This is a genomic window from Actinomycetota bacterium (assembly GCA_035765775.1).
GTDB lineage: Bacteria > Actinomycetota > CADDZG01 > JAHWKV01 > JAOPZY01 > DASTWV01.
Genome location: DASTWV010000043.1, coordinates 170,698 through 228,368 on the forward strand (window position 1 = coordinate 170,698; position 57,671 = coordinate 228,368).

A 57,671-nucleotide genomic window follows, 5' to 3' on the forward strand; every position below is an offset into this window, starting at 1 on the left:
CTCTTCGTGGCACGCGCCGCGGCGGTGGTTCCCGAGTTCAGCCTTGACGAGGACAACGCAGCGGAGATCGCGCGCATTGTCCGGCGGCTGGATGGGCTGCCCCTGGCGCTCGAGCTGGCCGCGGCGCGGGTTCGGGTGCTGCCGCCGAGCGCAATGCTGACCCGGCTCGAGCGATCGCTTCCGATCCTGGTGGGCGGCCCCCAGGATGCCCCCGAGCGGCAACGCACGCTCAGAGCCACGCTCGAGTGGAGTGAGGCGCTGCTGACAGCCACCGGGAGATCCGTGCTGGCGGCGTGCTCGGTCTTCCGAGGCGGGATCGGGCTGGACGAGCTGGAGAACGTCGCTGCCGCCGCAGGACTCGACGACGTGCTCGCCGGGGCCGCCGAGTTGGTCGACCACAGCCTCCTCTTTCCTTCGGATCCGGGGCGCCGGGCCCGCTTCACCATGCTGGAACCCGTGCGTCAGTTCGCGGCCGAGCGATTGGCGCAGACCGGCTCCGAGGAGAGGGTCGGGGTAGCTCACGCCGATGCCTTCATGGCGCTGGCGATCGAGGCGGAGCCCAAGCTGTTCGGCCCCGCCGTGAAGCCCGCGCTCGATTGGTTCGAGCTCGAGCACGACAACCTTCGTGCCGCCTTCGGCTGGCTCCACGAGCGCGATCCGGCACGTGCACTGGAGCTGGGCGTGGCCTGCTACCCGTTCTGGGCGTTGCGTGGCCACTTCGCCGAGGGCCGCGCTCGGCTTGGGATGGCCCTTCTGGCGGAGGGCCAACCGGGCGCAACCCGCGTTCGCGCCCTCAACGCAGCCGCCGATCTGGCCATCGACCAAGGCGATCTGGCCGGCGTCCCGGGCCTACTGGAGGAGAGCATGGCGCTTGCCCGACCCATCGACGACCGCGCTGGGCTGGCGATGGCCATGATCTGGTCGGGTCACGAGATGACCTGTCGCGGACGCCACGAACAAGCCCTGCCGCTGCTGGCAGAGGCAGGCAAGGCCGTAGCGCAATCCGCGGATCGGATCGCCGAGGCCCGCTGGCGGTTCTTCACCGGCATCGCCCTCTACCGCGCCGGCGGACTGGAGGAGGCGCGCGGGCAGTTCCAAGACACCCTCGAGCTCTGCCGCGGGATCGGCTGGAGGGCATTCGAGGCTCAGGCGCTGACCATGCTGGGCGCGGTTCTCGGCGAGGCCGGCGATCTGGAGGCGGCGCAGGAGGCGTTGGAGGCCGCGCTTGCCGTATCCCTGGAGCTCAGCGATCACTGGCATATCGCAATGCAGCTCTCCCGGTTGGCGACCCTCGCCTCGGCGCGCGGGCGACCCCGGAGCGCGATGCGAGTCGCCGGCGCGGCGGCGGCCTACGCCGCGGCCAGAGGTGCGCGGCTACCGCCGGCCTGGACCTGGCAACAGGACGCGTTGCTGGAGCCCGCCCGGCGGGTCCTGGGTCCGGCGGCACGGCGGCTCGTCGCCGAGGGCCGGCGGCTGTCAGCGAGAGAAGCGCATGCCGTGGCCGTGTCGGACGATCCCGAGGACGGCGCCCCCTCGGGCTGGCACCAGCTCACGCCTCGGGAGCGGGAGGTCGCCGGTTTCGTCGCCCAGGGTCTCACCAACCGTGAGATCGCGGAGCGGCTGTATCTGTCGGTGCGCACGGTGGACGTGCACGTCGAACGTGTGCTGCGCAAGCTCGACCTCAGGAACCGGACGCAGCTGGCGGCGTTGGTGCGCGACGCGAGCTCAGAACCGACCCTCAGGAATGGGAGGCGCTCATTCGTTCCAGACTCCTAGCCAGGTGCGCGTTGACCTGTTCCAGGTCGGCCGTTGGGCTGAACGTGATGAGCTCGGTGCCGGCGTCAGCAATGGGCAGGTGACCGGGCGGCGAGTAGAAGACGTCGTCCGCCTCGAACGTCTCCTCGTGATCTCGGTAGCGCAAGGTCATACGCCCGCGCACCACGATCCCCCAGTGCGGACAAGGACAGCGGTCGTCCGGCAGCCCTGGAAGAGGGGAGCCGCGTCTCCGCCCCTACGAATCGTCTCGAACGCAACGGTCCAGTCGCCCAGCGCTACGGTCCGACAGGCGTACGCGGGAGTGTCGATGGTGATCGGTGCTGTGTCCTTTCGAGCTTTGGCCATGTCGTGCTCCTTTCTCTTACACCATGGATCGGGCCGAGGCGCTGACGCCGGATTCCAGGAAGCGGTCGAGCATCGCGTTCACCTGATCGGGAGCTGAGAGGGTCATCCAGTGGCCGGTGCCGACCACCTGGCCGACCCACGCCTCCGGCTGCAGCGCATGCAGCCGCTGCAGGTCGTGAGGGGTTTCGTGCCGACGGATCACCAGGATCGGACACCGCACCTGGGCCAGGGCCTCCGAGCCGTCGCCCGACATCCCGGCCCGCATCACCTGAGCGGCCAGAACGCGCGGAATCTCCGGGAGCTCGCCCAGCACCTTGGACCTCACCTCCGGCGGGTCGAAGGGGCTCAGCAGGGCTGAGAAGTAATTCTCCAGCGCCGTGCGCCACCCATCGGAATCGAGCGCCGCAGCGAGCATGGTGGCCCCCTCGCGGACGACCGCCGGGAAGAGGAGCACAGGGTCCAACAAGGCGGCTCCGGCGATGCGCCCGGGATAGGCCGCGGCGACCTCCACCGCGAGCCGGCCCCCGAAGCTGTGGCCGCAGACGACCGCCAGTTCGATCCCGGTCGCGTCAAGAACACCCCCGATCGCCGCAGCGCAGTCCGCGAATGCGAAGCCTGCCGGAGCGGGGTCGCTCCCGCCCTGGCCAGGCAGGTCGAGCAGGATCACGCGCCGGGTCGCCGCCAAGTGTTCGAACTGGGGGACCAGATGTGAGCGGTTGCCGAAGGCCTATCCGTGGATGAGCACGAGAGCTGGCTCACCCGTCCCTGCATCGTCATACGACAGGTGCATGGGACTCCTTCGTGGTGTAGTCGTCAATCTCATGACGCTCCGCCTCCGGCTCCGCTGCTCGGCTCGCGGCAAAAGTGTGCCGAAAAAGGCCTTACCGGGTCGTCCGCAAGATTACGTACAGGGCATGCGTAATTCCTCCGGCGGAAGACGAGTGGGGGCTTGCTGCGGGAAGATCGCGCTCGTCAGCGCGCATCAGCAGCGCACTGACCGGGCTAGTCACTGTGCGCTGCTGACAGCGCGTACCGAGACTTCCTGCAGCAGCCCGGCCTGAACGCGGCCTCAGATCGCACTCCTGGGACGACCGACAGCCCCAATTAGGTGAGCATGTGGTTTCGTCGGGGAGCGACGGAGCTTCGAACCCCGGACGTCTTCCGTGCGAGGGAATTCCCTCCCTGCCTCCATCGTGGGAACCGTGAACTGTGACTGATCACTTCTACACTGTACTACCCTACTTTACAGCCATCAGTTGTCATACCCAGATGTTCACCCGCCCCCGAACACTGGTTCGTCAGAGTTCGTTGCAGGCCGTTGGAGCGCGTCAGATCGAGCGACGACCGCACGACGCTCCGCAGTCCGGTGGTTGGCCCCGGCCCAGCCAGATCCGTACCGGCCAAGAGGCGAACTCCTCTTCCCATCGCTTGTTCGACAGGTTCCATGGGGCGCCACGAGATGAACCCCTGATGCTCGCGTGGCCCAAGTCGACACGCCAAGCCAAGACCAATCGCGAGGGCCTCGCCTCCCCGCTCGTTGTGGTGGTCGACCGACGCCACGACCGCCCGCCGGATGCGTTCCGGATGGTCAATGAGCAACTGGTAAGCCGTCAGGCCGCCGAGGCTGAACCCGAACACGTCCGCCCATTCGATGCCGAGGTGGTCGAGCAGACCCACGACGTCGCCGGCCAGATGCTCGAACGTCATGGGCCGCTGGACGTCGGCAGTGCGGCCGTGGCCCTGAAGCTCGACGGCGATGACCCGGCGCTGCTTCGCCAGGGTGGGGAGCGCGGTGCCAAAGCAGAGCTCGATGGTCTGCAGCTCGCCGTGGAGCAGGACGAGCGGAGTGCCCTTTCCGTGCTGCTGACCGTACACCTGGTAGAAGAGGTGGAGCCCGTTGACACCGGCGTAGCGATAGGGGACGTCAGTCTCCGGCTATTGGCTGATGGCGAGGTACGAGACGCCGTCGAGGCCCACCTTGCCTTGCACCAGCTCCCGCCGACGGCCCAGGCGATCAGCTCGACGCAGCCCCGAGGCACCCAGACGGCCCGGTCCGGCGCCTCCCAGCCGCTCCACGTCGAGAAATTGACGACATCGCGCTGCGGCAGCATCCGGCACTTCGATGTTGAGCGCCTTGCCGTTGCGTCCCGCGGCCGGAATGTTGTCCTTGTTGTAGGGGTGCGCCGACACGATGGCGGGCCCCGGCTGGTCGGTAGGGGACGGAACACGTCGACCCGGCAGGGTCACGCCGTCGCACATCTTCGCCGGCACATTGCAGTCCACCTTGTGCCGGTGGGCGGAGGGGCGATCTCCATCAACCGCCGGCGGATTCGGTTGACCCGCCACACCAGCTGTGCCCACGTCCCTCCTGGATGCGGTCACACGGGAAGCGTACGAGGCGCCCATACGGCAGTCAAAAGTCGGCAACTCCTTTCGCCGATCGGAAACGCAGCCACCCGGCTCAGAGCCGATGCATCCAAGTCGTGGAGGGCCTTGTCGCCGAAGGTGAGAGGATTCGGCCGTGAGCCGACCCCGGGAGTTGCCCCGCACGACCATCGCCGTGAACGGCCTCTCCATGGCCCTTGTCGACGCCGGGCAGGGCCCGCCGGTCGTGCTGCTGCACGGCTTTCCCGACTCCGCCGACCTCTGGCGCCACCAGGTGCCGGCCCTCGCCGGGGCGGGGTTCCGGGTCATCGCTCCCGACCTACGCGGCATGGGGGAGACCGACGCCCCTCCGGACACCGCGTCCTATACCAACCAGCACTTCTTCGCCGACTTCGTCGCACTGATCGACCAGCTCGGCCTGAGCCATGTCGACCTCGTCGGCCACGATATCGGGGCGGCGGCCGCCTGAGGGATCGCCGCGCTCATGCCGGATCGGGTACGCCGGCTGGCCGTGCTCTCCGTGGGCCATCCGGCGGATTACTGGATCGAGGGGGTTCCCCAGCGGGCGAGGTCCTGGTACATGTGGTTCGTGCGCCACGAAGGTTTCGCCGACGAGGCCTTCCGCAAAGACGACTGGCGGCTGTTCCGGGAGTGGGCGGCGGGGGCTCCCGATCTGGAGCGCTATCTGGAGGACCTGTCCCGGCCCGGCCGGCTGAAGGCGGCGCTGGACTGGTATCGGGGCCGCCAGAGTCCTGAGTTCCTGGTCGATGGCGCGGTCGGCCTGCCCGGCGTCACCTGCCCGACCTGGCCCTGTGGGGTGCCCACGACCCGTACTGCGGGGAGGCGCAAGTGCGGGCCTCCGCCGACCGGGTCGCCGACGAGTGGCACTACCGGCGCATCGAATCCGCCGGCCACTGGATCCCGCTGGACGCCCCTGGCCGGGTCAACGAGCTGCTGCTCGAGTTCTTCACGGGCGGGCGGCCCTGAGCCGCGCGGCCCAGAGCGCCAACCTCCTCCTGAACCCGGGGGCCGAGACCGGCGAATGCGCCCCAATGGCGAACAGGGCGTCACGATCCCCGGCTGGACCATCACCGAGGGCATGCCCAACATCGTCTGCTACGGTGCTCCGGGCGGGTTCCCGACGCAGAGCACCCCAGGCCCCAGCAACCGGGGCAACACCTTCTTCACCCGCGGCGCACCGGCAACGGCGCACCCAGCAGAGGCGTTCCGAAGTTGCGCTGGAGCCACCGGCTCCGCCCATCCCTAAGGTGGGGATCGCCTGGTCAAGCGCTTGACCTTGGCCACCACCACTTCCGGCAACAAGGATGCGGTTGCTCACGCCGGATCCTCCCCCACGCACATCGGACGCGCCCCTGCCGGAAAAGCCCGGGGAGGAGTCCTGCCCGCCGCCGTTCGTGCCGTCGGTTCCGCCAACCCACACAATGAGGGTCTCCCAGCGGTCACTTGGGTCTTCGAGAGCACCCGGCCACCTGGGCCGCCGGCGGGACCACCGCGCTGCGTGTCAATGGACATGGGGAAATCCGGGTGGGCGGACAACGATCAGGGCCGTGCCCCGTGGAGTGGTGGAATTTGAAGGCCACACGCTGATCCTCAGCGGCGCTTGCTACGACGCCAGCAAATCGTTGTTGGCCTTCTCCACCTCCTTTCGCTCAGCCCCATCCTTGCCGGTTTCGTACAGCTGCGCCATGGAGGCTTGGGACAGGTAGCGGCAATCGCCGACGGCCCACTCGTCGTGGATCTCCAGCAACACTGAACCCGCCAGGCGCAGCACCGCGGCCTCGTTGGGGAAGATGCCGACGACATCGCTGCGGCGCTTGATCTCCTTGTTCACCCGCTCGAGGGGGTTCGTCGACCACAACTTCTTCCAGTGAGCGGCGGGGAAGGCGGCGAAGGCGAGCAGCTCCTCTTTGTGCTCGGCTTCGTGGTGGGACCGCGGCCCGGCCCGTGTCCCTAAGTCCTCTCCGGTTCCGCATGTGGTATAGATGCTCAGCCATTGGCGTCGCCGCGCTTCGCATACGCCTTTAGGATCCGCGCGGTATCTGTGCCGTCGATGAAACAGAGAAGAGTTGGACGATCCTTGGGCGCATAGGCCTGCGCGGTGGCTCGAACCCTTGAGTGCACCGAGGAATCAATCTTGCCATTGAACTGCACGACAAACAGCTCAGCAGGTTCGGCAAATAGCCGGAGATCCTGGTCACCCCTCTTACCAAGATCTCTCGGATACATCGTGTTCCGCCTGGTGCCTGGTCCCTTGAGAAGAAATGCAGCTGTGACACGCCTGCCGCGGTACCTGAGTTGAGTCGAGAAGACATCCGAGCGTTCGCCGCCCCAGTCCTTATGTTCGAAGTTCTCGCCAAGAATCTCCCGGAAACGCTCCTTGACACGGGACTCAGGTACGCTAAGAAGGCCACCGACAAGTTCGCTTGCTACTTCCCGCGCCGGAACGTCGGTCACTCTGCTGAAACTATCGATATCGTCAACATAGATGACTTTAAGGGCTCCCGCATCGGTCTCAGCACGAAGCGCTCTCAACCCCTGTCCCGTAATGCGACAGCACCCATCTTCCGCAACGCAGCCGTACGTCTCCAGGTAAGGCTCGACTAGCCGCTCCGTGACAAGAAGCCGGATAAGCCCGCGAACGCGTGAGAGAGACACGCCCCAAATATCCGTACATCCCGGAATGTCGAGTTGGAGCACTGTAGTCGTGGTGCCCTGCTTCATTTCGAGGCGCCTGAGGGCGGTTAATAGTTCAACGCGCAGCAATTCATCGTCGAGGTCCGTTTCGGAGAAGTTTGGCTCCCACGCCTCGGTCCGCTCCAAGTCATAGGTCCGGCCCAAGTCGTAGCGCTCCGTATCGACAAGTCCGTGGACCCAGCGGAGACCCAGCTCACGAGCCAGCTTCGATGCTGCCTCCCCTGGCTGGACCGCGGGGAGTTCTCGGAGCGCGTAGCTGAAGTGCACACGCATACGCACACTGAAAGCTCCCTGATTGGGCCGATCCGCAGGAGAAGCCTCAAACGAGTGATCCCGATAGGCCCGGGCGGCATCGGCGGACGGCTCATGGTCGATGCGGAAACCGTTGTAAGACTCTCGGATCATCCCGAACATCTCCTGGGACACTGAACCAGGATCGGCCCCTGCGGCCTCGATTTGCGAGCCTTCGGTGATGTCTAGACCTTGGCGCACTTCCCGCTGCCACCTGAGGTCGGACCGTCGACGTTCCACAAGGTACCGCAGGCGCGCGGCAGCCTCCTCCTGGACGCCCGCAGCCGTCTTGAGAACAGCATCCAAGTATCCGGCAAGCATTTGCGTTCGCTCGGCTACCCGTTGTTCACGGATGGCCTGGGGGTCAGCTTCCTCGCTTCGGGGCACCTCCACGAAGCTGGTTACCGCCGAACCCTGTCGCTGGTATAGATTGGAGCTCAGTTCACTCAATCGGTTCCAATCGGCCCTATCTGCCTCCCTGTGGAGGTCGGGAGGCAGGAAGATCTCATCGATCGCCTTGAGGGATACAGCGTCTTGGCCATGATCCGGCCAGTAGTCAAGCCACTCCGCCCTACCGCAGATCTCCCATCGAAGTGAGAAGCGGACCGAGGGGACGAATGTGGTTGGCTTCTCCCCCCGCTGCCGAGGATGAGGTGCACCTTGCCCTGCCATTTCAACCGTGACCGCACCGAGCATCGGGGGCTGCCAGTAGGCCTCCAGAAGCTGTGCGACCACCGCCTCATCCGACCGATCTTTGAAGTTCTCCTCGTCTAGGCGTGCAATCTGGCCGGCGACGGGTGAGAGCAACTCTCCGACTAGCGCTGCCGAAAGCGGCTTTAAACGCCGAACGTCAGTGAAAAGTCCGGTCATCTGCAACGGCCCAAACTCCCAGAGAAACCGCGAGCCTCGGGATCGTTGCGCGCCGTCATGTCTGCTATTGCCGCAGGCCCCGGCCGGGCGTAGCGCTGCAGCGTCTGCAGGGAGCGGTGCCGACTCTGGCCATCAGCATCACCTCCGACACCCCCGCTTCGGCGAGATGGGTCAGGGCCGAGTGGCGCAGCTGGTGCAGCGTGCGGCCGCCGGAGTAGCGATCGAAGAGCTCCTCGGCCTGACGGTAAGACAAGCGCGCCCGGCCGAGGACGGGATCGAGGTCGGTCGCCGCCGGCGCCCGGGCGGGAACCGGCCGGAGCGACGCCAGAAACAGGGGGCCCTCCTTGCGGTCGCGGATGACCCGGGGCAGCAGGCGGGCGGATCCGGAGGCAAAATGCACCCATTCGATGGCGCCGCCCTTAGAGACCACCCGTGCCCTCCGGTTGGGCAGGTCCACGTCGTCGACGTCCAGAGCGAGGATCTCACTGGCCCGGGCGGCGGTGTCGTAGAGCGGCCGCCACAGCGCCTTCTCCCGCACGGGCACGTCGCGGCGGCCCCACAGGGCCTCGAGCTCGGGGAAGTCGATCGCCCGCGTTTCGTCGACGTCGACCCGCCGCCGCTCGATCGGCCCGGTCGGATCCGACACCATCCAGCCCTGGCGCCGACAGTAGCCACAGAAGCTCTTCAAGGTGGCCACGTTGCGGTTCCAGGTCGCTGGCTTGACGTTGGGGTAAGCGGTGGCCAAGAACTGCTTGAGCGTGGCGGCGTCGAGCTCCCCCGCCGGGAACGCCGAGCCGACCGCCATCTCGAGGCGGCCCAGGGTGAGGGCGTACACCCGCCGGCTTGTCCTGGCCAGCGAGCACTCGCCCAGGAAGGCGGCTGCCGCCTCGGCCAGCCCGACCGGCTCGACCGAGAACGAAAGCACCTGTGCGGCCATGGGACCTCCTACTTCGCAGTAAACGTACGGGCTTCATCCTGCGGCCACGTGCCTGGCGGGAGCCGGATTTCGGGGCGACTCCCCAGTGAAACGCAGATTCACGGCTGAGCCAATCTCGCGCAAAACACTTCCTGGCAATGGCTCGGCCCGGATCATGATCCGGGCTCCGGGTGGTGGGTCGCTGGGATGCAAGCGTCCCTCGACGAACGCCTTTGATCGGGCCTACGGATCGCGCTGGGTACGCCTTGGCGAGTCAAGGGTCCCCCGATGGGTCAAAATTGCCCGCGTGAGACTACGGCGCGAGGCAGCCATCCTGAAGGGCAAGGCGCTGTCGTCCCTACGCCGAGCTCTCGCCAGCTTCAACAGTCATGACGACGATGGTCGGGCCGCAGATGTTCTTCTTAAGCTGCAACACTCATTTGAGATGCTTCTCAAGGCTGGGTTAGTGCAGAGGCGTGTAGCGGTTTTTGATGCGCAACTCGACCAGTCGATTGGGTTCGAGAAGTGCGTGAACTTGTCTAGGGAGCACCTGGCGGTTACCGAAGGCGAGGCAGGAACTCTACGCGCAATAGATGCGCTTCGCGATGAAGCCCAGCACTGGTTCAACGAGGTGTCAGAAGGCCTCCTTTACGCCCACACTCGTGCGGCAGTGACCCTATTTGACGATCTCCTCCAACGGTGCTTCGGGGATCGCCTGGTGAACTACCTCCCCCATCGGGTTCTGCCGATCTCCGCCGAGGCGCCGCGTGATATCCAGTTGCTAATCGACGAGGAGTACCATCAGGTTGCCGCACTCCTTCGACCGGGACTCCGGCGAAGGCCAGAGGCGCGAGCTCGGATCCGGACATTGCTAGCGATGGAAGCACATGCTGCTGACAACGTCCGGGTCAGCCGACGCGATGTGGATCGGGTTGAGTCCGGGATTCGCAGTGGGCTGCCCCTCCAACAAGTGTTTCCGCGCCTAGGTGAGGTCGCTACCGACATCGCAGGCGAAGGCATCAATGTCGCTGTGCGATTCGTGCGGAGCGCTTCTGAGCCTGCTGCTCCGGTGCGGTTCATCGGCCCCGATGACCCCACTGAGGCGGCCGCAGTGCGGGAGGTCGACCTCCAGCGTAAGTACCATTGGGCGCCCAGTGAACTCGCTCGCCGTCTCGGCTTAGACACGGGACGCCTCAAGGCCCTCCGATGGAAGCTCGATGTGGAGAATGATCCTGACTGCACCCACACCTTCGTGTTCGGATCGCAGAGCATCAAGCGCTTCTCGGACAATGCGTTCACTCGAATCCGTGACGCCCTCCCTCATGCCGACGTTGATTCAGTTAGACGCGAATATCTTGCCCACTCTCGCCGCATCGACCAGGGTTAATAGGCGGGTCCGCGCGCATCGCCGCAGACTCATCCTGAACGAGCAAGGGCCGCCCGAGGAAGCCTAGCAGTAGTGTGCCCCCGACCCTGGTCCTCCGCCGTGCGTGCAAATGCCACCAAGCCGCCGGCACCAATCCACGCTTCTAGGTGCGACGATCAATGGGATCTTAGGAGGGGAGGTCGGGACGATGCTCGCCGGCAGGACCGCCGTATTTCTGAGTTGCTCGGAAGCTTACAAGTTGTCCGTCGCATGTAAATTCCGGGATACTCTCGACGCGATGGGGATCAAAGGAATCATCGTCACCGAAGAGCCGAACCTAGTCGGGGTCTTCACCCTAGAAGACAAGGTCGACGCCTACCTGGACGCCTCGGACGCCTTCGTTGCGCTTTGTACGCCCGATAACACGCTATCGACTGGCGACGTGGAAACTCGACGGAACATAATCGACGAGATCCAGCGGGCGCGGTCGAGACCCCTGAGGGACAGAGTTGCCGTATTCAAATCTCAAGCCGTCAAACTCCCCAGCAATATTCAGCCTGTCTACGAGAGACTCGACCCCGATGACCTTGCGCCCGCCCTCGAGAAGTTGCGGCTCCAAATTGAGGCATGGGACCTCCGTTCGTCCCACCCGGCCGGCCCAGCTATCCCCCGCCCAATTCACCTGAACGACCCCACGAAAGGGCTGCAGGTGGGAGAGCCGGAGCAAGCCGAGAGGAGAGTTCTTAATCTGTTCCTAGACTCTAGCAAGGATGACCAACGTGCTTATGTGGAGCGCCTTGTGGGCCTCATCACCGACGAACGGTCGAGCCAAACTGATCAATTGATTGCAGGCGCACTCCTCGAAGCCGCCTTAGGGCTGGACCCCGAGCTTATCGGCACGGAACCGATTGAGAAACTTGCGCGTAGCGACGACCCGACGTGCCGAATAGCGGCGGTGGGAGCGCTCTGGACGCTGGCCCTCACGCTGCCTGGGAGGGTTCCTCTTGACTTAGTAGCCATCCTTTGCCGCCCAGCCGTAGAAGATTGGTATGTATGGGCCCCAGCACTGGCAACCCTTCAGGAACTTGCCCTGTCCCGGCCCGAAGCTCTCGCCATTATCGCCGAATTGACTAGCAGCGGAAACGTCGATGACCGCTACGCCGCGACGCGAGCCCTTCTCGATCTGGCGAAGGTCCGTCCAGAGATCATTCCTCCGTCCATTGTTGAGAAGCTTAAGAGGGATCGTGAGGAATCGATCCGCGAGTCCGCACGCGTCCTCGAGGCCGAAGCAGCGAGAGCCAGCGCTCACGCCAGGGATCGCGCCTATCGGCGGTTCTTCATCTGACCCCCATTTGATGAACGGTGAGCTTGCCCCGGTTTCCCGGACACCTACGATGAGGAGGCTATCCCTCCTCGGAAAGGAGCCCGGGTGCCAGCACCTCACCCAGCAGAGTTCCGCCAGCGAGCCATCGAGCTCGGCCGGGAGCGGGCCAAGCCCGTCGCCGAGATCGCCAAGGACTTAGGCCTCTCGAAGTCCTGTCTGCGCAACTGGATGCACCAGGCCGACATCGACGACGGCCACCGGGAGGGACTGAGCACCGACGAGCGCAAGGAGCTCGTCGCGCTGCGCCGGGAGAACCGGGTGCTCAGGATAGAAAGGAGATCCTGGGAAAAGCCGCGGCCTTCGTCGCCAACGAGAGCAACTACAAGACAAAGTGACCTTTGCCTTCATCGAGGTGGAGAAGGCCACCTACCCTGTCGCCACCTGCTGCCGGGTGCTCGGGGTGTCCACCAGCGGTTGCTACGAATGGCGCCACGTCAGACCCACCCGTCGGCGCGTTCGGTGGACGACGCCTCGCTGACCGAGAAGATCATCGTGCACAAGAGAGCTCCCGGGGCACCTACGGAGCGCCGCGGGTGCACGCCGAGCTGGTCCTCGGCGAGGGCCTCCGGGTCGGCCGCAAGCGCATCGCCCGACTGATGGCCGCCGCAGGCATCCAAGGGATCTTCACCCGGCGGCGCAAGGGCTGCACCCGTCGCAACCCCGCTGACGCCCCAGCCGACGACCTGGTGAAGCGCGATTTCAACGCCACCGGGCAGGGCCAGCTGTGGGTGAGCGACGTGACCGAGCACCCGACCCACGAGGGCAAGGTGTACTTGGCCGTTGTGCTGGATGCCTGGAGCCGGCGGGTGGTCGGCTGGTCGATCGCCGACCATATGCGCACCGAGCTGGTCGTCGACGCCCTGCAGATGGCCATCTGGCGGAGGCGCCCGGCGGGCCAGACCATCGTGCACTCGGACCGGGGCAGCCAGTACACCGCCTGGGCGTTCGGCCGCCGGCCGCGGGCCGCCGGGCTGCTCGGCTCGATGGGGGCGGTTGGCGACGCCCTGGACAACGCCATGGCCGAGTCGTTTTTCGGGACCCTGCAGCGCGAGCTGCTCGACCGCCGACAGTGGGCCAGCCGCAAGGAGCTGGCCCAGGCGATCTTCGACTACATCGAGGCCTTCTACAACCCCCGCCGCCACTCCTCGATCGGCAACCTCAGCCCAGTCGAGTTCGAGGCCCTTCACTCCTACAAGCAAGACGCGGCATGATCACCTCAGCCAACCTGTCCGGTGAACTGGGGCAAGTTCATGATGCTTGAGTTTTCAATGGGGGCCGCCCTGCCGTCCAAGGGGCTCGGCTACTCATCCCTTTGTTCGCCAGCCGTTCGCTGGCCGCAATGTTCGCTCGAACCGTTCGGAGTCAGCCCCGTTTGCAGATGGAAGACAAGCCGTAAATTGCGGTGTCTGTAAGCGATTAGCGCATCCTTACACTGTGGAGCGACGCGGATTTGAACCCCGGACCTCTACCGTGCGAGGTAGGCTGGGTCAAACCCATTGACCCTTGGTGACCTGCGGGAACGGTCCAAAGCGAATTGGGCAGGAGCGACGCTCCTGGCCCATCTCGGCCGGTCCCCCGGGGATCCCAGATGGGTTGCGCCCTTTTCTGCGCCCCATGATCCCCCCAGACGGCTGTTTGCCGACGCGCCGCCGAGCCTACAGAGCGCCCATGGGCGGCAGTTCGGCCGTTGGCTGGGATCGCGTCCCGCCAACTCGAAGCGTCTTCGTTGACGCAAAGGTAAGGGGCATGGAATAGGATCGCCAGGCGACGCTTACCGTTGTCGCCACGCAGACGACACCGAGGAGGCACCATGCCGACCATAATCGGACGCCACGATATATCGAAGGGCAAGGACCATTGCCTTGCTTCGCCAAAGCGTGAAGAGTTTTTCGGTCCCTTCGGCGTCACCAACGTCGGGAGTTTCCTCAACCCATATAATCCGACACAAATGCCGATTCTGATGGCGTGGAAGCCCTCATGGCCGCGATGGAGACCGGGGCAGCGGGCGAGGCGATGCAGTACGACGGCGTCGTGCCCGAGACCCTGGTAATCCTCGTCGAAGAGTGATCCGAGATTCACGTAATCCGGCTGCGCGGTTCCTCGGCGCCTAACTGGGCGTACTCGTGTACCGATGGAGGATCGCATAGGTCCTTACTCCAATCATCTGGCTTATGTCTGTGGAGCGGAGGAGATTCGAACTCCCGGCCTCTTCCGTGCGGGAAAGTCTGGCGCAGTTACGAAGGGGCTCCCAGACGGCGAACTGTCTTCCTTGACCTGGGCAACCGCCTAGCCGATGGTCTCAGCGCATGCGGACGTTACCCACTGTTCACGGCCAAAAACGGCCAAATGACAACCAGAGGACGGCCACCGCCCTGCCAGCGAATTCGTCTGCTGACCAGGATGCATGTGCTCAGGGACGAACCGTGGTGAACACGGATGGGCCACGGTGCCGCCAGCGAGAGACGGGTTCTTGGCGGCCTCCGGTCCTTCCTGATCCAGCGCGTCCCGGGAGCCGGCGTCCGGAGCCGATCCGTGGGCACCAGCAAATCGGCCCGGGGCGTGTCGGCCCCGAAGCCCAACCCTAGGGCCGACCCGAGGATCCGCCCCGCCCGAGCTAGCCGAGGTATGATGGCGCCGCTTGCAAAGAATGGAGGGGTTGAGTGCAAGAGTTCGCAGGAGCACACAGCGTAGATTTGGAGTTCCAGTCCGTCCTCGAGGAAGCTCGAAGGCTTTACTCGAACTATCTCGCTCTAGCCCAGGTGGCCGACCTCGGCTATGCCCAGTCACTCCTGGGTGATGATAAGGCGGACTTTCCGGACACGCATAGTCCCTTGACCTTGGAAATTCACTCCTAACGTGCCGACCTGGAATAAACTGCTTAACGAGCTGGCAGACCAGGCTTCAGACACTGCCAAAGCGACCTGGCTGTCGCAGAAGACTCAGCAAGTACTCACTTCTATCGGACAACTAAGGGGTAATCTTAACGCAATTGTATATGCATCCGCATTTTTGCAGAAACCGCAGGCTCCTCCTCCGCTAATCAGTATCACGCACGAAGACCTTGACGGATTGATGGCCGCAGTACATGGCACGGATTCATCGAGAGGGTTGGCGCTGATCCTGCACACCCCTGGCGGTGTGACAATTGCGGCGGAAACCTTGGTTGCTTACCTGCGATCGAAGTTCACCCACATCGAGGTTATCATTCCGGCTCTTGCTATGTCTGCAGGCACGATGATGGCCCTAGCTGCCAATTCGATTTACATGGGTCGGCAGAGTCAACTAGGGCCGATAGACCCACAAATGCCGGTTGGAGGGCGAAGTATCTCCGCCCGCGCTGTGGTTGAGCAGTTCGAGCGCGCGAAACTTGAAATCAGAGGCGATGCGTCCAAGGAGTTACCAGGCGACCTGCTTCTCGCTCATGTGTGGGCACCTATTTTGGCATCGATGGGACCGGCCCTGCTGCAGGAGGCACAAAACGCTCTCGACTACTCGGAGCGAATGGTGGCAGGTTGGCTTGCACAATACATGTTTGCGGGAACTCCCGAAGCCGAGGAGAAAGGCAAAGCCGTGGCGCATTATTTCAACGATGCCACGCAACACAAGAGTCACGGACGACGCATTGATCTGCGGGAGGCGAGGAGCCAAGGGTTGAATGTGCACCCCTTGGAAGACAGCCAGCCACTTCAGGAATCCGTTCTTACTCTTTACCATCTAATGACAATTGCTTTCCAACAGAGCCCAGCGACGAAGGTCGTCCAGAGCAGCAGCGGGGGCGTCTGGCTTAAGAATTGGACTCCCGGCCAAGCATGACCGATCGTTTTCCCACCGGGCTCCGCATCGGCGTCGCCAAACTAAGTTCGGGGTCATCGGGTGTTTGCGCAGTCCAACGTGATCGTCGGGTCAACCCCCTGTCAGCATGTCCCTGGCGGCCCGGTAGCGGCGACCTCCGCGGTGGCCTGCCGGGGGAGGGTTAGCCGTCGGTAGCGCACGTGACTAAGATGCGCTGTCCTCAGGCCCAAGAAGGAGACTTGCCTACCCGTGGCCGAACCTCCCGCAGACCTCTGCTGCGTGTTGCCAGAGCAATACGTGCGCAAAGCCGTCGAAGAATACGGGTGGATTCTGGGTCCAAGGGTGCGACCTGAGCAGTACCAACCCGCAAGTTTGGATCTTCGCCTTGGGCCCTACGCCTATCGCCTGCAGTCAAGCTTCCTTCCCGAGGACGACCGAGTGATGGATCGACTTGCCGGCTCGAACATGGGCCGGATCGACCTCCGTAGCGGTGCAATCCTTGAGAAGCGTCGCCCATACCTCATACCTTTGGTCGAGCAGCTGCGTTTGCCAAAAGGAGTGCGGGCACGCTGCAACCCGCGGAGTTCAACTGGGCGACTCGATATATTCACCAGAACGATTAGTGACAAAAGCCACAGATTCGATGATATAGCCGATGGGTATTCAGGCCAACTCTTCCTTGAGGTGGTGTCTCGCTCCTTCACAATCAGGGTGCGGTCAGGCCTCAGACTGAATCAGGTTCGGCTGATAGCGAGTCCTTCGAGGCTTTCTGATGATGAACTTCTCAAGACCCAAAGTCGGAATCCAATTCTGCACGAGAATGGCGTCCCTTTGCCGGCTGACTCGGTGACAGTTTCTGATGGGTTGTTCTTGAGTGTCGCGCTGGAGGGGGATAGAGCAAAACGGGTAGGCTACGTGGCTAAGAAGAATAGCCGGGAGCTGGATTTGTCGAAAGAATCAGCATATTTGGTGGAGGATTTCTGGGATCCAGTGTATCCGGAAAAAGGAAATCGCCTCATTCTTGAACCCGAAGACTTCTACCTCCTGATTTCGAAGGAGGGAGTTCGTATTCCACCTGAGTTTGCTGCCGAAATGACGGCGTACGACCCTACCAGCGGAGAACTGAGGACCCACTATGCAGGGTTCTTCGACCCGGGGTTTGGGCACGACCCGACTGGCCGACACGGGACAAGGGCCGTCATGGAAGTAAGAGCGCACGACGTGGCGTTCATGATTGAACATGGGCAGAAAGTATGCAAGCTTAGCTTTGAGAAAATGTACGAGCCACCGAACCGCCTCTATGGGCCGGACATCGGGTCGGCCTATCAAGGTCAAATTCGAACGGTGAGCAGGCATTTTCGAGCCACCAGTGTGGAGGTTCGACCACTACCACTAACGGATTTCGAGGCTTCAGCCGACAAAGGCTCTGGCGTTGCGGTGAGCGAGGACCAGTTGAGGATGCTGGCTTCTGATGACGATTCGAAGGGCGCCGATTAGCGTTGGTTTTGATTTACACCTCCTCACGGACGCGCGGTGCCTGGAACGGGGGACTCCTGGGCGTTAGGCCGAGGACGGGCGACCGAACGGTGTTCTATGGGGTCCTCGGCCGGTCGATACGCGGTCACTGATCACGTTAGCGATAGCGCCCGCCGCGGTGGCCTTCTGGCCACCCCAGCGGGCGCCCAGACAATTGCCGACGCCCGGGCCGACAGCGGCTGAGTGTGTCGCCGGCGTGGCCTGCCTCGCTCCCGCCCCGGCGGGCGGGGGCGACGGGGGGGCGGCAGCGTTCTCGAGTGCCTTGGCGATGTGGTCGGGCTTGGACGGCCTGCAGCAGCCCGCTGTCGTCCATGAATTCAATTAGTCCGGAGCCCTGAACGGTTCGCCCTACTTCTGACGCTCGAGTTTCAAATGGGGGCCAGCCCCGGTGTCCAGGGGCCTCCGGCTACTCGCCCCTGGTGTGGCCGTTGACTCCGCGCGCGATATTCGCGCGAACCGCTGGGAGTTAGCCCTGTTTGCAGAGGGGAGACAAGGCCTATTTTGAAGTATAAGTAATCCATTAGCACATCACTACACTGTGGAGCGACGGGGATTCGAACCCCGGACCTCTTCCGTGCGAGGGAAGCGCTCTACCAGCTGAGCTACCGCCCCTAGGGGTTCCTCATTGTAGGCGACCGGCTCGGCCACCCTCCCCGTCCTACCCACAGGACACTCACTCCGCCCGCCGCTCCGCCATCGTTGCAAGGGGCACGCCGGGGGCGGGGCGGGCAGGCGAAAGGGCCCGTGAATCCCGCCCCCTGCAGCCGCTCCGCCAGCTGCCGCTGGGTAGGCCTCAAGCACTGCCACCAGCCTCAGGCAGTGACGTCGGCCCTCGCCCGCCACGCAGTGACTGCCCAGGCCACCGCCATCGTCACCAGGAGGCCCACGAAGCCGAACGCCTGGCTGGGCGTGACGCCGCTCTGGTCGAACCGGCTCCAGAAGTTCGTCGGGAGGAACCCGCCGGTGAACCGGAAGCCCATCCAGGACTGCACCGCCGTCGCCGGGCTCAGCCGAGCCGTGCTGGCGACCCCCCCGACGATCAGGCACACGACGATCACACCCACCACGGTGGCGACCGCCCCCAGGGTGTTGCGGGTGAGGGCGCCGGCCATGACGCCGATCAACGTGAAGGCCGCCAGGACCACGGCCCCCCGGGCCAACTGGCTGGCCGACGACGAGAACCCGGCGAACAGGGGTGAGCCAGCTGCCCCCGGCAGGTGGAAGGCGGCGGCGAGGATCGGCCCCAGGATCGACAGGAGCGCCCACACGACGAGCGTCAGCCCGAGCATGACCAGCCACAGGGCGACCCACTTGGCCGCCAGGACCCGGAGCCGGCGGCCCTCGTGGGTGAGCACGGTCCGGATGGTGCGCCCGCTCCACTCGCCACCGACCGCCGCCCCGGCGAGCAGCGCCACGACGAACACCCCGGGCATCGAGGCCATCATCCCGACCGCCACCTCGCCCACCCGGCCGGGGAGCTCCTGGCGCCGCTCCTCGAGCGCCTGCCGGTTGGCCCCGGCCACCGCCTGGTCCCGCATCGTGACGCAGGCCGGCGCCGACGACCCGTCGCAGGCGGAGTCGATCCGGGGCGAGGCGAGCGACGACGAGGCGTTCGCGGTGGCGCCCCAGAGCAGCAGGCCGAAGAACAACACGGCGGCGATGGCGGTCCCCCACAGCAGGGGCCGGGCGAGCTTGCGCAGCTCAGCGGAGAGCAGCAGCACGCTCGCCCTCCCGGTTGGACAGCTCGAGGAAGCGCTCCTCGAGGCCCGGCTGGACGACCGCCACCGACTCGGCGATCACGCCCGCAGCCACAAGGGCGGCGTTGATCTCCCGGCCGACGCCGTGCTGCACCGTGAGCAGCGCCCCGTCGCACTCGACGCGCCAGAGCTGCAGGGCCGCCCGAGCCGCGGCCACATCGCCCGGCTCGACCACAACCCGGACCCGCCGCCGATCTGCACCGAGCAAAGCCACGGGAGCCTCCTCCACCAGCCGCCCCTGCACCAGGACGGCGACCCGGTCGCACACCTGCTCGACCTCGGCCAGCAGGTGGCTGGACACGAAGACCGTGCCGCCCCCGCCGGCGATCGACCGGAGCAGGCCCCGCACCTCGTGGATGCCGGCCGGGTCCAGACCGTTCGTGGGCTCGTCGAGGAGCAGCAGTGGCGGATCGCCCAGTAGGGCGGCAGCCAGGCCGAGGCGCTGGCGCATGCCCTGCGAGTAGGTCTTGACCTTCCGGTCGGCAACCGCGGCGAGCCCTGCCCGCTCCAGGGCGCGGTCAATGGCGCCGGGCGCCCGCCCCCGTCCCCCCCGCCCCCCGGTCAGCGCGCAGATCTCCAGGTTGGCCCGCCCGGTCTTCCAGGGGTAGAAGGCGGGCTCCTCGATCATCGACCCGACCTCGGCCAACCCGGCGGGCGATGGCACCGGGCGGTCCAGCACCCAGGCCCGGCCCGACGTCGGGCGGACGAGTCCCAGCAGCATGCGGATGGTGGTGGTCTTGCCCGCCCCGTTGGGCCCGAGGAAGCCGTAGACCTGACCCGCCCCGACCTCGAGGTCGAGCCCGTCCACCGCCAGGGTGGAGCCGTATGCCTTGGTGAGCCCGGCGCAACGGATGACCATGCCGACGATGATCCGCCGGCGCCGGGGCGCGCACCATCGGGCATTACCCCTGCCCGACCCTGACCGCCCCCCCGAACCTGCCCGGCGCCCGGGCGGAGCAGGCCCTTAGGCCAGCGCCACCGCCGCCTCGGGGGTGGCAACCCGGAAGGAGAAGCTCTCCTCCAGGTACAGCGCCACCGCCCCGGCGTCGTGCGACGAGTACCCGATCGACAGGTCCTCGCCCGACTCGAAGAGGAAGTCGCCGCCCCGCTGGCTGAGCACGACGGCCCCGGTGACCCCGGGCGACCACACGATCGGCCCGCCGAGGATGGTCCGCAGGTGGTCGAGCAGCAGGACCCCGGCGTGCTCGGCGGTCTCGACGACGGTCAGGTAGGGCTCCGGCCTCAACGCCACGGCGTAGGGCCCGCCGATGCCGGCCTCCTTCAACGTCTCCACCGCTCCGGCGATGACCCGGGGGTACGCCTCGGCGTCTGTGCCCAGCTCGCCCACGGCATGGGGGGTCGCCTGGGTGATGCCCACGATCCCGGCACCCGCCAGCCCGTGGAAGACGGCACCGTTCTCGGCGACGGCCATCAGGCGGGCGGCGTCGTCCAGGGCGTCGAGGTCGATGTCCCGGGCGCCCCGTTCGTAGTCGGCGAGCTCGGCCCGGGAGACGGCGAACGCCGCCCGGAGCTCGACCAGGGGCAGCACCCGGCGCTGGACGGCGGCGACGCCCTCGGGGGACACGCCCTCGAGCGGCACCACCCGGCCGAGGTTGGTGGCCGAGTAGCCCCAGCCGTTCGGGCCGGAGAAGTCCACCAGCGCCCGGGCGGCCAGGGCGGGCGCCAGGCGGGCGGTGGCCTCGCCGTCGATCAGCGCCCAGCCCGCGTCGGTGATCGGGGCCTGGCCCCGCAGGAGATGGCTCACTGGGCACCCCGCTTCCCGCCGATACCCAGCGAGGAGCCCTCGTCGGCCTGCTTGGCCGGGTCGGAGCCGGCCTCCGCGTCCTCGCCGTGCTCGACGATGTCGCCCTCCTGGAACAGCACGCCCCGGGCGATCTCCCGCCATTTGGGCGTGGCCCGCAAGAGGAACTCAAGGTCCATGCTGAAGTGCTTGAACTCCTCCCCCTGGGCGTCGCGCATGATGGCGCGGGCCTGGGGGTTGTCCTCGACGGCGATGCGCTGCTCGTACCAGCCGATGGCCTCCGCCTCCTCGGTGAGCGAGGCGCACATGCGGGCGAAGGTGCGGGTCTGGGCGGGGAGCTCCCCGGGTGGCTCGTGGTACTGGTCGAAGCCCATCGTGTCAGCCTCCTTGTCGGCCCGGGAATACCCCGGGGCAATCGTGGCGAAACGGCCCGAGTGTCAGGGGAGGTCCACTGCCGCCGCCCGGGTCTCGAGGGCCGCCTGGAGCTGGCGCTGGATGACGGTCGTGGTGAGGTCGCCCCGGGTGCGCTCGACGATGGCGCGCATGGCGTCCGATGTCCGCCGGAGCCCGGCGGTCACCGCCTCCGGGTAGTCCATCGACATGAGGAGGTCGTGGATCTCCTCCATGACGCCGAGCAGCTCCTCGGAGCGGTCCAGCTCCCCCCGGCGCAACAGGTCGAGAACGTGGCGGCGCAGCTCGCCGATGGCCTCGCCGAAGCCGTTGAGGTAGGCGGGCGCCTCGAGGCCGAGCTCGGCCGGGCCGGGCAGGGGCAGGCCCCGCACGACGGCCTGGGTCAGGCGGGCTTCGCCGTACTCCTTGGCGGCGTCGTGGAAGAACCCGGCGTAGTGCACGTCGGGATGACCGGCCAGAGCGGTGCGGGCCTCGTCCAGGCAGCGGCGTGCCTCGCTGAGGTTGCGCTCGGTCCCCTCCTCGTCGCCCCGGTGCACGGCCCGGATGGCATTGGCCGACGAGCGCACCGCGCTCCGGCACAGGGGGAGTGCCCGTTCCCGGGCGGCGTTCTTGGCGTCGAGGCTGGCGCGGAGGTCCCGGCCGATGCTGTCGAGGTCCACGTTGGAGAGGCTAGCGGAACCCGGTACCGTCGGCCGGGGGCCGGACGGGCAGCCCTGGCCCCCCGGCAGCGGTCGTCCGGGGCGGGGAGGATGGCGCGATGTCTCCACTGTGGATACATCGCGCCACGTGCCGGCCGCAAAAACCGGCCGGCCGGCCTACAGGCCCTCGGCTTGCGCCCACTCCTCCTGCTCGTCGCGCAGCGACACCCGGCGCGAACCGAACGGCGCCCCGTAGCCCGCGATGTCCGCCGGCAGCTTGGCCGGCGGCCGGGTGGCGACCAGATACATGACGTCCACCAGCAGGATGGCGTCCAGCGCCAGGTTCGCCTTGAGCAGCGCCCCGAGCCCGGGCACGAAGCTGAGCACGAAGGTCCCCGCCGCCATCGCCAGCAGGGCGACGAACACCGTCTTGCGGCGGCGGATCACCGGGTCCTCGCCGGCCCGCGGACCTCGGCCCGAAGAGAGCGCGGGCCGCGGCCGGTAACCACCCCGGCGCCGGGGTGGGGGTGCCGAGAGCACCCAGCGGCCGGCGTTCACCGCCATCGAACGCCTGGCGGCGGCCTTCGAGGGCCGCGCCGGACCCCGGCCGATGGTGTTGTGCTCGAGGGCGGCGAGGTGGCGCCGGAAGGTGTCGGTGGTGGAATGCGGGGTGCGCCGGGAGCGCAGCAGGGAGGGCACGATGACCGCCCCCCACAGCAACGCCAGCAACACGACCAGTACCAACGTCACGCCGCTTCCCCTCCCCACCTGAGGGGCGCCCCCTGGTCACGAGCGCGCCCCTCATCAGCGAGACGGCGACCAGTGCCCGCGGAGTCCGCGCAGCCCCAAGCCACCTACATCCTGTGCCTCGGCCGACCCTAACACCCAACATCTGGTGCTCCCCGGATTTCTGGCACGCGTGTAGTACAGCTGGGGAAGAGGGGAAGTTACACTGTCCAGCGCCGGGCGCCCGGGGACATCCGGCGGCGCCAAGTGTAGCCAGGTCGGCAGGCCCAAGGCAATTCAGGGAAGCCGGGAAGGGGACATCGTGACCGCGTTCGAGCTCTCCTCCGCGCCCGCCCAAGCCGCCCAAACCCCGGTGGTGGTCGTCGGCGCCCACACCGCCCGCCAGCTCACGCCCCAGGCCCAGGAGCTGGATGCCGCCCTCGGGGGAGGCCTGGCGGCCCATCTCGAGGCCACCGGCTTCAAAGGTGAGGTGGGCGACGCCACCACGCTGCCGACGCTCGGCCGGCTGCCGGCCGCCTCTGTGGTCGTCGTGGGCCTCGGACCGGGTGGGCCGGGTGGCTCCGGCGCCGGCGGGCCGGGTGGGCCCACCACCGACGCCCTCCGCCGGGCCGCCGGCACCGCCGCCCGCCGGACGGGCCGGGCGACAGGGGTCACCCTGGCGCTGCCCCAGGTGCCCGGTGGTGCGCAGGCGCAGATCGAGGGGTACCTCCTCGGCTCCTACCGCTTCGACCGCTACAAGTCCTCGGCCGAGCCCCGCAGCGACGCCACCGTGGCCCTCGACGCCACCGAGGCCGACCTGCGGCGGGGCGAGGCCATCGCCGGCGCGGTCAACTGGGCCCGCGGCCTCGTCGCCCAGCCCGCCGGCGACCGCCCCCCGGCCGTGTTCGCCGAGCAGGCCGCCGAGCGGGCGACCGCCGCCGGCCTGCGGGCAGAGGTCCTCGACGAGGCCGAGCTGGCCCGGCGGGGCATGCACGGCATCCTGGGCGTCGGCCAGGGGAGCAGGTTCCCGCCCCGCCTCCTGCTCCTGCACTACGAACCCGAGGGCGCCACTGCCCACCTGGGGGCCATCGGCAAGGGGATCACCTTCGACTCGGGCGGGCTGTCGCTGAAGCCGGCGGAGTCGATGGAGACCATGAAGACCGACTGCTCGGGGGCCGCCGCGGTGGCCGCCGCCCTGTGCGCCCTGCCGGCCCTCGGCCCCCGGATCAAGGTGACCGCCGCGATGCCCATCGCCGAGAACATGCCCGGCGGCTCCGCCATCAAGCCGGGCGACGTGATCCGCCACTACGGCGGCCACACCTCGGAGGTGCTGAACACCGACGCCGAGGGCCGCCTGGTGCTGGCCGACGCCCTCGCCTGGATGGCGGAGCAGAAGCCGGATGCCATGATCGACTTCGCCACCCTGACCGGGGCCATGACCATCGCCCTCGGGCGCAAGGTGGCCGGCTTCTTCGCTACCGAGCCCGCCCTTGCCGCCGAGCTGCAGGCCGCCGCGGAGAACACCGGCGAGCGCATCTGGCAGATGCCGCTGCTGGAGGACCTGCGCCGCCAGGGCGACAGCGAGGTGGCGGACATCAAGAACATCGGCACCCGCTTCGGCGGGGCGATCTTCGCCGCGCTGTTCCTCAAGGAGTTCACCGCCGGGGTGCCCTGGCTGCACGTCGACATCGCCGGGCCGGCGCGCTCCGAAGAGGCCGAGCACCACATCCCCAAGGGGCCGACCGGCATGGGGACCCGCCTGCTGATCGAATGGATCGAGGCCCGGGCCCGCGGGTAAGGCCCACCAACGAAGGAGGAACCGCCATGGAGCTCGATGGGCACCCGACCCACGACCTGGTCACTGAGTTGCAGGCCCGGGGCGCCTCCCTCTACCCGGGGACGGGCCGGGGGCCGAGCGCCCGCTACCTCGACCTCCAGCCGCCGCACGACCCCGACGAGCGCGGCCTGTGGCTCTACCTGCCTCCCGAGGTGTACGACACCGGCTTCGACGAACCGCCGCCCCTGACGTAACCAACGACACGCAACCTAACGCCGACCCGATAGGAGGCCGAGATGACCAAGTGGGAGTACGCGACGGTCCCGATCATCCCGCACGTGGCTGCAGAGATCCTCAACAACTGGGGCGACCAGGGTTGGGAGCTGGTGGCGATCTTCAGCCCGCCCGACGTGGGTGGCGTCGTGGCGTACTTCAAGCGGCCGAAGCAGGACAGCTAAAAAGGCCCGGCATCCAGCGCCGGGCGCATGGCAGGCCGGGAAGGGTGATGCCTTACGAGCGGCCGAGCTCCTCGCCGGACGGTGCTTCCGGCGACCCCGCCGGGGACACCGGGAACAGCTGCCACTCGACGACGTACTCGCCCGCGCGCTGGTCGCGCCCCATCCCAGCCGGTGGCCGGCTGAGCCCGCGCAGGCGCGGTGTAGGGGAGGTCACGGGGTGTTCTACGTGGGTACGGCTCACAGATGCGTCGGTCGGGGGCATCGACCACTTCCTTTCCATGACGTTCCGCCCTGGGACGGGGGATGCCCAGGGTGGGAAAATCACGAGTAGCAGACCGGGAGAATTTTACTACGTATGGCTTCCCTAGAGAAGAGCCGCGAGCCATTTAGTATAACGTCTAGCAAAGAAAGTTTCGCGACTTCGGCGTTTCGCCGCCGTACCAGGCACGGGATCAGGCCTCGGGGCGGGTCCAGGGGCCGCTTTTGCCCCCGGTCTTGGCAATAAGGCCGACCTCTTCGATGGTGATCCCCTTATCGACCGCTTTGCACATATCGTAGATCGTCAGGGATGCGACCGAGGCGGCGACCAGCGCCTCCATCTCCACCCCGGTGCGGTCCCGGGTGCGGACGGTGGCGGTCACCCGCACCCCGCCGTCCTCCAGAGCGAGGTCCACGTCGATCTTCGACAACGCCAACGGATGGCACAGCGGGATGAGATCCGGGGTGCGCTTGGCCGCCATGATGCCGGCGATCTTTGCCACCCCCAGGGCGTCGCCCTTGGTGAGGCCCCCGGCCCGCACCACCGCCACGGTGGCGGGCGACATCCGCACGAAAGCCGCCGCGGTGGCCTCCCGGACGGTGGGCTCCTTGGCCGAGACATCGACCATCACCGCCGCCCCGTCGGGCGTGACGTGCGAGAGTGCGGGCGCTGCGGGGTCCGGGATCGCTGCCCCTCCTGGTGCGGCTACCGACGGCGGACGGCTACGTCAGCTCGGACGGCGGGAACCCGAAGACGGGCTCCGCCAGGTCGGCCCGCTCGGCGGCGAGCTCAAAGTTGGCCTTGAGGAAGCCCTGCTTGTTGCCCACGTCCCAGCGCCGGCCATCGTACCGCTTGGCGTAGAGGCTCCCCCGCCGGGCGAGGACGTCGAGGGCATCGGTGAGCTGGATCTCGCCGATGGCGCCCGGCTCGGTCTTCACCAGGATCTCCATCACCTCGGGCTCCAGCACGTAGCGTCCCACGATCGCCAGGTCCGAAGGGGCCTGGTCCACCGGGGGCTTCTCCACCAGCGAGCGCACCTTCATCGGGTCGGCGGTGACATCCTCGGCGTCGATGACCCCGTAGCGCGAGATGTGCTCGTGGGGCACCTCCATGCCGGCGATCACGCTGGCCTGGCGCTCGTCGAAGACCTCCGCCATCTCGGCCATGAACCGGGTGCCGGGGTCGAAGAGCTCGTCGGGCAGGATGACAGCGAAGGGCTCGTTGCCCACGAAGTTGCGGGCACACGCCACGGCATGGCCCAAGCCCAGGGGGCGGTGCTGGGTGATGTAGTAGATGTCGGCCAGCTCCGTCGGCTTCCGCACCGAGGCCAGCGCCTCCGTCTTGCCTGCCGCCTCCAGGGCGGCCTCCAACTCGGGGGCGGGCGAGAAGTGGTCGGAGATGGCGCCTTGGCCGTGCGACACCACGATGCAGATCCGGTCGATGCCCGCCCGGACCAACTCCTCGACGGCGTACTGGATCACGGGGCGGTCGACGACGGGCAGCAGCACCTTGGGCACCGCCTTGGACACCGGGAGGAAGCGGGTGCCGAAGCCGGCGGCGGGGATCACTGCTTTGCGGATGGGCATGGTGTCTTCATTTCCCGTTGAGCAACAGGCAAACCGGTGTGGGGCATTCCTCAGCCGACCGACGTCGCCCGGTGCTCCTCGGCCTCATAGATGACGGTGCGGTTCTTGCCCCGGGCCTTGGCCTCGTAGAGGGCCACGTCGGCGGCCCGCAGCAGGGCGGTCTGGTCGGTGCCGGCCTTCGGGAACGACGCCAGACCCACCGAGATCGTCACGGGCACCGCCGCTTCCCGGGCGAAGCGGGCCTGGGCCACCCGCTTGCGGATCTTCTCGGCCACCAGGAAGCCGCCGTCGGTGTCGGTCTCGGGGAGGATCAGCACGAACTCCTCACCGCCGTAGCGGGCCAGCACGTCGATGTCGCGGATCTCGGAGCGCACCCGGCGCGCCAGCTCCATGAGCACAGCGTCGCCCACCGGGTGGCCGAAGGTGTCGTTGATGGCCTTGAAGTCGTCGATGTCGCACAGCAGCAGGCAGAACGGCCGCCGGAAGCGGGCCGACCGGTCCATTTCCTGGTCGAAGCGGAGCTGGAAGTACCGGTGGTTCCAGATGCCGGTCATCGAGTCGGTGATCGCCAGGCGCTGGGCCTCCTCGTGCAGCACCACGTTGTCGATGGCCACCCCGGCCTGGTCGGCCAGCGACGACAGGGTGTCGAGGTCGCGTTCAGCGAACGCGACGCCGTCCTCCCGGTCGTAGAGCGCCAGCACGGCGAAGATCCGCCCCTGGGCGAACACCGGCACCCACACGGCGGATTCGAACGGCGGCTCGACCGCCGCCGCCGGGGGGAGCACCGTCCGGCCCTCGTCTTCAAGTGACGCCCGCAGGGGCTCGCCGCTCAGCGCCACCGCCCCGGCGATGCCCTCGCCCGCTCCCAGGCGCAGGTTCTCGGTGGGCACGCCCCGCCCGGCAGCCACGGTCAGCTGGCCGTCGAAGGGCCCCTCGGGGTGGACCACGAACAGCACGCCGGCGCTCGCCCGCAGCGTGTCGATGCTGGTGTCCAGCACCACCTGGAGGATCTTGTCGAGGTCGTGGGTGGAGCGCAGCGTGTCGCCGAAGCGGGTCAGGGAACGGCGCAGCTCCTCCCGGGAATCCTGCAGCTGGGCGACGTGGGCGGCGAGGCGCTCGGTCATCTCGTTGAAGGCATGGGCCAGCTGGCCGACCTCATCGGCGGAGCGCACCTCGATGCGGGTCTCGTAGTTGCCCGCCGAGATGGCGTCGGCACCGGCGGCCAGCTGACGCAGGGGACCGGCTATGGCGTGCGCCACGGCGTAGCCGACCAGCCCGGCGGCCAGGGCGGCCAGAGCGAGCACGATGAGGATGGAGGCGACGTTTTCGCCCGTCTGCGTCGGCGGGGCGATCCCGCCGGTGACCACGACGGCGCCGGTCGAGACCGGAACCCCGCCGGTCAACGGGGCCACCAGGGCGTCCACCGACTTGTGGAGCATCGTGGTCCGCAAGGGGGTGGAGCTGAACCCGGCGCCGCTCTGCAGGGTGACCGGCATCGGCCAGGCCGCAGTCTGCACCGGGACCTGGACCGACGAGCCCACGGCCTGCCCGTTGACCACGAAAGTCACGCCCAGCTTCTGGCCCACGGTGAAGGAGTCGGCGAAGGCGTTGTCGAGATACAGCCCGCCGATCAGCGTGGCGACCACGGTCTGCGACCCCGCCGTGGTGATGGGCACGATGGACTTGGCCACCAGGAGCTGCGTGGGGGTCGGGATGGTGGTGGTGGCCGGGGTCACGAGGTCCGTGACCGTGGGCGCATTGATCCCGGGGAGGTACAGGGGCTGCCCCAGGACGCTCACCGGCGGCTGGTCGGGCCAGGCGAGGATGAGGAAGTTGAGCAGCCCGGTGGCCGGGGAGGTGGCCAGGCGCAGGTCGGCCTGGAGCGCCCCCCGGTCGCCCGCCGCGAGGTCCGCCTGAAACTTGGGATCGGCCCCCACCTGGGTGATGGCCGCGCGGATGGTGGACACCCGCTGGGTATACAGCTGCATCACGGTCGGTTGGGCGGCCGCGACCTGGTTGCGGTTGGCGGCGTTGATGACGTCGATCCCGGTGCGGTACGCGAGGACCCCGACCACAGCCAGCGGCACAACCACAGCTATCGCGATGAAGCTCAAGAGCCTCGACTGAAGCGACAAACCGGTCCCCTTACCCGTCGTCGGCTACCGGCAAGAACGTTGCCCCTTTGGATTCCTCGGAGGTTTGGGCCGCGAACTTTACCGATCGACGCTAATTGGTCCACGCATCGCTGGCCGTGTGGGCCGCTGTCATACTGGTACCGGCCCATCCGGCCAATGCTGTCCACGTCTGGCTGCAGGAGAACCTGGCAGTGCCCACCTACGTATATGAGTGCACCTCGTGCAAGAACCGATCCGAGGCTGTGCAGAAGTTCTCGGACCCCCCGCTGGAGACCTGCGAGCAGTGTGGCGGCGAGCTCCGGCGGGTGATCTTTCCGGCGAGCATCCAGTTCAAAGGCTCCGGCTTCTATTCCACCGACAATCGCCGGCCGGCGGGTGCTGCGAAGGCGAAACCCGGCGACAAAGAAAAGGGCGGCTCGGGGTCGGGCGACGGGGCGAAGGGCGAGTCCTCCTCCGGGAAGTCGGGGAACTCCTCGGGCGGCTCTTCGGGCGGCTCGGGCGGCAAGTCGGGCGGCTCGTCGGCCACCAGGACCGCCGAGAAGTCGGCCTAGCCGGCCTTTCTGTTCCATGGCGGCCACAGCCGAGATCGGGCTGATCGGCGGGTCGGGCTTCTACCGCTTCCTCGACGCCACCCGCGAGGTCACCATCGACACGCCGTACGGACCGCCCTCCGATGCCCTTTCCGTGGGCGAGGTGGCCGGGCGCCCGGTGGCCTTCCTCCCCCGCCACGGGCGCGGCCACACCATCCCCCCGCACCGAATCAACTACCGGGCGAACCTGTGGGCGTTCGCATCGCTGGGGGTGAGCCGGGTGCTGGCCCCGTGCGCGGTGGGCTCCCTGCGGCCCGACCTGGCCCCGGGCACCTTCGTGGTCTGCGACCAGCTGGTGGACCGAACGTGGGGGCGGGCGGACACCTACTTCGACGGCCCCGAGGTCACCCACGTCTCGCTGGCCGACCCGTACTGCCCCGAGTTGCGGGCGCTGGCGGCCTCGTGCCTGGAGCGGCTGGGCCTCCCCCTGGTGGCATCGGGGACCGGGGTGGCGATCCAGGGACCCCGGTTCTCGACCCGGGCGGAGAGCGCCTTCTACACCGCCCAGGGCTGGGACGTCATCGGGATGACCCAGTACCCGGAGGCCGCCCTGGCCCGGGAACAGGAGCTGTGCCTGCTCAACCTCTCCCTGGTGACCGACTACGACGTCGGCCTGGAGGGCATGGCCCCGGTTACCACGGCGGAGGTGGTGGCCATCCTGCGCCAGAACAACGACCGCCTGCGGGGGCTGCTGGCGGAGCTGATCCCCCGCATCCCGGCCACCCGGGGGTGCGCCTGCGGGTCGGCCCTGGCCGATGCCCAGCTCTGAGCCGGGGGCCGATCCGGCGGCCGACTCGGGGCCCAGGCAGGAGGTAGCCGGTCAGGTGGATCGGCTGGGCGAACTGGCCCTGCTCATCGCCGGGCACCTGGCCGACGACGCCGGCTTCGGCGCCACCCGCCTGAACAAGGCCCTGTTCCTCACCGACTTCCTGCACTACAAGCGCTACGGCTCGTCCGTGAGCGGGGCGGTGTACGAGCGCCTGCCCCGGGCCCCGGCGCCCCGGGGCATCGTGGAGGTGCGAGAGCGGCTGGTCACACAGGGCGATGCCCGGCTGCAGGTCGCCGGGTACCTCGGCTACCTGCAGCACCGCTTGGTGGCGGTGCGCCCCCCGGGCGGCGGCACCTTCGGCCGGACCGAACTCGAGGTGGCCGCCCAGGTCTGCGGGGTGCTGCAGGGACACTCCCACCTCAACCCGCTCGGCTGGCAGTTGGCCGCCGAGCGGGAGGAGATCCCCTACCCCTCCGCCTTCCTGGCCTCGGTGGCCCCGGTGCGGGACGACCTGGTGCGCGGGGCGGCGCTGGCTGCTGCCCTCGGGCTGGCCGGGCCGGGCGCCGGTGGCGGGCCGGGCGCCGCGGGCGCTGGTGGCGGGGCTGGCCGGCGGCGGGCGATGGACCCGCTGCACCGGGTACTGCGCGCGGTGCACTACGAGTGCCCGCGGCCGGCGGCCGCGGTGCGGGGCGAGGAGGTGCGGGCCGGAGTGGAGTGGGCACTCGCCCGCTGGCCTGAGGGCGTCCACCGCATCCCCGGCACCCGGCTGCACGAGGTGCGGACCGAGTGGCCCGTCCCCGCCCTGCGGGTGTGGTTCACGCTCGGGGACGAGCCCCGGGCGACGGTGTGGGCCGTGGACGAGGTGGCACCCTACGCCGACGAAGAGGACGGTTCCGACTGACGGCCCTCCTGTGCATGTCAACGGGATTCTGTGTACATCGGAGGCCACATAGGACCCCTGGATGTACACAGAATCCAAAACCCCCCGAGCGCGTCTAGGCTGCACAGCATGCGTGCCGCCTGGTATGAGCGCACCGGACCCGCCGCCCAGGTGCTGGCCGTCGGCGAGATGCCCACACCCGAGCCCGGGCCGGGCGAGGTGCGCATCCGGCTCGCCACCTCGGGCATCAACCCGGGCGACGTCAAGAAGCGCCGGGGCTGGATGGGGGCCACGATGCCCTACCCGCGGGTGATCCCGCACAGCGACGGGGCGGGAGTCATCGAGGCCGCCGGCCCCCACGCCAGCGACGACCGCGTCGGGCAGCGGGTGTGGTGCTACGGCGCCCAGTCCGACCGCCCCTTCGGCACCGCGGCTGAGTACGTCTGCCTCCCTGAGTCCCAGGCCGTCCCCCTGCCGCCCGTCGTGGACGACGCCCAGGGCGCCTGCCTGGGCATCCCGGGCATCACCGCGCATTGGGCGGTGCACGCCGACGGGCCCGTCGCGGGCCAGACGATCGTCGTCGCCGGGGCCGCCGGCTCGGTGGGCCGGGCCGCCGTGGCGTTTGCCCGGCGGGGCGGGGCCACAGTCATCGCCACCGTCACGCACGACCCCGGCGGGGGCGCCCCCCGGGCCCACCACGTCGTCGACCTGGCGAATGAACCCCTGGAGGACGCCGTCCGCAGGATCCTGGGCAGGGCGTCCGTGGACCGGGTGATCGAGGTCGCCTTCGGCGCCAACGCCGCCGCCGACGGGGCGATCCTGCGCCCAGGGGGCATCATCGCCGCCTACGCCACCGACGACCCGGGGGCGCCGTTCCCGTTCTGGCCGCTGTTGTTCAACAACGTCGTCGTGCGCCTGCTGGGCAGCGACGGCTTCCCGCCCGAGGTGAAGGCGGCCGGCGCCCACGAGTGCAGCCGGGCGGCGGCGGACCGCGACCTCGTCTACCCGATCGCCGCCCGGTTCCCGCTGGAGCAGATCGCCCGGGCGCACGAGGCGGTGGAGCATCCCGCTGCCCCGGGCAGGGTCATCATCGACCTGTAAGAACGTCAGAAGCGTAGGATCACGCCGAATCGACAAACCGAGAAACCCATGGTAGACAGAGGGCACCTGGGCCGGTGGGCGGCCCGCAGGGCTCGACTCCGCGGCCAAGGAGAGATGGGTGCAAGTCGTCGATCTTGGTGACCTCTACGTCCTGAACAACGCCTCCAAGTACCTGGCCCGCGCCTTCCTGGACGCCCGGCACAACTACGGGCAGTTCCCGGCCGGGGACCCGCGGGCCTACATCGCCGAGAGTTGGCGCTTCCCGATCGTCGATGCCTGGGCGGACGGGACCAACTTCGTGCCCGACTACGCCTTGAACTCGGTCACCTTCGTCTACCCCGTCTTCCCGAACACCGCCACGCCGAAGGCGGTGTCCGTGATCGGCACCTTCGGCACCCTCTTCGAGCCCATCGACCTCAAGCCGGTGGCGGGCGAGCCCCTCTGGGCGGTGACCATCATCCTGCCCAAGGGCCGGGCCTACACCTACCAGTACCTGGTGGACGGCGTTCCCACGCTGGACCCGGTCAACCCGCAGCGAGTGGAGCTGGACAACGGCAGGATCTGGTCGCGGCTGTTCACCGACCTGTGCAGCATCCCGATCACCTTCGAGGACTGGGAGCTGACCCTGCTGGACCGCCTCACCCAGCGCATCCTGCCGTTCCACACCGACGCCGGCCAGAACTTCCTGCGCCGCTTCGTCGATTCGCTGGCCGGCGCCGACAAGGAAACGCAGTACGCCAAGGCCTTCCGCCTGGACGAGCCGGTCGGGGTCGTGAACTTCCTCGACAAGTTGCTGGCCAAGCAGGAGAACCACCGCCTGGAGGACTACCGGCTCTGCCTGGTGCAGATTGACCGGGTGGTGCGGGCCAACTACCCCTACGCCGAGCCGCAGGACATGCCCGACCAGGTCTTCGACGACCTCTACGGCCAGATGGCCAGCGGCAACGTGGCGGGCTGGGACACCGGCGCCTACGGCAACCCGGCGTTCTTCCTCAAGCTGCTGCGCCGCCACGCCTACGAAGGGGCCTTCACCCACCCCAAGTACGGCGGCAACGCCGGGGCGGCGGGCTGGGAGTACCTGGAGGGGCGCTTCACCGATGCCTCCGGCAACACCCTCTTCAACTGGGAACGGATCATGGAGCCGCCCCTCGGCGCCAGCACGGACTACCGCGGATGAGCGACCAGACCAGCTTCGACGTCGTCATCATCGGCAGCGGCGCCGGCGGCGCCCCCATCGCCAACATCCTGGCGAAGGCGGGCAAGAGCGTGCTGGTGCTGGACAAGGGGCCGCTGCTGCGCCCGCAGTACCAGGACCCCACCGGCCTGTCCGGCTTCAAGCGGGACGAGATGTTCTCCACCGGCCCCGAGAAGATCATCCACGTACCGGGCGTGGTCAACGACGGCGACTCCTACTACGGCAGCCACGTCGAGCCCGATGTCAACGACGAGCCCCATGTCTACCGGGATGCAAATGGCCAGGACCGGGCGACGATCGAGGGCTACACCGCCCAGGTGGTGGGCGGGGGCACGCAGCTGTACGGCGGCGTCTCGCTGCGCTTCACCGCCACCGACATGGCACTCGCCAGTTTCAACGCCGGCCGCACCGACCTGAAACAGGACCCTAACGGTGACGTTGAACGTGAGAGTCGGGACTGGCCGATCACCTACAACGACCTGGAGCCGTACTACTGCAAGGCGGAACAACTCGTGGGCATCAACGGGACCCGGGCCAACCAGCTGAAGCCCGCCAGCGTCGACTACTACCAGACCCCGCTCGACCCCAACCCGATCAGCCAGTTCGCCGCCGCCGGCATGGACGGCCTGGGCATGGCCCGCTACCGCACCCCGCTGGCGGTCATCACCCAGGACCACGCCCCCAGCGGGCGCAAGGCAGGCGACTCCCGCACCGCCTTCGTCAACAGGTACGGGGATCCCCTTGGCTACAAGTCGAACACCTGGGTGTCGCTGCTGACGCCGGTGTCCACCCTGCCGAACTTCGAGCTCCGGCCCAACTGCGTGGTCACCCTGCTGGAGAGCGACGGCGGCTCCAAGGTCACCAAGGTGCACTACCTCAGCCCGGGCGGTACCCCGACCACCGTGACCGGCACCATCGTGGTGGTGGCGTGCTCGGCCATCGAGACCGTCCGCCTGCTCCTGCTGTCCGGCGAGTCGGACGCCAACTTCGGCGGGCGGGTCAACCAGAGCGGCCTGCTGGGCACCTACTTCCTCACCCACTGCTTCGGCGGGGGCCAGGCGGTGGTCCCGGGCCGCTTCGACAAGTCGGTGTCGCTGGACTCGGACTGGGCGACCGACCACTGCGCCAGCGACGACTTCCTCAAGGCCAACGGCATGTGGGCGGGCGGGGCGATCTACAACAACACCTCGGACGAGGCCCTGCCCTTGGCGCTCGGCCGCACCCACGGCGCCCAGGACCTCGACACCATCTGGCAGGGCTTCATCAACGACACGTCGCTGATCGGCGAGAACATGATGGCGTTCCTGGACACCAACGTCGGCAGCCGCCTGTCGCTGGCGTTCATGGCCAACCAGGTGCCCCAGCGGACCAACCGCATCGAGCTGCACCCCACGGTCACCGACAAGTGGGGGCGCAAGGTGGCCCACATCATCAAGGACTGGCACAGCCACGACGTCTACGTGATGAACACCCTGGCGGACCAGTGCGACCAGATCCTGCACAAGGGCATCGGCCCGAGCGGCTCCGACTTCTCCCACGGCGCCATCTGGCAGGCCTCCAACGCCCCGGCCCGCATGGCCAACCACATCATGGGCGGCGCCCGCTTCGGCAAGGACCCCAAGGACTCGGTGCTGGATCCCAGCTGCAAGGCGTGGAACTTCGACAACCTCTACGTCACCGACGGCTCCTTCATGCCGACGTCGGGCGGGGGCAACCCCACGCTCACCATCGAGGCCAACTCCTTCCGGGTGGCCGACATCCTCCTGAAGCAGCTGTAGGGGAGCCGCATGGACTCACGCTTCGACGACATCTTCGAGGACCCCCAGAACAGCGTGTTCAAGGTGGTCTTCTTCCCGGACCGGGTGTACCACGCCTACTCGCTCTCGGCGACCCGGAGCGACCGCTACCGCTACAACGTGCAGGAGGTGCGCAACGCGCTCGACATCTGCGTGATGAAGGGCGAGGTTTTCCTGGACGGCGCCTTCTACTCCAACCTCATCCGGGTCGAGTACCGGGGCGGGCGCCTGATCGAGGGCATCCGCGAGAAGAACCGCTACATGAAAGACGAGGTGATGTGCTGGGTGAAGCTGCTCCCCGACGACGCCTCCAAGGGGGCCGAGGACACCCTGCACCTGCACTACGACCCCCGCATCGGGGCCTACTACGCCGAGGTCTGGCAGACCCTGGAGCCGCCGGCGGGCAACTGGCACGACTTCAAGGTGATGAACCTCATGGGCCACGAGAACGCCATCACCTGCATCCCCGCCTTCCTGCCGGCACTGACCGATCTCAAGTCCCTCACCCGGGTGGACCTCGCCTTCCGGGAGAACGACGTCGAGATCCCCCGCGGCTACCACATCGGCGTGAACGACGCCGTGTGGGACAACGACTACCTGCGCTCCCACGAGGCGCCCACCACCCAGAACCCGAGCGACGCCTCCAACACCATCGCCGACTCCAACTACGAGCTGACCTTCCAGCGGGAGTTCGTCGTGGACGCCAACACGGTGGCCCCGGTGCGCTACCGCAACCCGATGATGGACGCCGGCAACCCCGACGCCGCCGACACCAACATCATCGAGATGCGCTGGCTGTTCCAGCGCGAGCTGGGCGGTTCCCTGGTGTTCTTCCACGAGGTGACCGTGCCGCCGGGCGTCGTCGAGGGCACCCACCAGCACATCGGCACCGAGGAGCTGTACTACATCGTCTCGGGCACCGGCTTCGCCTACGTCGGCGAGGGGATGGCGGCCGGCACCGAGAACCTGCCCACGGTGACCCGCTGGATCTACGGCATGGGGCCGCAGCCGTGCAAGGAGGTGCCCGTGTCGCCGGGCAAGGTGATCTTCACCAAGAGCGGCGGCATCCACGGCATCCGCAACCCGGGCACCGAACCGCTGAAGTTCGTCGCCTTCCTGTACCACACCGCCTGAAATCGGGGACCGCGTGGAGATCCTGCACACCGACGTCGTCATCAACGTCCCGCCCGGGACGACGCCCGCGTACAACGCCCACAACCCGCTGCTCAAGCTGCTGCGGTTGATGGAGCAGGTACAGCTGGCCGCCTCCCGGGAGGTCTACCTGAGTGAGCAGACCCAGTTCCTGTTCCCCATCTCCGACCTCACCCTGTACGGCCCGTCGGGCGGCGACCACGACATCCTGGACCCCACCCAGCAGGACAACAAGACCGACTTCCAGAAGCAGAATGTGGACGACTTCCACACCACCGACACCTTCCTGGTGCGCGGTCTGGCGGCCACCGCGGACTGGAGCGGGCCGTTCCTGCGCCTCTCCTACCGGGGCGGGCCGGACTCGCTGCTCTCGCAGAAGTCGGGCCATGCCCTGGGCGCCAGCATCCGCTGCAGCGTGCAGGTGGGCAGCGCCGCCTTCCAGACCCTGACCCTGCCCTACAACGAGGCCAGCGACCGCTACGAGGTGGAGATCTGGGGGTACCCAGGCAACGACCTGGCCGACCAGCTGGACGCCCGCGGGAAGGCCGCCCTGACCAGCGGCGAGCTGGTGGTGCGCACCGACATCGTTCAGGGGGCGGCGTCGGACTTCAACCGGGACGGGCTGGACGGCCAGTACGTCACCCAGGTGGCGCCCAACCACACGATGCACCCCATCCTGCCGCTCACCGTGGTGGTGGCCTTCTCCGACAGCGGCGGGACGGTGTGGGACAACAACAACGGGGCCAACTACACCTACCAGTTCAACATGATCGTGCGGGGCTGGGACAACTACCTGGGCGTGGGCATCAGCCCCAACCCGCACGGTGGGGTGGGGTTCCTGGAGTACCGCAACCTGCTGTCCAACTACGGGCGCTACGCCGGCAGCCACACGATGGACCGCACCCTGATGCCGTGGAACTTCGACGCCTTCGGCCACAAGGGCCACAACGGCGACGTGGAGCCCTTCCTGGCGGTGGAGTACATGGACCTCCACATCGTCCTGCCCGACTGCGGCATCGGCCTGCACCGCCACCGGGACAACCAGGAGGTCTTCCTGATGATGGACGGCGACGGGTTCATGGTGGTGGGCGACTGGTGCAAGATGGACGCCCGGGAGCGGTGCATGGAGATCCGCACGCTGCGCGCCGGCCACTTCGCCATGCTGAAGGGCGGCAACCTGCATGCCCTCATCAACCCGAGTGACGAGAACCTGTCCCTGTTCATGTTCGGCGGCTACGACTAGGGTCTAGCTTCCTATGGACGTGTATCCCGGCAGGCCCTCGCCGATGGGCGCCACGCTCGACGGGTCGGGTGCCAACTTTGCGGTGTACTCGGCCTCGGCGGCCAAGGGCGAGGTGGTGCTGTGCCTGTTCGCCGACGACGGCACCGAGACCCAGCTGCCGGTGGACCACCGCACCGGCGACGTCTGGCACGCCTACGTCCCCGGGATCGCCGCCGGGCAGCGCTACGGCTACCGGCTGACCGGTCCGTGGTACCCGCAGGGCGGGGTATGGGCAAACGAGCACAAGTTGCTGGTCGATCCCTGGGCGAAGGCGATGGACGGCGCCTACGACGGGGACCAGGCGGTGGTGGCGCACGCCCCCAACGACCGCTTCACCGCCGATACCCGGGAGTCTGCCCCCCACGTGCCGAGGTCGGTGGTCATCGACCCGGCTTTCGACTGGGGTGCCGACAAGCCCCCCGGCTACGCCCTCGGGGACTCGGTCATCTACGAGACCCACGTGCGGGGCTTTTCGAAGCAGCACCCTCAGGTGCCGACTGCCCTGCAAGGCACGTACGCCGGGCTGGCGTCGGCCCCGATGGTCGCCCACCTCACCTCGCTGGGGGTGACCGCGGTCGAGCTGATGCCGGTGCACCAGTTCGCCCCCGAGCCGACGCTGTTGTCGATGGGCCTCACCGAGTACTGGGGCTACATGAGCATCGGCTACTTTGCCCCGCACGGGGCCTACTCGTCCGCCGGGACCCGGGGCCAGCAGGTGACCGAGTTCAAGTCGATGGTGAAGGCCCTGCACGCCGCCGGCCTCGAGGTGATCCTCGACGTGGTCTACAACCACACCGGCGAGGGCAACGCCGACGGGCCGATGCTGGCCTTCCGGGGGCTCGACAACCCGACCTACTACCGGCTGGCACCCGGGGACCGTTCGACCTATGTGGATTACAGCGGCACGGGCAACACCGTGGACGCCGGCCAGCCCGAAGCCCTGCGCCTGATGCTGTCGAGCCTGCGCTACTGGGTCACCGAGATGCACGTGGACGGCTTCCGCTTCGACCTGGCCGCCGTCCTTGCCCGGCAGGAGACCAGCATCGACCGGGCGTCGGCATTCCTCGACCTGGTGTACCAGGACCCGGTGCTGTCGGAGGTCAAGCTGATCGCCGAGCCGTGGGACGCCACCGGCGGCTACTTCCTGGGCCAGTTCCCGGCGATGTGGTCGCAGTGGAACGACCAGTACCGGGGCACCATCCGGGACTGGTGGCGGGCCGCAGCTCCGATCGGCACCCTGGCCTCCCGCCTGGCAGGGTCGGCTGACGTCTTCCCGGCCCCGGACCTCTCGCCCGAGTCGTCGATCAACTACGTCACCTGCCACGACGGCTTCACCCTCGCCGACCTGGTCTCCTACGGCGGCAAGCACAACCAGGCCAACGGGGCCAACAACACCGACGGCACCGACGACAACCGGTCGTGGAACTGCGGGGCCGAGGGACCGACCAGCGACGCTGCGGTGGTGGCGCTTCGGGCCCAGCAGCGGCGCAACTTCCTCGCCACGCTCATGGTGTCCCAGGGGGTGCCGATGCTGTGCGGGGGCGACGAGATCGGCCGCACCCAGCAGGGCAACAACAACGCCTACTGCCAGGACAACGCCCTCACCTGGTACGACTGGGGCGGCTCCCAGGGCCTCGGCCAGGAGCGCTCGGACCTGCTCGCCTTCACCAAGCTGGCCATCGGCCTGCGCCGTGCCCACCCGGTCTTCCGGCGGCGCACGTTCTTCCTGGGCCAGCAGCCGCCCGGCGGGCACGGCGACGACATCGACTGGATCTGGCTGGACGGCACGCCGATGACGCCCGGCCAGTGGAACTCGGGGTCGCTGGCGCTGGGCATGTGGCTGAACGGGGCGGCCCTGGTGGACACCGACGCCCACGGCACGGTGCTGACCGACGACACGTTCCTGGTGCTGTTCAACGCCTCGTGGAACCCGGCGGGCTTCACCCTGCCGCCGGCCGCCCGGGGCAACACCTGGACGCCGGTCCTCGACACGACGCAGGCCACCGGCGCCCCGCCGGCCCCGGCGCCGGTCCTGGCGGCCGGGGCGGGCCTGACGGTGGCACCGCGCAGCATGGTGGTGCTGCGCAAGGCGAGCTGAGGGTACGCGGCTGGGTTTCGTCGTAAATTCTGGGGACTATTTTCGGTGAAAATGACGGCAAACAGTCCCCAGAACTTTTAGGCGCCGCCCCCGCCGCCCTCGCCGCCCTCCAAGACCGACTTCAGGTTCGCCAGGCAGGCCACCTCGGCGTCCATCGTCTTGCGGATCATCCCGCCCATGAGCTTCATCATCCCCTTCGCCTACAGGTCCAGGGCGAAGCGCACCGAGGTCTTGCCGGGTTCTGGCTCCGAGAGGTCGAAGGTGCCCGTCGGCCGGGCAGGGCCCGCCACCACGGCGAAGGCGAGCCTGCTGGGCGCCTCCATGGTGGTGATCCGGTAGTCGCCGGCGATGCGCTTGCCCCGGGGGCCTTTGATCCCCTGGGCATAGGTGGCGCCCACGGCCGGCCCGCCGGCGGGCGGGGTGATGTCCAGGACGCCGGGGCGCCAGCGAGGGTTGTTGGCGCCGTCGGCCAGGAAGCCGAAGACGGTGGCAATGGGAGCGTCGATGGTGACGGTGTTCTCGGCGTGCGGCATGCTCTGTCCTCCCTCTCAGGCGATCCCCGCCTCCGCGGCGCATTGCGCCCGGCGGGCAGCGAGGAACCGCTCCTCGGCAACGTTGTGCACCAGCTGCAGTGCCCGGTCGTAGTCGGCGATGGCCTCCCCCGGGCGCCCGGCCCGGCGCAGGAGGTCGGCCCGGGTGGCCCACAGCAGGTGGTAGTGCCCCAGGCTCCCTGCGTCGACGAGGTCGTCCAGGGCCGGCAGGGCGGCGCGGGGACCCGACGCCATGGCGACGGCGACCGCCCGGTTCAGGGCCACGACGTCCGAGGGCGCGGTCTCGCTCAGGCGGTCGTACAGCGCCACGAGGGCTGCCCAGTCGGTGGCCTCCCAGGAAGGCGCCCGGGCGTGGATGCCGGCAATCGCGCCCTGCAAGGTCAGGGGCCCCCGCTCGGCACCGGCGAGGGCCTCGGCCCGGCGCAGGGCTCCGTCGCCGGCCTGGATCAGTGCCCGGTCCCAGCGGGAGCGGTCCTGGTCGGCGAGGACCACGATGTCGCCTTGGCTGTCGGTGCGGGCGGGGAGGCGGGATGCGGTGTAGGCCATGAGCGCCAGCAGGCCGTGGACCTCAGGCTCCGCCGGGACCAGTTCTGCCAGCAGACGACCCAGACGCAGCGCCTCGTCGCACAGGTCGGGCCGGGTGAGGTCGTCACCCTCGCCCGCGGTATGGCCCTCGTTGAAGATCAGGTACACCACCCGCAGCACGCCGGGGAGGCGCTCGGCCCACTCTCCGGGCGCGGGCACAGCGAAGCCGGCGCCCGACTCCGCCAGCGTGCGCTTCGCCCGCACGATGCGCTGCGCCACGGTCGCCTCGGGCTGCAGGAACCCCCGGGCGATCTGGCGGGTCGAGAGGCCGGCCACCCACCGGAGGGTGAGTGCGGCCTGGGCGTCGGGGCCGAGGAGGGGATGGCAACTGACGAACATGAGCCGGAGGCGGTCGTCCTCGATGGCCGGAGGCTCCTCGAGGTCCCCCTCCGGCAACGGAGGTACCGCATTGAGGCGGGTTCGCTGGCGGGCGGCATCCCGGAGGTAGTTGCGCGCCCGGTTGCGGGCCGCGGTCATCAGCCAGGCCCCGGGCCGATCGGGGACGCCGGTGAAGGGCCACCGGCCGAGGGCACTGACCATGGCGTCCTGGACGATCTCCTCGGCGGCGTGGAGGTCGCCCACCATCCGGGCCACGGCGCCCATCAGCACCGGCCATTCGGTGCGGAAGCACTCCTGCAGGGCGTCGGCGGTCTCGCTCACGGGAAGCTCCCGGCAGCATCGACGGGCAGGACCCGGACATCGGCGAAGCGGGACTCGGGGCAGGATCGGGCGAGCCCCACGGCCGCCTCCATGTCGGGCACCGACACCAGCAGCCAGGCGTGCACCTCGCCCGACGTGGCGCCCGGCAGGCTGATCACCGCAGGCGCGCCCCCGGCCGTGCGCACGGTGAGGACCGGGCCGTCGATGTGCCCGCCCCCCAGGAGGGTGCCCGAGGCCCGCAGCCCCTCCACCCAGGCCGCCAGCCGCCCGGTGCGGCCGCCCAGCTCGCCGGCCGACGCCGAGCGCCCGCCGTCGCCCGCCAGCAGCAGCACCGCCCGCATGCACCTCGCCTCCGCCGTTGGCCGCCCCTACTGCAGCGGCAGGATTTCCCGGATCTCGACGGCGCCGTAGCGGGCAGCCGGGCACCCTTCGGCAATGGCCACCGCCTCCTCCATGGAGGCCGCGTCCACCAGGCAGAACCCGCCGATGACCTCCTTGGTCTCGGCGTAGGGGCCGTCGATCACGCTGGCCGCACCGCCCCGGCGCTTGACCGACCTGGCCTGGCCGCCTGCCTGCAGCGGGGCGCCGCCCCGCAGGTTCCCCTGGGCCACCAGCCCGGCGGTCCAGGCCAGCATGTCGCGCATGACGTCGGCACGGTCGGCGGTCTCGGCGTCCTGGCCGCCCTCCCAGATCAGGTACAGGTAGTCCATGGCGGAACCTCCCGGTTTCGTGGCTCGGGGTCGATTGTCACCCTGTACGACACCGGACTCCAGCCCAGATCGACATCTCCTCGGCGCTCCGGTCCTGGAGGGCAACTGGTCCGCTCGGGGTGGTCATCTCGCCGTTGGGATAGGACGCCGCCGGTTCTCTAGACATGGGCTCTGACCAGCCAACATCTCTACACATGCTCTTCGTTGCGTCCTTGCCCGTTCATATATATTATGGTTGATGAGCGCAGAAGATGACTGTATCTCTAAAGGAGTTGACGACAGGCGTAGACGGCTCGTAGGGCTGTTCACGCTTTTGATCATGCTCGCTCTGGCACTCCCGGCGACCTCCGCGGTGGCCGCAGCGACGAAGCCGGCCCTTCGGGTGCCAACCAGGGGGACCGGGGCAGGAACCCCGGATCCCTTTGCCGTGCTCTGGACTGTCGCGGACCCCCGGGGCGGCGTCATTGCCATGCGGGTGGGCCGAGACCGCAACACGGCGGGCGCCTGGGGCGACGGATGGGAGAACTTCGGGCTGGCACACGTGGCAAAGGGACATCTGGGCTTTGGCAAGGAATGGGCTGATCCGGCTGTGATGAATTACTGGCTAAGGAGAGCCATCACCATGCCCAGCGGCATCTACCCAGACCTGAATGATACACATAATGATCTTTATATTCTTTGTGTGGAACTTAGGATTCTAGGCACCCGTATTCGCATAACAACGACCGTGGTTGTGGATATGCGCCCTTACAAGGACTTCAAGCCGCTAGGCGTCAAGACTGCTTTTCAAAAAGTGGAAGGCTTCTGACCCAGCCCGGGCGAACCTTCCGGGGTACGATTATGGAAATGCTCGATCAGAAGATCAAGGCTCGCCTGTTTCCCGACTACGGGCCGGGCTCCCCCCTGTGGACCCCGGGGCACCGGGTCGAGTGGCATGAGTTGGAGTTGGGTCCCTCGCTGCGGGCGCGGCTCAGGGCTTGGAACGAAGACGCGTTGCATGACACAGGTCGGGACCTCTCCGACGAGGACATCGTTTCTGAGGGCTTCGAACTGGCTAGGCTGCTGAGCGACGAGCTGCAGTGGACGGTCACGTACGAACCGTAGCCAACATGGCTCGCCTGCTGAGCGACGAGCTGCACTGGACTGTGACGTACAGAGCCTAGGCGGCTGAGCGCTTTCTTGTGACGCCTAACTACCGCAGGGGTAGTTGAACGTCACGAGAACGGGTGAGGTGGCCCAGGGCCGGCCATACGGCTGTCCGATTTCTACTAGCCACAGCCCGCTCGGGTCGGGCACCATGGGTGCCATGACGTTCTCCGGCCTCGATTTCGACCAGTGCTACCGGGCCGTGGCCAGCCGCGACGCCCGCTTCGACGGCTGGTTCATCGTCGGGGTCACCACCACCGGCATCTACTGCCGGCCCAGCTGCCCGGCCCCCGTGCGCCCCAAGGCGGCCAACGTGGCGTTCTACAAGACCTCGGCGGCGGCCCAGCTGGCCGGGTTCCGGGCCTGCAAGCGCTGCCGGCCCGACGCGGTACCCGGCTCGCCGGAGTGGGACACCCGAACCGACCTGGCGGGCCGGGCGATCCGCCTGATCGCCGACGGCATGGTGGACCGGGTTGGGGTCGCCGGCCTTGCCACCCACCTGGCGGTGAGCGAGCGGCAGCTGCACCGGACCCTCGTGGAGGCAGTGGGAGCCCCGGCTCTGGCGGTGGCCCGCTCCCACCGGGCGCAGACCGCCCGGGTGCTGATCGAGACCACCGACCTGGCCTTCGCCGAGATCGCCTTCGGGGCCGGGTTCCCGAGCATCCGCCAGTTCAACGACACCATCCGATCGGTATTCGCCGCCACCCCGACCGAGCTGCGGGCCGGGGCCCGCAAGGGTCGGCCGGCGCCGGCGGGACGCCTTGTGCTGCGCCTCCCGCTGCGGCCCCCCTTCGACGGGCAGGCCCTGCTCGCCTGGTTCGCCGCCCGGGCGGTACCCGGCATGGAGTCAGTCGGCCCGGGCGGGTACCGCCGGGTCCTGCAACTACCCGGCGGGCCGGGCACAGTGGCGCTGCGGCCAGCGCCCGACCATGTGTCGGCCGCCTTCCAACTCGGGTCCGTCGCCGACCTCCCTGCCGCCGTCGCCCGGTGCCGGCGCCTGCTGGACCTGGACGCCGACCCGGGCACCTACGGCGAGGCGCTGGCGGCCGACCCCGTCCTGGCGCCGCTGGTGCGGAGGCGCCCGGGGCTGCGAGCCCCCGGGGCGGCGGACGAGGCCGAGATGGCCATCCGGGTGGTGATCGGCCAGCAGATCTCCCTGGGGGCCGCCCGGACCATCGCCGGCCGCCTGGTGGCCGCCTTCGGGAAGCCTCTCGACGGTGCCGATGGCCCGCTCACCCACGCGTTCCCGAGCCCTGCGACGCTGGCCGAGGCCGGGCCGGCAGCCCTCCGGGCGCTCGGCCTGACCGGCACCCGGGCCGCCACGGTCACCGACCTTGCCCGGCGCCTGGCGGACGGCGAGCTGATCCTGGACCCCGGCGCCGACCGGGCCGAAGCCCGCCGGGCGCTGCTGGCCATCCCGGGCGTCGGGCCGTGGACCGCCGAGGTCATCGCGCTGCGTGCCTTGCGGGACCCGGATGCCTTCCCGGCCAGCGATCTCGGGCTACGGCGGGCGGCGGTGCGTGCGGGCATCGACGACCCCGAGCACCGGGCCGAGGGGTGGCGGCCGTGGCGCAGCTATGCGACCCACTATTTGTGGACGGTGCTGGACAAGGCTTTTGACGAGGAAAAGGAGGAGGCAACATGGCGATGACCCAGGTGCAGACCCCGATCGGGCTGCTGACCGTGGTGGCCGGGGCGGCCGGCGTGCAGCAGATCCTGTTCGATGGCCAGCCGCCCCCCACCGGCGCCTCGGACGAGCCCGCCGGTGCCGTCCTGGACGAGGCCGCAGCGCAGCTCCGGCAATATTTCGCAGGCGACCGGACTTCCTTTGACTTCCCCATCGATCTACGCGGTACCGCCTTCCAGCAGAAGGCCTGGCTGGCCCTGGCCACCATCCCGTTCGGCGAGACGATCAGCTACGGGGAACAAGCCCGGCGGGTGGGCCGGCCGACGGCGGCCCGGGCGATCGGGGCCGCCAACGGGCGCAACCCGGTGCCCATCGTCCTCCCCTGCCACCGGGTGATCGGGGCCAGCGGGGCACTGACCGGTTTCGGCGGTGGCCTGGACGTGAAGCAGGCGCTCCTGGAGCACGAGCGCCGGGTGGGGGCGGGATCCTGACGGAGCTCCGGCCCCAAGGCTAGGATCGCGGGCGTGACGCCCCAGAGGCCCGCGAGCTCGTTCGGCCCCCCGCCTCCCCCCGAACCCCCGGAGGAGCCGTCCCCCGCGGCCCAGGCGGCGCCGGCTGGGCCAGTGCAGCCGGCCCGGGTCAGTTCGTTCGGCACCCCCGCTCCGGCACCGACGGAGACTGCGCCCGCCGAGGCTGCCGCCCCATGGACGCCGGCCGGGGACGGCATGGCCCCCCCGGGGAGCAGCGGGGTGAGCGTGGACGTGTCCACCCCGGCGCCCCCTCCCCCGGCACCGGAGCCGAAACCCAGGAAAGCCAAGTGGTCCCTCTTCGGGCGGCGCCACAAGGCAGAGGCCCCGACCCCCGGCCCAGTTGCAGCGCCCGCCGCTCCCCCGGCGCTGACTCCGCCGCCAGTCACCCCGCCACCGCCACTTCTGCACGCCCCGGAGCCCGGATCCCTCGCCGAGCCGGAACCGGAACCCGAACGCCTCCCCGCTCCCCCGCCGGTCGCCGCTGAGACGACCCCGGCTCCGCCCCCGGTCGGTGGCGGCGATCGACCGCCGCGCCGGCGCTTCGCTTCGAGTCTGGGCACCGCCGCAGCACCGGTATCCGAACCTGTGCCCGAACCTGTGCCCGAACCTGTGCCCGTGCCAGTGCCTGAACCGGCCCCGCCCCGGCCAGAGCCCGACCCTGTCCCCCCGGCCCCCGAGCCCCTGCCGTGGACCCCGGAGAGCCCGCTCGGCCCCGCCCCGAGCGCAGCCGCCCTGCCGAGCGCTGAGGCGTGGCCCGATGAAGCGTGGGCAGCCCGGCCCCCAGCCCTTCCGGATCCCGCTCTGGCCCCGCCGGATCCCGCTCTGGCCCCGCCGGATCTCGCTCTGGCCCCGCCCGAGCCCGCCGCGCCAACTGGCGAACCGCCACCCCTGGAACCGGTCGCGGCCCCGGAACCGCCCGAGCCCTGGGTGGAACCCCTGCCCAGCCGCCGGCGGCGCCCTGAGGCCCCGGCCAGCAGCCTCGGGACCCTGGCGGGGCCGCTCCAGCCCGCCGTCGAGGCCGGCCCCCAGTTCGGGGCTCCCACCCCGCTCCCGCCCTCCGCCGCCGAACCCGGGGTCGATCAGGCCGGGCAGCAAGCCGCCGAGCCGGCGCCACCGCAGTTCCAGATCGACCCGGCGATGGCCGCCCAGATCATTGACGCAGTAAAGATCTACGGCAGCGGCGACACCGCGGTGCGCGCCTTGGGCGGCATCTCGCTCAGCTTCGCCCGCGGCCGCTTCACCGCCATCATGGGGCCCTCGGGGTCGGGCAAGTCCACGCTGATGCACTGCCTGGCCGGCCTGGACCGCCTGAGTAGCGGGACGGTGCTCATCGGGGGCGTGCAGCTTGACCGGCTGACCGACAAGGCCCTCACCCAGCTCCGCCGGGACCGGGTCGGCTTCGTCTTCCAGACCTACAACCTGGTGCCGACGCTGACGGCCATCGAGAACATCACCCTGCCCCTCGACCTCGCCCGGGCCAAGCGGGACAAGGCGTGGATCGACTCGGTGATCGACACCCTGCGGATCCGGGACCGGCTCGGCCACAAGCCCGACGAGCTCTCAGGCGGCCAGCAGCAGCGGGTGGCGGTGGCCCGGGCGCTGGTGACCCGGCCGGAGATCATCTTCGCCGACGAGCCCACCGGCAACCTGGACACCCGGGCGGGCGCTGAGGTCCTCAGCATCCTCAAGGCCAGCGTGCAGGACCTCGGCCAGACCGTGGTCATGGTGACCCACGACCCGGTGGCCGCCGGCTACGCCGACCGGGCCATATTCCTGGTGGACGGCCTCGCTGTGAGCGAGATGTTCGAGCCCACAGCCGAGCGGGTGCTGGACCAGATGAAGACGCTCGGGGGCTGACCCGGGGTGCTGAAGGCCACCATCAAGGCGCTCCTCGCGCACAAGCTGCGCCTGGCCCTGACCGCGCTGGCCGTGGTCCTCGGCGTGGCCTTCATGGCCGGGACGCTGGTGCTGACCGGGAGCATCAAAAAGAGCCTCACGTCGATCTTCAGCCAGAGCCAGGCGGGCAAGGCGGTGATCGTCCGGGGCATCTCGTCCTTCGGCAACCAGAACAACCAGGGTCAGGGCTTTGGCGGCAACACCCGGCCACTGGTCCCCGAGTCGCTCCTCACCCTCGTCCAGTCGGTCCCCGGGGTGGAGGTGGCCGACGGCGCCGTGCAGGGCACGGTCACCGTGGTGGGCAAGGACGGCAAGTCCGTGGCGGGCCACTTCCCCACCCTCGGCTTCGCCTGGGAGCCCGACCATGTCCTCTCCCTGCTCAGCCTGCGCACGGGCCGGCCACCGCAGCGCGCCGGTGAGGTGGTCATCGACCAGAAGACGGCCACGGCGAAGCATCTGACCAGGGGGTCCCGGGTGACGGTGACGGGGAACCTCGGCCCGCAGTCCTACACCGTCGTCGGCGTCATGGGCTTCGGTACGCAGGACACCGTGGCCGGGGCCACCATCGTGGCCTTCGACACCGCCACGGCGCAGAGGATCATCGGCCAGCCTGGCTTCTTCACCGAGATCGACGTGGCGTCCACGCCGGGGAACACCGTCGAGCAGCTGGTCAGCGCCATCGGGAGGAAGCTGCCGCCCCATTTCGAGGCGGTCAGCGCGGCGGCAGTGGCGAAGCAGAACGCCGACGCGGTGAACTCATTCGTCAGCATCTTCAACGACTTCCTCCTGGCCTTCGCCTTCATCTCGCTGTTCGTCGGGGCATTCCTGATCTTCAACACCTTCACCATCCTGGTGGGCCAGCGCACCCGGGAGCTGGCCCTGCTGCGGGCAGTGGGGGCAGGCCGGGGCCAGGTGGTGGCATCGGTCCTGGGGGAGGCCATCCTCACCGGCCTGTTCGGCTCGGCGGTCGGCCTGGGGGTGGGCATCGTGCTGGCCTATGTCTTCTACCACCTGGTGAAGTCGTTCCTCAGCCTCAGCGCCACCAGCCTGCAGATCACGCCCTGGATCGTGGTGCTGTCCCTGGTGGTCGGGACGGTCATCACATCGGTCTCCGCGCTGATCCCCGCCCTGCGCGCCGCCCGGGTCCCCCCGGTGGCGGCCATGCGCGATGACGTCACGGTGGTCGAAGCCCCCCTGCGGCGGCGGGCGACCATCGGCGGGGTGGTGCTGGCCGTGGGTCTCGGCCTGCTGGCAGCGGGGCTGTTCGGGACCAAGACCATCCAGGTCGCCGGGGCGGGAGCCGCGGTCACCTTCATCGGCGTTGCCATGCTGGTGCCCCTGTTCGCCGGACCGCTGGCCCGGTTCCTGGGGCTACCGCTGCCTCTGCTGCAGGGAGTCAAGGGCCGGATCGGCAAGGAGAACGCCGCCCGCAACCCTCGGCGGACCGCGGCCACCGCCTCGGCGCTGATGATCGGCGTCGCGGTCGTGACCGCCATCGCCACCCTGGTGACATCCGCCGTCGCCTCGTTCACCGGCATCTTCGACAAGAGTTTCCAGGCGAGCTACGTCATCTCGTCGACCAACGAAGACTTCGCCGATCTGCCGGTGCAGGTCGCCCTGCACCAACTGCCCGGCATCGCCGCCGCCAGCGGGTTCCAGAGCCTGGAGTTCCATCTGAAGGGGGCAGACGAAGCCGTCGGTGGCCTGGACGCCGTGCAGGGCCCCAAGGTCTTCAATGTCCAGATGGTGTCGGGCTCGGTCAAGGCCCTGGCCGAGGGCAAGCTTCTGGTCGACCAGACCACGGCCACCAACGACCACGTTCACCTCGGCGACACCCTGGTGATGACCTTTGCCACCACCGGAGCGAAGTCGGCGATCGTGGGCGGGATCTACCGGGACAACTTCCTGCTGGGCCACTACGTGCTGGAATCCTCGCTGCTGGCCGCCAACACCAACACGCTGCGCGACGTCGTGCTCCTGGTGAAGGCATCGTCGCCCTCCCCCGCCTTCCAGAGCCGAATCAAAAAAGCCCTGGCGGGCTTCCCGAACCTCAAGATCCAAACGGGCGCCGAGTTCAACGCCGACCAGGAGAAGCAGGTGAAGGGCAGCCTCAACTTCGTCTACGCCCTGCTGTTCCTCTCGATCATCATTGCCCTGTTCGGCATCCTCAACACCCTGGCGCTGTCGGTCTTCGAGCGGACCCGGGAGATCGGGCTCATGCGGGCGGTGGGCATGTTCCGTCCCCAGGTGCGGGGCATGATCCGGGGCGAGGCGGTGATCATCACCCTCATCGGGGCGGTCCTGGGCATCGTCGTGGGCGTTGGGATCGGCGTGGCCATCGTGGAGACCGTCGCGGGCCAGAGCGGGTCGCCGATCACGCAGGTGGCCTTCCCGATCTCCACCCTCATCACAGTGATCATCGGGGCGATCCTGGGCGGCATCCTCGCCGCCATCCTCCCGGCGATCCGGGCCTCCCGCCTCGACGTGCTGAGGGCGATCACCACGGTGTGACCCGGTCCTGGCTCGCTCAGCTCAACGTGGCACGGCTGAAGGGGCCGTTGGACTCACCGCAGTTGGCCGGGTTCATGGAGCTGTTGGACGGGATCAACGCCCTGGCCGACGCCGCGCCCGGCTTTGTCTGGCGCCACACCGACGGCACCCGGCACACCGTCGGGCTGCTGGGGGATCCCCACCTGCTGGTCAACCTGTCGGTCTGGGAGTCGATTGCCGCCCTGCGCGACTTCACCTACGGCAGCGAGGCGGCCAGCGCCCATGCCCGGGCTCTCGGGCGGCGCCGGGAGTGGTTCGACCGCATGCGGGAGGCGCACCAGGTGCTCTGGTGGATCCCGGCGGGGACGCTGCCCACCCTGGAGGAAGCCGGGGAGCGCCTGCGTCACCTGCAGACCCACCGGTCCAGCCCGTACGCCTTCACCTTCCGCAGCCCGAGGCCGCCGCCGTGAGGGCCGGCGAGCTGGCTCCGCCCCCTCCGGTGGGGACGCCCTCCGGGTGGGTGCTGCGCATCGGGCAGCGGGCGATCCCGGTGGTCGGGCCGTCGTGGCGCGACCCCCGGCTGCATGTCGCCGCGGTCATCGTCAGCCTGCAGGTGCTGGGCCAGGCTGTGCTGGGCTTCCAGCTCTCCATCGCCCAGATCCTGGTGACCATCCTGACGTGCGCCGCGCTCGAGGTGGGCATCACGCTGGTGCGGCGACAGGTGCTCCTGTGGCCCGCCTCGGCCCTCCTCACCGGCAACGGCGTGGCCCTCCTGCTGCGGGCCACCGGGACCGGGCACGGGCAGTGGTGGAGCCTGCAGGGGGCGGGGTACTTCGCCCTGGCAGGCACCCTGTCGCTCGGGTCGAAATATGTGCTCCGCGGCCGGGGCGGCCACATTTTCAACCCGTCCAACTTCGGGCTGGTCTGCGTGTTCCTGCTGTTCGGCACCCGGGTGGTGAACCCCCAGGACCTGTGGTGGGGGCCGATGTCGCCCGGCCTGGCGCTCACGATGGTGGTCATCGTCGCCGGGGGGCTGACCCTCGTGGCCCGGGTGCGGATGGTGGGCACCGCCGTGGCGTTCTGGGTGGTCTTCGCGGTGCTGACCGGCGTCACGGCGGCCACCGGCCACTGCATGACGGCCCGGTGGCACCTCGGCCCGGTGTGCGGCGGCTCGTACTGGTGGTCGCTGGCGCTGTCGCCCGAGATCCTCGTCTTCCTGTTCTTCATGATCACCGACCCCAAGACCGCCCCCGAGGGCCGGGCGAGCCGGGTGGCCTTCGGGGCGCTGGTCGGGCTGCTGGCGGCGCTGGCGGTCGCCCCGGCGGGCACCGAGTTCTGGACCAAGCTCGGCGTCCTGGGGGCGCTGGCGGTGGCGTGCGCCGGGCGCCCGTTCATCGATGCTGCGGTGTCCCGGTTCGGCCGGGCGTGGGGGCGGCGCCTGGCGCCCTTGGCGACCGGCGGGGTGGTGCTGGCGGTTGCCGGCCTGGTGGTGGCCGGGCTCCCGGCGCGGCCCACCGCCGCCGCGGTGCCGGCCCAGGCGATGGCGCCCCGGCACATCACCGTCTCGCCGCCGGCCCTCCCGCCCTCGGTGGGCATCGACCCGTCGGTGGGCAAGGTGGTCGGGGGCGTGCCGCCGGCGCTGGCGCAGCAGCTGGCGTCGGCACTCGCCGGCGACCTCGCCCTGGAAGCCCAGGCCCTGCAGAACCGGGACAGGGCGGTGGCGGCAGAGGCGGGCACGGGCGACTGGCTTGCGGCGCTGGACCGCACCATCGCCCAGGGCGGGCTGATCGAGGTCCCGACCTACCACCTCACGAAACTGACGGTCGTGGCGGTACCCAATCCCCTGCGGCCCCAGGACCCGCCCCGGCTCGGCGTGGTGGTCACGGGATCGGTGCAGTGGACCGCCGAGGGGACGGCCATAGTGGGCCAGGTGGTACGGGCGCCGTCCCCCGGGCTGCACGAGACCTTTGTGATGGCACCATCGCCCGGCGCTCCAGCCCTGATCTCGGCGGTCATCGGCTGACGGGGCCCCGCCTTCAGGTGCCCAGGGCCTCCAGGAGTGCCCGCAGGAGCTCGACGGCGTCCACCGTGGTGCCGTAGTCGGCCGCCAGGAAGAACGGGGCCTCCGCGTCGGTGGTGCAGGCCACGATGAGCTCCGAGGCCCGGACGCCCTCCAGGTGCTCGGGCGCCCCCGAGATGCCGAAGGCGAGGTAGGCCCGGGGCCGGACCTTGACCCCCGACTTGCCGACGTGGCGGGTGCGGGGCAGCCAGCCGAGGTCGCACACCTGCGAGGTGCCGGCGAGCGCCGCGCCGAGGGCGGTGGCCACGTCGGTGGCCAAAGGGACGTTGTCGGCCGACTGCAGCCCGCGGCCGACCGAGACCAGCAGCGGCGCCTTGGTGATGTCGACGTCCTCCGACTCGCCTGGGGGGACCTCGAGCGCCTCGGTGCGGAGGCTCCCGAGCGCCGCCGGGAGGGGGAGGTCCTCGACGCTGGCTGCGGTCCCGGCGGCGGACCCCGCCGGCGGCATGGGGAACGAGCCCGGGACGACGGCGCAGATCCCCCGGCCCCCCGCCAGGACAACCTCGGCCGCCAGGCGACCGCCGAAGAGCTGGCTCACCGCCACGAGATCGTCGCCCTCGGGGTGCAGGTCGACCACCGAGACCACCAGCGGCCTGCCTGAGCGCACCGCCAGCACCCCGCCCAGGTCCATCCCGGCGGTGGTGTTGGCCAGCAGGACCAGGTCCGGCTCCCGGGCGGTGGCCGCCGCCTCCAGGACCGCCAGCCAGGCCTCCGGGTTGTAGCGCTCCAGGCCGGGCCCATCGGCGGTCAGGACGAGGTCGGCGGGCAGGGCTGCCGGATCCGGCCCGGGGCCGATGGCCAGGGCGGTCACCGTGCCGCCCCCGGCCAGCTCCCGGGCGCGGCCGAGCAACTCGAAGCAGGCGTCCGGGAAGGTCTCCCCGGCGGCCTCGGCCAGAACCAGGACCGGGCGGCTCATGCGAGCAGCCCCCGGGCGCGCAGGAGCCCGACGAGGGCGGCGGCCACCTCGGCCGCGTCCCCCTCCAGCATCTCCGCCCGCCGGGCCGCCGGGGGTGGCGCCAGGTGGCGGGGCACGGCGCCGCTCAGGGCGCCTGGGGTCGCGGCCACCCGCTGGACCCCGCCCCCCATGGAGGCGAGGCGGATGCGCATCTCGGAGACGTAGCGGGGATCCCGCAGCGACGACTGGATGCCGAGCACGGCGGGCGGGGTCAGGGCGAGGCGGGCCAGCCGGCCGCCGCTGTGTTCCTGGGTGACGATCAAGCGGGTGCCGTCGGCCTCGACTTCCACGATCACCGAGGCGTGCGGGTGGCCCAGGAGACCGGCAAGGAGCACGGGGAGCTGGCCGTCGAGGTCGTCGGGCGCCTGGACCCCGGACAGGACCAGGTCGTAGGCCTGGGTGCGGATCCAGGCGGCGAGCGCCTCGGCCCGGGAGCGCCCGCTCACCCAGCCCGGACTGAGCCCGGTCAGCAGAACGGCGCCGGTGGCACCCAGGGCGAGGGCCCGGTAGAGCGCCTCGTCCGCACCCGGCGCATCCAGGGCGACGGCGATGACGGTGCCGCCGAGGTCCTCCCGCAGCAGGAGGGCCTCCTCGAGGGCGAACTCGTCGAAGGGGTTGGTCACCCACTGGAGGCGATCGCGGTCGAGGTCGCGGCCCTCGGGTGCCACGGGCAGGCCGGCCCGGGCATCCGGCACCTGCTGCAGCACGACGATGCTGTCCACGGACCCCCCTGACACTGCGGCCCTGAACCTACCGCGCCCAATTTCAGATTCCAACTTTCTTCGCGGGGCCGTGGGAATCAGCGCCTTTCTGGCACAGCCCCTCGGTATGGTCGTGCCATGGACATCGCCAAGGCCCGGTTCCTCTTCGGGTCGGACTTCGATCCCGACGACGGGCTGGACCCGGACGTCCCGGGTGACCGGGAGAAGCTCTTAGCCGAGTCGCCTGCGGAGTGGGACGAGGAGACGCAGCCGTGGCTCGCGGTCATCGCCACCCAGGTTGACGCCGAGGATCCGCCAGAGGTGTGGGCCACCGCCCAGCGCCTGCTGGCGGCGGGCATGGAGCCGGAGGACGTTCTGGATGAGCTCTGCGGTGCGCTGGAGCTCGCCACCGAGGCCGCCGCCGTGGAGGAGCGGGACCTCGACGTCGGCGCCTATGTGGCGTCCCTCGCCTCCCTGCCGGTACCCGAAGTGCTGCAACTCGTCGCCGCAGTGCGAGCGACCCTGATGCAGACCAGGTACGGCATGGCCGAGGCGAGCTGCGTCAACCAGGCTCTGCTCCGCCTGGGACGGGGGAGCGACGACACCCTGACCAGACACGCACTGGCCGGCGTCATCAACGACCTGGTGGCCGGGGGCCAGCTCGAGAGCCTCGCAGGGGACCGAATTCTGTTGGCCCGGGAAGCCATCAAGGGCTCGGTACTGACCCACCGCCTCACCGCCGCGGAGCTGGCCGGCGATGTGCTCGCCGTCAGTGACCTTGCCGGCCTGGAGTTGGTGGATGAGGGCTACTCCTTCGTGGAGGTGGACGGCGCCGAGCATCTCCACGGGCCGGAAGGTTGGCTGGCGGATTTCTCGCCTGGTGAGCTGGTCGCGCTCCGCCCGGAGCAGAGCTCCCCAACCTGCGCTCGAGTCGACGAACCCGCCGGGGACCCGGCCCTGGTCGCCCGGGTGCGGGCGGCCTTCGACGCCGAGCTGGCCCGGTTCGGCCTCCCGGTACCGTTGCAGCGCATCTGCCTGACACTGATCGTCGAGGACCACGAGACCTTTGCCCACCCCAGGCTCCCGCTCACCGAGCTGTGCCGGGCGGCCGGCCTCGGGGTGCGGGACAACCTGGCCGCCGATCATCCCAACCAGTGGCGGGACGCCCGGTTGGTGGGCTGGATGGGCGAGGTCATGGACGAGTTCGAGGAGCAGGACGACGTCCAGGCGCTGCTGCGCGCCTTTGATTGCGTGGAGCGGCCGGACCGGACACCGGAGAAACTTCGCCGGGTGTTGGATGACCTCGCCGACCCGGAGCGGGCACTGTTCGTCACCACCCAACTGGGGAGCTGGGTCGACCCGGATGCCGAACCCGCCCGGACCGAGTTCGCCGAGGCCCTGCTGCGTGCCGCCCGCCGGCCCGAGCAGATTGCCGTGGCAGCGTGGGTGGCAGCGGCCATGGCCGAGGCCCGCGGCGACGTGCTGGCCGGCGAAGCCTACGTCCGGCAATCGGTGTCGGCGCCGGCGCAGTGGCCGCTGGCGCTGGAATGGGCCGGTTGGTACGCCTCCGACCGGGGCAACGCTGCCGAGGCCGCCGCCTACTGGCGGCGTCTGGACCCGTTGCCCACCGAGGACCTGGCCGTCGTCGAGGGCTTCGCCCGGGCCGGCGCGCCCCAGCTGGGCCGCAACGATCCGTGCTGGTGCGGCTCGGGCCGCAAGTTCAAGGCGTGCCATCTCGGCCGGCCGCTCCTGGCTCCGCTGGCGGAGCGGGTGCCCTGGCTGTACGAGAAGGCCTGGATGTACGCGACCAGGAGCGGTGAGGCGTTCTTCCGTGACCTCCTCCGGTACGGCGAAGCGATTGCCCAGGACCCCGAGGACGCCGAGGCGGTCCGCCGAGCGGCGCAGGACCCCCTCACCATCGATGTGCTCCTGCACGAGGGGGGGTGGTGGGCCCGGTTCGTCGCCGCCCGGGGGCCGCTCCTGCCGGAGGACGAAGCCCGCCTGGCAGCCGTATGGGCCCTGTCCGGGCGGACCGTCTACAAGGTCACGGGCACCGACCCGGGGGGGCGCCTCGACCTCGAGGACGTGCGCTCCGGCCAGCGCCTGAGCGTCAGAGGCGCTGGCGACAGCGCCGGTGCCACGGCTGGCGAGATGCTGTGCGCGCGGGTGGTGCCCGACGGCGAAGGCACCGTGTTCGCGGGCCCGCCGTTCCCCGTCTCCGAAGAGCTCCTCCCCCTGGTGCTGCTGGCGTGCGAGGAGGCAGACGGCCTCCTGATCTGCCGGCTCTCCCTGGTGGGCAGGGCGGGGGGCCACACGGCCGGGGCGGGCGAGGAGGAAGCTGACTAGGCCGGAGTGAAACGTGCACGAACGACGTAGAGGAGACTCCTGCCCTCCGTAACGGTGCGCAGCCGACGCCCCTGCCAGGGCGGGAGCGCCAGATTTCTTCCCACTCGGACCCGGCTGAGACCGATTTCCGCTCCCGGTTGGATAACCTCGATCAGATGGACCGCCAGCTTCTTGACCACCTCCGGGCCTTGTCGCCCGACGATCTGCAGACCGTGCTCCGCCGCCGGCCGGAGACGCGCGCGCTCCTGCTCGGCAAGCGCCAGGACCTGGTAGCCCTTGCAGAGGTGCTCGGAAAGGCCGAGTCGATCGGCTTGGCGGTGGTGACCCTCAACAGTTTCCTCTTCCAGCTGCTCATGGCCGCGCAGTGGGTAGGGCCGCAGGCGTCGGCGTCCGCGATCCTGGAACTCGCCCCCGGGGCCGATCCCGCCGACCTGCGAGCCGGTGCCGACGAGCTGGCCCGCTGGGGGCTTGCCTTCCCGGTCGACCAGCCGACCCGCGAGGACCCCCTGGGCTGGGCGCTGAGCCTGCCGGCCGACGTCGACGCGGCCGTGGACGGGGGCGGGGAAGGGCCCAACCTGGTGCGCCGCCTCCTGGTCGGGCGCACGCCCGGGTTCCTCGCCTTGGTCGGCCAGAACCTCGGCGTGCCCAGCCGGCCGCATCCGAACCGTGAAGCGATGGTGGCGCAGCTCAGCGGGGCGCTCTCCCAACCCCACCTGGTGCAGGGGCTCCTGGCGGGCGCCCCGCCCAAGGCCCTCCACCTGTTCCACCACATCCAAGACGAGGGGGGCGCGGTGTCCCGCCACGAGCTGATGGTGACGGGCTACGTGCGGTGGTCCGACCCGCCCTGGACCGAACGACGCCAGGTGCAGACGGCGCTGGACTGGCTGGAAAGCCGGTGCCTGCTCGTGCTGGACGCCAACCGGAGCTACACCGGGTCGATGGTCATCCCCGCCGAGGTGGAGCTCGCGCTGAAGGGGGGCAAGCCGTTCCCCCCGTGGCCCTGCGCGACGCCACCGCCCCTGGCGGTCCCGGGGTTGGCCGCACCGGGCCGGGCCGGCGACCCCTCCAAGGTCCTCGCCGAGATGGAGTCGCTCCTGCAGGTCTGGGCCGAGAACCCACCGGCGGCCCTGCAGAAGGGCGGCCTCGGCATGCGCGAGCTGAAGCGGGTGTCCAGGGCGCTCGGCTTCCCCGAGCCCTACACCATCTTCCTGTATGCCCTGGCCGTGGAGGCTGGCCTGGTGGGTGAGGACGACGAGGCGCGCATCCGACCGACAGCCCAGGGCCGGGCCTGGAGCGGCCTGCCCGCTCCGGAGCGGTGGGGCATGTTGCTCCGGGCGTGGCTCGAGGCCCGGGTCTGGGACGAGCACGACGACGCCGGTCTGCGCGCCCTCGACGAAGCCGTTCCCCGGCTCTGGGCCATCTACCTGCGGGGGGCACTCGTCGAGGAACTCGCCGCGCTCAGCCCGGGCGAGGCCACCGATGCCCGTGCACTGGCCGCCCGCCTGGCGTGGCGGTACCCGGTGCTGCTGGGCGACGAGGCGAGCGCGGCCAAGGTCGCCGGACGGGCCGTGCAAGCCCTGACCTGGCTGGGGACGGCATCGGGTCCCGGCGCCGTCGCCCTGCTGGAGCCCGGCCGCTCAGCGGCC

50 protein-coding genes, 1 tRNA gene and 2 pseudogenes (2 of these 53 only partly in view) are annotated in these 57,671 nt (G+C 69.2%); 30 read left to right on the forward strand and 23 right to left on the reverse strand.

The window, feature by feature from the left end:
• Window positions 1-1,776, forward strand: partial view of a LuxR C-terminal-related transcriptional regulator gene (locus VFW71_10195; GenBank protein ID HEU5003133.1) — the 3' portion only. The gene continues 513 nt to the left of window position 1, outside the view; 1,776 of the gene's 2,289 nt are visible here — the last part of the coding sequence; its start codon lies beyond the left edge, outside the window; the stop codon is at window positions 1,774-1,776.
• Here VFW71_10195 and VFW71_10200 read toward each other — a convergent pair.
• The 4 genes from VFW71_10200 to VFW71_10215 all read right to left on the reverse strand — a co-directional run bounded on the left by VFW71_10200 (window position 1,739) and on the right by VFW71_10215 (window position 4,404).
• A complete protein-coding gene (locus VFW71_10200) occupies window positions 1,739-1,927 on the reverse strand; it encodes a hypothetical protein (GenBank protein ID HEU5003134.1) in 189 nt (62 codons plus the stop codon). The two genes, VFW71_10195 and VFW71_10200, sit on opposite strands and share 38 nt — an antisense overlap.
• A gap of 210 nt (window positions 1,928-2,137) precedes the next feature.
• Entirely contained in the window at window positions 2,138-2,827 is a 690-nt protein-coding gene (locus VFW71_10205; protein HEU5003135.1) for an alpha/beta hydrolase, read from the reverse strand.
• A gap of 527 nt (window positions 2,828-3,354) precedes the next feature.
• On the reverse strand, window positions 3,355-3,996 hold the full coding sequence (locus VFW71_10210; GenBank protein HEU5003136.1) for an alpha/beta fold hydrolase: 642 nt from the start codon (window positions 3,994-3,996) through the stop codon (window positions 3,355-3,357).
• 60 nt (window positions 3,997-4,056) lie between these two features.
• A complete protein-coding gene (locus VFW71_10215) occupies window positions 4,057-4,404 on the reverse strand; it encodes a hypothetical protein (protein HEU5003137.1) in 348 nt (115 codons plus the stop codon).
• Window positions 4,405-4,642: 238 nt separating this feature from the next.
• On the opposite strand from VFW71_10215, the gene VFW71_10220 reads away from it, so the two are divergent.
• Together VFW71_10220 and VFW71_10225 are read left to right on the forward strand one after the other, a co-directional pair.
• Window positions 4,643-4,975 (forward strand): alpha/beta fold hydrolase, encoded by a 333-nt coding sequence (locus tag VFW71_10220; GenBank protein HEU5003138.1) that lies wholly within the window; start codon window positions 4,643-4,645, stop codon window positions 4,973-4,975.
• Between the two features lie 380 nt (window positions 4,976-5,355).
• On the forward strand, window positions 5,356-5,493 hold the full coding sequence (locus VFW71_10225) for a hypothetical protein (protein ID HEU5003139.1): 138 nt from the start codon (window positions 5,356-5,358) through the stop codon (window positions 5,491-5,493).
• 637 nt (window positions 5,494-6,130) lie between these two features.
• Here the strand turns inward: VFW71_10225 and VFW71_10230 are convergent.
• The 3 genes and pseudogenes from VFW71_10230 to VFW71_10240 form a co-directional block, all read right to left on the reverse strand.
• Window positions 6,131-6,442 (reverse strand): annotated as a pseudogene (locus VFW71_10230) (transposase).
• A gap of 71 nt (window positions 6,443-6,513) precedes the next feature.
• Complete coding sequence (locus tag VFW71_10235) at window positions 6,514-8,388, reverse strand: hypothetical protein (protein ID HEU5003140.1); 1,875 nt, start codon at window positions 8,386-8,388, stop codon at window positions 6,514-6,516.
• Window positions 8,389-8,446: 58 nt separating this feature from the next.
• Window positions 8,447-9,319, reverse strand: coding sequence for a site-specific integrase (locus VFW71_10240; GenBank protein HEU5003141.1), 873 nt, complete (start codon window positions 9,317-9,319; stop codon window positions 8,447-8,449).
• Window positions 9,320-9,605: 286 nt separating this feature from the next.
• Between VFW71_10240 and VFW71_10245 the strand changes: the two genes are divergently transcribed.
• From VFW71_10245 to VFW71_10265, 5 genes are all read left to right on the forward strand, one after another.
• On the forward strand, window positions 9,606-10,685 hold the full coding sequence (locus VFW71_10245; GenBank protein HEU5003142.1) for a DUF3644 domain-containing protein: 1,080 nt from the start codon (window positions 9,606-9,608) through the stop codon (window positions 10,683-10,685).
• Between the two features lie 187 nt (window positions 10,686-10,872).
• Entirely contained in the window at window positions 10,873-12,009 is a 1,137-nt protein-coding gene (locus tag VFW71_10250; GenBank protein ID HEU5003143.1) for a TIR domain-containing protein, read from the forward strand.
• A gap of 377 nt (window positions 12,010-12,386) precedes the next feature.
• Window positions 12,387-13,259, forward strand: coding sequence for an IS3 family transposase (locus VFW71_10255; protein HEU5003144.1), 873 nt, complete (start codon window positions 12,387-12,389; stop codon window positions 13,257-13,259).
• A gap of 1,645 nt (window positions 13,260-14,904) precedes the next feature.
• Window positions 14,905-15,861, forward strand: coding sequence for a hypothetical protein (locus VFW71_10260; protein ID HEU5003145.1), 957 nt, complete (start codon window positions 14,905-14,907; stop codon window positions 15,859-15,861).
• A 258-nt stretch (window positions 15,862-16,119) separates the two neighbouring features.
• Complete coding sequence (locus tag VFW71_10265) at window positions 16,120-17,337, forward strand: 2'-deoxycytidine 5'-triphosphate deaminase (GenBank protein HEU5003146.1); 1,218 nt, start codon at window positions 16,120-16,122, stop codon at window positions 17,335-17,337.
• 578 nt (window positions 17,338-17,915) lie between these two features.
• On the opposite strand, the gene VFW71_10270 is transcribed toward VFW71_10265, so the two are convergent.
• From VFW71_10270 to VFW71_10300, 7 genes and pseudogenes are all read right to left on the reverse strand, one after another.
• Window positions 17,916-17,988, reverse strand: a tRNA-Ala gene (locus tag VFW71_10270).
• Window positions 17,989-18,188: 200 nt separating this feature from the next.
• Complete coding sequence (locus VFW71_10275) at window positions 18,189-19,097, reverse strand: ABC transporter permease subunit (GenBank protein ID HEU5003147.1); 909 nt, start codon at window positions 19,095-19,097, stop codon at window positions 18,189-18,191.
• Window positions 19,078-19,992 carry an ATP-binding cassette domain-containing protein gene (locus VFW71_10280; protein HEU5003148.1) on the reverse strand — a complete coding sequence of 305 codons (915 nt, stop codon included), beginning with the start codon at window positions 19,990-19,992 and terminating at the stop codon, window positions 19,078-19,080. The genes VFW71_10275 and VFW71_10280 overlap by 20 nt, the downstream gene beginning before the upstream one ends.
• A gap of 105 nt (window positions 19,993-20,097) precedes the next feature.
• Window positions 20,098-20,898 (reverse strand): family 1 encapsulin nanocompartment shell protein, encoded by an 801-nt coding sequence (locus VFW71_10285; protein HEU5003149.1) that lies wholly within the window; start codon window positions 20,896-20,898, stop codon window positions 20,098-20,100.
• Window positions 20,899-20,978: 80 nt separating this feature from the next.
• Window positions 20,979-21,269 (reverse strand): annotated as a pseudogene (locus tag VFW71_10290) (hypothetical protein).
• Window positions 21,270-21,332: 63 nt separating this feature from the next.
• The gene (locus VFW71_10295; protein HEU5003150.1) at window positions 21,333-21,965 is read right to left on the reverse strand and encodes a haloacid dehalogenase; all 633 of its coding nucleotides are present in this window, start codon (window positions 21,963-21,965) and stop codon (window positions 21,333-21,335) included.
• Window positions 21,966-22,121: 156 nt separating this feature from the next.
• The gene (locus tag VFW71_10300; GenBank protein ID HEU5003151.1) at window positions 22,122-22,694 is read right to left on the reverse strand and encodes a hypothetical protein; all 573 of its coding nucleotides are present in this window, start codon (window positions 22,692-22,694) and stop codon (window positions 22,122-22,124) included.
• 298 nt (window positions 22,695-22,992) lie between these two features.
• Here VFW71_10300 and VFW71_10305 point away from each other — a divergent pair, with 298 nt between their 5' ends.
• The 3 genes from VFW71_10305 to VFW71_10315 are packed head-to-tail and all read left to right on the forward strand — an operon-like array spanning window position 22,993 to window position 24,905.
• The gene (locus VFW71_10305; protein ID HEU5003152.1) at window positions 22,993-24,468 is read left to right on the forward strand and encodes a leucyl aminopeptidase; all 1,476 of its coding nucleotides are present in this window, start codon (window positions 22,993-22,995) and stop codon (window positions 24,466-24,468) included.
• A gap of 26 nt (window positions 24,469-24,494) precedes the next feature.
• On the forward strand, window positions 24,495-24,701 hold the full coding sequence (locus tag VFW71_10310; GenBank protein HEU5003153.1) for a hypothetical protein: 207 nt from the start codon (window positions 24,495-24,497) through the stop codon (window positions 24,699-24,701).
• Between the two features lie 42 nt (window positions 24,702-24,743).
• Complete coding sequence (locus VFW71_10315) at window positions 24,744-24,905, forward strand: DUF4177 domain-containing protein (GenBank protein HEU5003154.1); 162 nt, start codon at window positions 24,744-24,746, stop codon at window positions 24,903-24,905.
• A gap of 452 nt (window positions 24,906-25,357) precedes the next feature.
• Here VFW71_10315 and moaC read toward each other — a convergent pair whose 3' ends face one another.
• The 3 genes from moaC to VFW71_10330 are packed head-to-tail and all read right to left on the reverse strand — an operon-like array spanning window position 25,358 to window position 28,843.
• Window positions 25,358-25,849: a cyclic pyranopterin monophosphate synthase MoaC gene (gene moaC / locus VFW71_10320; GenBank protein ID HEU5003155.1), complete on the reverse strand. Its 492-nt coding sequence runs from the start codon at window positions 25,847-25,849 to the stop codon at window positions 25,358-25,360.
• 37 nt (window positions 25,850-25,886) lie between these two features.
• A complete protein-coding gene (locus VFW71_10325) occupies window positions 25,887-26,750 on the reverse strand; it encodes a UTP--glucose-1-phosphate uridylyltransferase (GenBank protein HEU5003156.1) in 864 nt (287 codons plus the stop codon).
• A 50-nt stretch (window positions 26,751-26,800) separates the two neighbouring features.
• On the reverse strand, window positions 26,801-28,843 hold the full coding sequence (locus VFW71_10330) for a diguanylate cyclase (protein ID HEU5003157.1): 2,043 nt from the start codon (window positions 28,841-28,843) through the stop codon (window positions 26,801-26,803).
• A gap of 233 nt (window positions 28,844-29,076) precedes the next feature.
• On the opposite strand from VFW71_10330, the gene VFW71_10335 reads away from it, so the two are divergent.
• The 9 genes from VFW71_10335 to glgX all read left to right on the forward strand — a co-directional run bounded on the left by VFW71_10335 (window position 29,077) and on the right by glgX (window position 39,748).
• A complete protein-coding gene (locus tag VFW71_10335) occupies window positions 29,077-29,436 on the forward strand; it encodes an FmdB family zinc ribbon protein (protein ID HEU5003158.1) in 360 nt (119 codons plus the stop codon).
• A 16-nt stretch (window positions 29,437-29,452) separates the two neighbouring features.
• Window positions 29,453-30,244: an S-methyl-5'-thioadenosine phosphorylase gene (locus VFW71_10340; GenBank protein ID HEU5003159.1), complete on the forward strand. Its 792-nt coding sequence runs from the start codon at window positions 29,453-29,455 to the stop codon at window positions 30,242-30,244.
• A 55-nt stretch (window positions 30,245-30,299) separates the two neighbouring features.
• Window positions 30,300-31,145, forward strand: coding sequence for a hypothetical protein (locus tag VFW71_10345; GenBank protein HEU5003160.1), 846 nt, complete (start codon window positions 30,300-30,302; stop codon window positions 31,143-31,145).
• Between the two features lie 108 nt (window positions 31,146-31,253).
• On the forward strand, window positions 31,254-32,225 hold the full coding sequence (locus tag VFW71_10350; GenBank protein HEU5003161.1) for an NADPH:quinone reductase: 972 nt from the start codon (window positions 31,254-31,256) through the stop codon (window positions 32,223-32,225).
• Between the two features lie 118 nt (window positions 32,226-32,343).
• Entirely contained in the window at window positions 32,344-33,402 is a 1,059-nt protein-coding gene (locus VFW71_10355; GenBank protein HEU5003162.1) for a gluconate 2-dehydrogenase subunit 3 family protein, read from the forward strand.
• Window positions 33,399-35,198, forward strand: a complete 1,800-nt coding sequence (locus VFW71_10360; protein HEU5003163.1) for a GMC family oxidoreductase — start codon at window positions 33,399-33,401, stop codon at window positions 35,196-35,198. Before VFW71_10355 ends, VFW71_10360 begins: the two co-directional genes overlap by 4 nt.
• A gap of 9 nt (window positions 35,199-35,207) precedes the next feature.
• Window positions 35,208-36,350 carry a cupin domain-containing protein gene (locus VFW71_10365; protein HEU5003164.1) on the forward strand — a complete coding sequence of 381 codons (1,143 nt, stop codon included), beginning with the start codon at window positions 35,208-35,210 and terminating at the stop codon, window positions 36,348-36,350.
• 13 nt (window positions 36,351-36,363) lie between these two features.
• Window positions 36,364-37,611, forward strand: coding sequence for a cupin domain-containing protein (locus VFW71_10370; GenBank protein ID HEU5003165.1), 1,248 nt, complete (start codon window positions 36,364-36,366; stop codon window positions 37,609-37,611).
• 13 nt (window positions 37,612-37,624) lie between these two features.
• Window positions 37,625-39,748 carry a glycogen debranching protein GlgX gene (gene glgX, locus VFW71_10375; GenBank protein ID HEU5003166.1) on the forward strand — a complete coding sequence of 708 codons (2,124 nt, stop codon included), beginning with the start codon at window positions 37,625-37,627 and terminating at the stop codon, window positions 39,746-39,748.
• 200 nt (window positions 39,749-39,948) lie between these two features.
• Here the strand turns inward: glgX and VFW71_10380 are convergent, their stop codons facing one another.
• The 4 genes from VFW71_10380 to VFW71_10395 are packed head-to-tail and all read right to left on the reverse strand — an operon-like array spanning window position 39,949 to window position 42,254.
• Complete coding sequence (locus tag VFW71_10380) at window positions 39,949-40,281, reverse strand: SRPBCC family protein (GenBank protein HEU5003167.1); 333 nt, start codon at window positions 40,279-40,281, stop codon at window positions 39,949-39,951.
• 15 nt (window positions 40,282-40,296) lie between these two features.
• Window positions 40,297-41,544, reverse strand: a complete 1,248-nt coding sequence (locus VFW71_10385; GenBank protein HEU5003168.1) for a sigma-70 family RNA polymerase sigma factor — start codon at window positions 41,542-41,544, stop codon at window positions 40,297-40,299.
• A complete protein-coding gene (locus tag VFW71_10390; protein ID HEU5003169.1) occupies window positions 41,541-41,885 on the reverse strand; it encodes a hypothetical protein in 345 nt (114 codons plus the stop codon). Before VFW71_10390 ends, VFW71_10385 begins: the two co-directional genes overlap by 4 nt.
• Window positions 41,886-41,912: 27 nt before the next feature.
• The gene (locus VFW71_10395) at window positions 41,913-42,254 is read right to left on the reverse strand and encodes a YciI family protein (GenBank protein ID HEU5003170.1); all 342 of its coding nucleotides are present in this window, start codon (window positions 42,252-42,254) and stop codon (window positions 41,913-41,915) included.
• Between the two features lie 238 nt (window positions 42,255-42,492).
• Here VFW71_10395 and VFW71_10400 point away from each other — a divergent pair, with 238 nt between their 5' ends.
• The 8 genes from VFW71_10400 to VFW71_10435 all read left to right on the forward strand — a co-directional run bounded on the left by VFW71_10400 (window position 42,493) and on the right by VFW71_10435 (window position 51,966).
• Window positions 42,493-43,062, forward strand: a complete 570-nt coding sequence (locus VFW71_10400; protein ID HEU5003171.1) for a hypothetical protein — start codon at window positions 42,493-42,495, stop codon at window positions 43,060-43,062.
• Window positions 43,063-43,100: 38 nt separating this feature from the next.
• The gene (locus VFW71_10405; GenBank protein ID HEU5003172.1) at window positions 43,101-43,358 is read left to right on the forward strand and encodes a hypothetical protein; all 258 of its coding nucleotides are present in this window, start codon (window positions 43,101-43,103) and stop codon (window positions 43,356-43,358) included.
• A gap of 202 nt (window positions 43,359-43,560) precedes the next feature.
• Window positions 43,561-45,051: an AlkA N-terminal domain-containing protein gene (locus VFW71_10410; protein HEU5003173.1), complete on the forward strand. Its 1,491-nt coding sequence runs from the start codon at window positions 43,561-43,563 to the stop codon at window positions 45,049-45,051.
• Window positions 45,042-45,518 (forward strand): methylated-DNA--[protein]-cysteine S-methyltransferase, encoded by a 477-nt coding sequence (locus tag VFW71_10415; protein ID HEU5003174.1) that lies wholly within the window; start codon window positions 45,042-45,044, stop codon window positions 45,516-45,518. The genes VFW71_10410 and VFW71_10415 overlap by 10 nt, the downstream gene beginning before the upstream one ends.
• 1,176 nt (window positions 45,519-46,694) lie before the next feature.
• Window positions 46,695-47,414 (forward strand): ABC transporter ATP-binding protein, encoded by a 720-nt coding sequence (locus VFW71_10420; GenBank protein HEU5003175.1) that lies wholly within the window; start codon window positions 46,695-46,697, stop codon window positions 47,412-47,414.
• 6 nt (window positions 47,415-47,420) lie between these two features.
• Entirely contained in the window at window positions 47,421-49,964 is a 2,544-nt protein-coding gene (locus VFW71_10425) for an FtsX-like permease family protein (GenBank protein ID HEU5003176.1), read from the forward strand.
• The gene (locus VFW71_10430) at window positions 49,961-50,413 is read left to right on the forward strand and encodes a DUF3291 domain-containing protein (GenBank protein ID HEU5003177.1); all 453 of its coding nucleotides are present in this window, start codon (window positions 49,961-49,963) and stop codon (window positions 50,411-50,413) included. The genes VFW71_10425 and VFW71_10430 overlap by 4 nt, the downstream gene beginning before the upstream one ends.
• Window positions 50,410-51,966, forward strand: coding sequence for a hypothetical protein (locus VFW71_10435; protein HEU5003178.1), 1,557 nt, complete (start codon window positions 50,410-50,412; stop codon window positions 51,964-51,966). Before VFW71_10430 ends, VFW71_10435 begins: the two co-directional genes overlap by 4 nt.
• Window positions 51,967-51,979: 13 nt before the next feature.
• Here the strand turns inward: VFW71_10435 and VFW71_10440 are convergent, their stop codons facing one another.
• A complete protein-coding gene (locus tag VFW71_10440) occupies window positions 51,980-52,939 on the reverse strand; it encodes an electron transfer flavoprotein subunit alpha/FixB family protein (protein HEU5003179.1) in 960 nt (319 codons plus the stop codon).
• A complete protein-coding gene (locus tag VFW71_10445; GenBank protein HEU5003180.1) occupies window positions 52,936-53,700 on the reverse strand; it encodes an electron transfer flavoprotein subunit beta/FixA family protein in 765 nt (254 codons plus the stop codon). Before VFW71_10445 ends, VFW71_10440 begins: the two co-directional genes overlap by 4 nt.
• Window positions 53,701-53,817: 117 nt before the next feature.
• Between VFW71_10445 and VFW71_10450 the strand changes: the two genes are divergently transcribed.
• Together VFW71_10450 and VFW71_10455 are read left to right on the forward strand one after the other, a co-directional pair.
• The gene (locus VFW71_10450; GenBank protein ID HEU5003181.1) at window positions 53,818-56,025 is read left to right on the forward strand and encodes an SEC-C domain-containing protein; all 2,208 of its coding nucleotides are present in this window, start codon (window positions 53,818-53,820) and stop codon (window positions 56,023-56,025) included.
• A 155-nt stretch (window positions 56,026-56,180) separates the two neighbouring features.
• A protein-coding gene (locus VFW71_10455) for a helicase-associated domain-containing protein (GenBank protein ID HEU5003182.1) crosses the window boundary here: on the forward strand, window positions 56,181-57,671 show its 5' portion. Its footprint extends 996 nt past the window's final position; only the first 1,491 of its 2,487 coding nucleotides appear in the window; its start codon is at window positions 56,181-56,183; its stop codon lies off the right edge, out of view.

Coding starts and splice junctions, on each gene's coding strand:
- VFW71_10200 (HEU5003134.1), bottom strand. CDS start 1,927: ATGACCTTGCGCTACCGAGATCACGAGGAGACGTTCGAGGCGGACGAC.
- VFW71_10240 (HEU5003141.1), bottom strand. CDS start 9,319: ATGGCCGCACAGGTGCTTTCGTTCTCGGTCGAGCCGGTCGGGCTGGCC.
- VFW71_10250 (HEU5003143.1), top strand. CDS start 10,873: ATGCTCGCCGGCAGGACCGCCGTATTTCTGAGTTGCTCGGAAGCTTAC.
- VFW71_10280 (HEU5003148.1), bottom strand. CDS start 19,992: ATGGTCATCCGTTGCGCCGGGCTCACCAAGGCATACGGCTCCACCCTG.
- VFW71_10310 (HEU5003153.1), top strand. CDS start 24,495: ATGGAGCTCGATGGGCACCCGACCCACGACCTGGTCACTGAGTTGCAG.
- VFW71_10315 (HEU5003154.1), top strand. CDS start 24,744: ATGACCAAGTGGGAGTACGCGACGGTCCCGATCATCCCGCACGTGGCT.
- VFW71_10325 (HEU5003156.1), bottom strand. CDS start 26,750: ATGCCCATCCGCAAAGCAGTGATCCCCGCCGCCGGCTTCGGCACCCGC.
- VFW71_10340 (HEU5003159.1), top strand. CDS start 29,453: ATGGCGGCCACAGCCGAGATCGGGCTGATCGGCGGGTCGGGCTTCTAC.
- VFW71_10350 (HEU5003161.1), top strand. CDS start 31,254: ATGCGTGCCGCCTGGTATGAGCGCACCGGACCCGCCGCCCAGGTGCTG.
- VFW71_10360 (HEU5003163.1), top strand. CDS start 33,399: ATGAGCGACCAGACCAGCTTCGACGTCGTCATCATCGGCAGCGGCGCC.
- VFW71_10365 (HEU5003164.1), top strand. CDS start 35,208: ATGGACTCACGCTTCGACGACATCTTCGAGGACCCCCAGAACAGCGTG.
- glgX (HEU5003166.1), top strand. CDS start 37,625: ATGGACGTGTATCCCGGCAGGCCCTCGCCGATGGGCGCCACGCTCGAC.
- VFW71_10380 (HEU5003167.1), bottom strand. CDS start 40,281: ATGCCGCACGCCGAGAACACCGTCACCATCGACGCTCCCATTGCCACC.
- VFW71_10390 (HEU5003169.1), bottom strand. CDS start 41,885: ATGCGGGCGGTGCTGCTGCTGGCGGGCGACGGCGGGCGCTCGGCGTCG.
- VFW71_10395 (HEU5003170.1), bottom strand. CDS start 42,254: ATGGACTACCTGTACCTGATCTGGGAGGGCGGCCAGGACGCCGAGACC.
- VFW71_10400 (HEU5003171.1), top strand. CDS start 42,493: ATGAGCGCAGAAGATGACTGTATCTCTAAAGGAGTTGACGACAGGCGT.
- VFW71_10405 (HEU5003172.1), top strand. CDS start 43,101: ATGCTCGATCAGAAGATCAAGGCTCGCCTGTTTCCCGACTACGGGCCG.
- VFW71_10410 (HEU5003173.1), top strand. CDS start 43,561: ATGACGTTCTCCGGCCTCGATTTCGACCAGTGCTACCGGGCCGTGGCC.
- VFW71_10415 (HEU5003174.1), top strand. CDS start 45,042: ATGGCGATGACCCAGGTGCAGACCCCGATCGGGCTGCTGACCGTGGTG.
- VFW71_10420 (HEU5003175.1), top strand. CDS start 46,695: ATGGCCGCCCAGATCATTGACGCAGTAAAGATCTACGGCAGCGGCGAC.
- VFW71_10440 (HEU5003179.1), bottom strand. CDS start 52,939: ATGAGCCGCCCGGTCCTGGTTCTGGCCGAGGCCGCCGGGGAGACCTTC.
- VFW71_10450 (HEU5003181.1), top strand. CDS start 53,818: ATGGACATCGCCAAGGCCCGGTTCCTCTTCGGGTCGGACTTCGATCCC.